The following is a 57,671-nucleotide window of genomic DNA, read 5'->3' as shown; positions in this document are numbered from 1 at the left end:
ATGACGATCATATTGGTGGTTGTGATGATATCCACGCTTTAGACAGTCAAGGCAAGCTGGATGAGCTACTAACTTCTAGCAATAGCGTATAGGTTCAGAAGGTATTGCGATAGCGACAAACCACTGCAATTACACGGTAGTCACTACAATTCTAGAAAAATAACACGCTGCCTTGTCTACGGGTTTGCTCACAAAACCAATCTGCCCACAAGACTTTACCCTCCAGATTCTACTCAGCAGTACATATGTACGTCAATTGGTGAGAGCATCAAGAGATAATAATTGAATAACCATTTAATTTCTTGGTGATTGAGGTATAAAGGGTGAAACTGGCTTTTATCATTGATCCCATCCATCTACTTGACCCGTGTCATGATACCAGTGTTGCCCTAATTGAAGCAGCGCAAATCCTGGGACACGAAGTTTGGGTGACTCAAGCAAATCTGCTGAGTGTGGCGGAGGGCAAAGCTTTGGCTGTTCTACAGCGAGTTGAAGTTGTACCAGTACAGTTGGTAGAGGGACGCTGGGTAGCGGCGAATCTTTGGTATAAGTTAAGCGATTCCTTCTTAACTTCTTTAGAGACAATGGACGCCGTATTTATGCGGACAGATCCACCTGTCAATGATTCTTACCTCTATGCCACCTACATTCTGGATTACATTGACCAAAATAAAACCCTGGTGATTAACAGTCCCAGTGGCATCCGAGGGGCAAATGAAAAAATGTACGCCCTCCAGTTTACCAAGGCGATTCCTGAAACGATTGTCAGTGCTGATAAGCAATTTATTCGGCAATTCATGGAAGCAAAGGGGGCAGCAGTTCTCAAACCGTTGGGTAACAAAGCTGGCGAAGGAATTTTGTTTTTGCAATCAGGCGATCGCAATTTTAACTCCATTGTTGAACTCAGTACCCTCCAAGGTAAAGTACCAGTAATGGTACAAACCTATTTACCAGAGGCAAAAGAAGGAGATAAGCGAATTATCTTGCTCAATGGTGAACCAATTGGTGCGCTCAATCGCCTCTCTAGTGGAACTGATTTTCGCAATAATATGGCAACTGGTGGTACAGTCGCTCAAACCCAAATTACGCCAAGAGAGTATGAAATTTGTACCCAAGTAGCCGAACGCTTACGCGAAGACGGCTTAATTTTTGTGGGTATTGACGTTATCGGTGGCTACCTAACTGAAGTTAACGTCACTAGTCCTACCGGAATTCGTGAGATTGACCGTCTAGATGGCACTCGCCTTGCTCATCAGGTTATTCAATGGATTGAACAGAGACTAAAAATCCAAAAATAATTTACATTTATTTTTTTTTGTTTGATGTCCTAACTCTCCAGCAAACAGACTTCTTTTGGACACTTGCGTGGGCTTGTTTCCTAAGCTACTTTTTAAGTAAATATATTTACTTATACAGAAGATGAGTTTAGTGGATCGCAAAGGGTAGATGCATTCATGTATACGATCGCCTGTAATGCTCGTGACGCTCAATGACTCGCTCTAAGCAAAGCCATGCCGTTGGCGTTCGCGTTAGCGTCTCTGAAAGAGAAGCCTCTCGAAGAGAAGGCTTTACGCTGTGCTATTGCCCTTGGCGCTTTTCCTTGGGAGAAGACTTGCTAACACTGCGCTATCAGTGATGCATCCATAGTTGGGCAGGTATTGCTATTGTTTTGTTCTGAAAGCATAGCTGGACATGCAAGCCAGTAAACTCCTGCCCAAATTCATTCTATAAAGTAGCCTTGACAAGTTTTTTTACCAATTGGCAAAATTGGGTATGGCAAAAGATTGCTTATCCCTGCCCTTGGTAAAACCCTGGTGGAAGTAGCAGATTTTATACAGCGTTCAGCCTGACCGGAGACTGCTAAGTTAATCTAAAATCTCAAATTCCAAATCTTTTAATTCCTTGGTGTACGTCGGTTTCTCAGAAAATCAGGGATATCTAATCCAGGTTTTTCCTTTGGTTCTGGAATTGGAGTTGGGGTTGGAGTTGAACTTGGAGCTGAGGTTGGGGGATTAACTGTAGGTTGCTGTGTTGTTGGACGCTTTGAAGTATTAGGTGTTACTCGAACGTTAGCTACGCTTTGTTGTACCGCAGCTTGCACTTCACCTGTAAATCCAGTGGCAATTACAGTAATTCTTACCTCACCTTGGAGCCTGTCATCAATTACAGCCCCAAAAATAATATTGGCGTTGGGATCGACTACCTCATAAATTGCTTCTGCCGCTGCATTAACTTCATGCAAAGTCAGGTCAGTACCACCTGTAATATTAAATACAACTCCTCTAGCACCTTCAATAGAACACTCTAGTAATGGTGAAGAAATAGCTGCGATCGCAGCTTCTCTGGCTCTAGATTTTCCAGAACTAACGCCAATTCCCATCAATGCCGATCCCGCATCTGCCATAACTGCTCGGACATCAGCAAAGTCAACGTTTACCAAACCGGGGATCGTGATGATATCAGAAATACCTTGCACCCCTTGTCGCAGTACATCATCTGCATAACGAAAAGCCTCTTGCACAGGCGTTTGTTCGGGGATCACTTCCAGCAGTTTGTTGTTGGGGATAATGATCAGTGTATCTACTCTACTTTTTAGTCCTTCAATACCTTGTTCCGCTTGACTGGTGCGGCGGCGTCCCTCAAAAACAAATGGACGTGTGACTACACCAACAGTGAGGGCACCCATTTCTTTGGCCACTTCTGCCACGATTGGTGCTGCACCCGTCCCAGTACCACCCCCCATACCAGCAGTGATAAATACTAAATCTGCACCCTCTAAAGCCGTAGCAATTTCGTCCCGTGATTCCTCAGCTGCCTTTTGACCGATCGCAGGATTACCACCTGCTCCTAAACCCCTCGTTAGCTTCTGCCCAATTTGCAATCGACTTGGAGCGCCAGCTAAGGTAAGAGCTTGGGCATCAGTATTAATTGACCAAAACTCTACGCCAGAGACATCAGACTCGATCATGCGGTTAACAGCATTGCCACCACCACCACCGACACCAATCACTTTAATGTTGGCGACCCGACCAGGAACAATCTCACCAATTCGGCTATTTTCCGGAGAAATTTTTTTATTATCGTGATTTTGCCCGAAGTTCAGCCCAGAGTTATTAAAGGGATTGGTCGAGTTCACTGCCAAAGAGAACCCTGGCTGTCCCGTAGATTGGGAATTTTTATAGTTAAGTCCTTGGTTATTATCAAGTGTCATTGGATTTGTAAAAGGGTAGATAAACGACTTTTTCAGGTGTTATTCACCTAAGAGTCAACTTTAGTTTGACAATGCCACAATAATATGGCGTTGTTCTTTATTGTTTTCACTACTGCCAAGCCTAACAGAATTGGCTGTGCGAAAATTTGCTATGGGATGAGCTTTTAACACAGCCGATCGCACAGCCAATTCTAGAGAAGTATACCTATATTCATCTAAAACTGACCTGTATAACTTCAACCAGACATTAATCTCTTGATTATTCTCAGCGGCGGGCATAACTTGTAAAGACATACTACAGCGTATCTTCTCTGCCCCAATAATAATATTGTTAATAAGTTTTACCATTGGGCATAATTGCAGCTTTAGACACAAAATTTACCTTCTATTTACTTATGCTTAAGTTAAACTAAGCAAGAATTTACTTGTCAGACTATACCTGATTAATTTGTTGTTTGGGTGGTCTCAATGGACACTTTGTTGAAGCAATAGTCTATCCTACAAGAACTCTCACTAGTGCGGCCAACAAATCAAGATTTCCTAAGAGATTTCGTCACCTAATAGGAATTACAGCACAGAACAGTCCAAACTTATTGCCCAGAAGCAATGCTTACGCAGTTTTAGCTGGCATTTTTCGTTACAGATTGAAACTTCGGTAAACTGTCTTTGGAAGTGTCCTCAACAGACCAAAGCCAGAGCCTTTTTGCTTCTGCACTTGGATGGCGGCATAAACCGTTCCTTCAGTGACCTCTGCTCACGAGTCTGAATCTGAATGAAAAGCTCAAGCAATGTTCTCTTTTTTGCACTGGGTTTAGTCAAGGAATGTATGGGCAGAAGGCGTTTTGTACGCTATAGACCATCATTAGACTGTCTGACATTTTGCACCCTACTATTAGATGTTAGGGTAACAATTGAGGTTCTGTTACTCGCAATAGAGATTTTATGATTGATTTTCTCATTTTAATTAGAAGTTAATGCCGATTTTCGGGCGATTTGCTGGAAAACTGAAAATAATAAATATATTTATCAGCATAAAGCTTCTTAATTTACTAGGAACTATCAAAATAATAAACACGCTAGATGTTTTTAGGAATTTTGGGAGTTAATTTTTGATCTTTTTGGTTCATTTGTACTAATGGAAGTTCAGGATTTTTCAGATCGATATACTCTATTTGACCAGAATTAAATTTTGTTGCTAAATGACGCATTTGGGCGAGTACCTTAATTTGTTCAGACAATTGGGGACCTGGAACACCAAGATGCACATTTCCTAATTCTGTTTTCAAAATTAAATTTGTTGGATTTTGGCAATCAATTTCCATCACTTTCACGGGACTTTGGCTCACAGCTTCATGGAGTTGAGTCCAGTAAAGACAGTATTGATTTGGCAAGCCAATTACTCTGAGATTGGGTAATTTTCTAGTAGGATTCAGTGATGTATATTTTTCTAAAGGCATCCAGGCCCCACTTGCATCTAGTAAGCCGATTGTTACTTTTTTGTTGCCACGTGTTTGAGTTACTGCTACAGGTACTCGTTCTTGGATTTCAATGATTAATCCAGGAGGAAATAGCCGGCGTCTGACGATCGCTTGGGCAATAGTTGGCTGTTTTTTCAAAGAGTTAGCGATCGCTGACGGTTCAATCCGCCACAAAGACTGAGGATAAGATAGCACCAACAATGACTGAGCTGTTTGATCCGACAGCAATTTATTACCTGATTTGATCGCTATTTGTTTGGGAGCCTTTAGCATCCACATCGGTTGGACTGCCATCCACAACAATCCAGCCGCCAAACCAGTAATGGCAAAGGTTCGCCAAATAGCTTGAATAATTCTCATCTGCCGCTGCCGACGCAATTTCTGACGACGCTGGGCTAGATGCGTGCGGGAAACTGATATTATGCCAGCCATTCACACCCCTTTTTGGTTGCAATCTAAATTCTTTGACAAGCTCGTATCATTATTAATTTCAGTAAACACTGTTGGCATTTTTGAGCCGCTCTCCTCAAGACTTTTTTTATTTTTAATAACACTTTACAGTAACTACACAATGATTATGGCGCTAGTAATTAGTCCTATTAAAGTTTCCGGTGTCCATTTTTAACTGACTGTAGTCTTTTTGACAAGTTATTTTTGAAGATTTTTCCTTAAAGATTACAAAATATTAATTGACATGTGTGGGATTTTGCTTTCTTGACAAATAGAATGTGAAATGATAAATAGGTATTCCTGGATCTCTGTATACCTTGCTATAATTCATACCAGTCACACTCATCAGCTATCCAAACTGAGAACCATGAAAATTTGTAGCTTTTTTTACTTAATTCCTCAGCCATATAATTTTGTGGCAGGTCGAACAGAAGGGAGAGATTGTCAAAACCTCAATAGCAGGTGTAAAAAGGACAGATATGCTTAAGACCCGACAGGTCGAGCGGCACCAATAAAAGATGAAATCCTTGCCAGGTAAGGGTATAGGGGAAGTTCAGAAAAAATCAAGAAAAGTAAAAATAAGTGCGAACATAAACAAATTTCTTTGCAAGCAACGCTGGCGCGAACGTCACTATACCCCACACCCTACACCCCACACCCCAAAGCTTTGTAGATAATGGGTTTGCATTATCTTAGTGCCATTTGCTATTAGGATCAATTAAATCTCTGCCATACTACTGACAGTAATCTGGCAACAAGCACTGTCTTTTGCGAGACACTACTACTTCCTTGCGAATCAATCCTCTATTTACATCCTAGATAGGGATTTATTGTATAAAAAATCCAAACTAAGCTGCATCTACATAAACCTCTACATACATGAAAACGACATTAAATTTGTCACGTTTTTATAAAGCATGTAACCCTAGCTACACGCTAAATATAAGTAACGAACTAGATCGGCAGTATTACATAGATTTTGCTGATGTACGTGGTTGCAAGATTGTCGAAGAATTGCAACGAACGATCGTTCGTATTTCTCCTGACGAGCCAACCTGTCAGTTATTTACGGGTCATATCGGCTGCGGTAAGTCAACGGAATTGCAGCGCCTTAAGACAGAACTAGAGTTGGCAGGATTTCATGTGGTTTATTTTGAGTCCAGTCAAGACTTAGACATGGCAGATATTGATATCAGCGATATTTTGCTGAGTGTAGCCCGTCAAGTCAGTGCCAGTTTAGAAGGGATTAGCATCAAACTCAAACCTGGTTACTTTAGCAATTTGTTTAAAGAAGTAGGCGATTTTTTGCAAAGCCCCATAGAACTTTCTGGACAAGCAGAGTTGTCCTTGGGTATTGCCAAAATTACTGCCAAAACCAAAGATAGCACCCAGATGCGGAATCAACTGAGGCAATATCTGGAACCACGTACCAATAGTATTTTGCAGGCGATTAACGAAGAGATTTTAGAAAAGGCTGTTGAACAGCTAAAGCTAAGGGGTCAAAAAGGACTGGTAGTGATTGTAGATAATTTGGATCGAGTGGATATGCGTCCCTTAGCATCCGGGCGATCGCAACCAGAATATCTCTTCATTGACCGAGGCGAACAGTTACGCCGACTTAAATGCCACCTAGTTTACACAATTCCCCTAACGTTAATTTTTTCCAATGAGTATGAGACACTGAAAAATCGTCTGGGGGGAGGGATTGCACCAAAAGTACTACCGATGGTATTGGTGCGCCAAAGAGATGGCAGTGACTACGAACCAGGAATGTCGCTAGTGCGCCAGTTAGTTCTAGCTAGAGCTTTTCCAGAAGTTCCTTTGAATAACAGACTTTTATTAATTACAGAATTATTCGATCGCTCCGAAACCTTGGATCGTCTATGTCGCGTTAGTGGTGGTCACATTCGTAACTTATTAGGCTTACTTTATAGCTGCCTGCAACGACAAGATCCGCCTTTTTCTAGGGACTGCTTAGAAGCTGTGATTAAGGATTACCGCGACGATCTGCTATTAGCTATTGATGAGTCCCAGTGGGAATTATTGTTTGAAGTAGTACAGCAGCAGAGAGTTAAAGGTGAGTCTGACTATCAGAGCTTACTAAGAAGCATGTATCTGTTTGAATATCGCGATCCTGTGGGGCGCTGGTTTGGCATCAGTCCAGCCTTGGCAGAAACAGAAAAAGTTTTGGCTTGGCAACAAAACAAGTAACAGTCAATTGTCATTTGTTAGTGAACTAATGATTAATGCTGCATATCCAATGCCTAATACCCCATATCCAATGCCCAGCCCCATATCCAATGAGTAATGACAAACAGCTACGTGTCTACACCAAAGAAAATCAGCATACTTTACAAAGATTGATTAGAGCGATCGCACTTTCCGAAGGTCAATTTGCTCTGATTTTAGTTCGATGCAACTATGAGCGATTACGCGAGCAAATGTTAGAGAATATTCGCTCGAACACCAAAGAAATTAATATCAGAGAAATCGTTCTCAATCCATCAACTACTTCTTTACACAGCACAATCATCTCAGAACTATCTTTAGATAATCCTGCCGTCCTTACAGACTCTTTACCGTCTGCTGTCATGATTTTCGGTATTGAGTCAATTACCGACCTCGAAAACTTACTTACAGGTATCAACCAAGCACGAGATATCTATGCTGCTACTTTTCCATTTCCAGTGGTCTTGTGGCTACAGGATGAAGTAGCATCATTGCTTTCAAGATTAGCGCCTGATTTCAAAAGCTGGGCTGCAACCACTATTAAATTTGAAATGGCCAAAGCAGATTTAATTACTTTGATCTCTCAAGAGGAAGAATCTCTATTTGCCAAAGTTTTAGAAGCAGGTGCTGAAACGTTTTTATCTAACGCCTTCCTAGATTTAGATCCAAAATCCCAACACCGCCACGAAATAGAATCAGCGCGTAATGATTTACTACGCCTGTATGGCGTTAAATTAACACCAGGATTAGAAGCTAGTTTAGAATTTGTGTTGGGGCGAGATAAATACGCTAACGATCAAATTAATGGTGCTTTAGCCAATTATCAAAGAAGCCTAGCATTGTGGCAGCAGGAAGCGAGGAGAATAGCAGAGTGGGAGAGTAATTCTTCTTTGCCCCTCTCATGTCCTCAACCTATGCCCTCCTCATCTTTACTTAAGCAAGCAATAGTACTATTCCACTTGGGGCTTTGTTATCACCGAATGGCAGACTTATACCAGAATACTAGTAGCTATTGCGAACATGCCCTGTCGTGGTTTAAACAATGCTTGGAGCTATTGGAGGAGGTACAAAGAGAAGACTTAGTTGCTAAATTCATTTTGCCTGCTTGTGAAATGCTACAACGTTTACAAGCCTGGAATGACTTAAAAGAATTAGCTCAAAAGTCATTACACCTACATAAAATTTATGGAACTCCCGCACAAGTTGCTCAAAATTATGGTTTTTTGGCAAATGTGGCGGCTTCAGAATCGAATTGGGTACTGGCTCATGAATTAGCCAATACAGCGCTTTCTATCTCTGAAGAAGTAACACAAGTTTCTTTGCGAGACGCTTTGCGAAGACGACGACAAGAAAGTTGGTATCTTCTGTTGCTAGCACGCACACAACGGCATTTGGGTGAGTGCGAGGAAGCTATCAATAACTTAGAATGGGCGAGGGTAGTTTGTGAGCTACAACATCAGCCATTACTGTACTTAGAAATTTTAGAGGAACTGCGATCGCTTTACTTTTTTGAGTGTCATAACTATACAGAAGCCTTTAAGCTGAAGCAAGAAAAAATTAAAATAGAACATCAGTATGGCTTTCGTGCCTTTATCGGAGCAAGTCAATTACAGCCACAACGCCCTAGAATTAATCCAGTACTAGAATCTCACAAAATACCGTTTATTCCTGAAGAAATTGCTCAAGAAATATCTGCTTCTGGACGGCAACAAGATGTCAATCGCTTCATTGAAAGAATTGCCCGCGCAGACTACAAACTCACAGTTATTTATGGGCCATCTGGTGTAGGGAAAAGTTCAATTCTCAAAGCTGGTTTAGTCCCAGCACTCAAGGGAAAAGTTATCGGTGAACGCATTCCTATACCGATTGTTTTGTCTGTTTATACTGATTGGATAACAATCTTGAGTAGCAGTATCAATCAAGCATTAGCATACACAGGAATATCGGTTAATATTGACTCTACACCCACCATAATACTAGAAAGAATTCGGCTAGCATCTGAGCGCAATTATACAATAGTTATCATATTAGACCAGTTTGAAGAATTTTTCTTTGTTAGTAATCCTCCTACACAAAGAATAGAATTCTATAAATTTTTTAGTGAATGTTTAAATATTTCTTATGTAAAAATTATTCTTTCATTACGAGAAGATTACTTACATCATTTGTTAGAGTTTGAACGTTTGAGTCAGAAAAATAGTACTGGTTTATATGATTTAGGAGTAATTAATAAAAATATTCTTGATAAGGATATTCGCTACTATTTAGGAAAATTCTCTAGCCGAGATGCCAAAGCCATAATTCACAGTCTTACTCAACGTTCACATTATGAACTAAGTGAGGAATTGATTAACCGATTAGTCCAGGATTTGACAGGAGAACTAGACGAAGTACATCCAATTGAATTACAAATAGTCGGTGCTCAACTACAAATAGAAAACATTACGACACTTGCAGAATATAAGCTTTGTGGTGGCTCGGCAAAATTAGTGGAACGCTGGTTAGGGGAAGTTATCAAAGATTGCGGTCAAGAGAACGAAGATTTAAGTTGGAAATTATTATTTGAATTAACAGATGAAAAGGGGACGCGACCTTTAAAAACTAAAGCTGATTTAGCAGTTGCATTAGTTAATAATTATAATATAGATACGATATCAAGCTTTGACAAAGTTGGAGAACTGATTTTAGAAATATTGGTGGGTTCAGGCTTGGTATTGCGAGTCAGAGAAGAGTTAGGCGATCGCTACCAGTTGGTTCACGATTATTTAGTTGAACCAATTCGCCAAAAGAACAACTATGGTATGCTCGCCGAATTAGAAAAAATCAAACTTGAAAAAACTAGAGCTGAAGCGGCCCAACAACTTAGTCAAAAGCAACTAAATTTGGTATTGCAACGACGACTGCGGGAAGCACGGATAGCAGGTGCAATTCTAGCAATTATGGGAGGAACAATAGCAGCATTATGGTGGCAAGCCGACTTACAAAAAAGAGCAGCAGTCCGTCAAACTCTACGAGCTGAACGTAGTGAAACCAACTTACAAATTAGTGCGATCGCTGCTGCTAGCGAAGCTCTGTTTGCATCTAATAAAGAATTTGATGCCCTCCTAGAAAGTCTACGGGCTTGGAAAGGACTTAAACAAGCTGATGGAGTTCAGCCAGATACCCGAATGCGGGTAGTAACAGCACTGCAACAAGCAGTTTACGGGGTAACTGAGGTTAACCGCCTGGAAGGGCACACTGATGTTGTCTGGGGAGTAACTTTTAGCCCAGATGGTCAGTTGCTAGCATCAGGCAGTAAAGATAAAACAGTGAAACTTTGGCGTCCTGACGGTACCTTACTCCAAACCCTCAAAGGTCACACTGGTGCTGTTACCTGTGTAAGTTTTAGCCCTGATGGTCAAACCCTAGCGTCCGCCAGCATTGACAAAACAGTGCAAATCTGGCACAAAAACCCGGTTACAGATGAATTTGACCCTAAACCATATAAAACCCTGAAAGGATACGGAGATTCGGTTGACAGCGTTAATTTCAGTCCTGATGGTGAGTTGTTAGCTACTGGCGGTAAGGATACAACTGTAAAACTTTGGCACAAAGACGGTAGCCTAGTAAAAATACTGAGAGGACATCGAGGGTGGGTTAACTGGGTAAACTTCAGTCCCGATGGTCAATTCATCGCCTCTGCCAGCGACGACAAAACAGTAAAAATCTGGCGACGGGACGGTAGCCTTATTACAACTTTGCAGGGACATCAACAAGCTGTAATGATAGCTGTTTTCAGCCCAGACGGTAAATTCTTGGCCTCAACAGGTCGAGATAAAACAGTGAAACTTTGGCTCAGGGAAAGTAACAGCACTAAAGACAGTTTTGACTTTCGTCCTTATAAAACTTTACGGCAGCATCGCAGTACAGTGTGGAGTTTGAGCTTTAGTTCCGATAGTAAAAAGTTAGCTTCCGCTGGTGAAGATAAAACCATAAACCTTTGGAGTATTACTGGTACTTTACTCAAAACCTTCAAAGGACACAGCGATGATGTTGTCAGCTTAGCTTTCAGTCCAAAAAACAAATTGCTAGCTTCAGGAAGTTTCGACAAAAGTATAAAACTATGGAGTTTAGATGCTCCCAGACCGTCTATTCTTCAAGGGCATCGGAAGCGAGTTTTGAGCGTTGCTTGGAGTCCCGATGGCCGGATGCTAGCTTCTGGTAGTCGCGATCGCACTGTCAAACTTTGGCAACGATACACCAGCAGTGGCGAGGTCAAAACTCGACTTTACAAAACTTTGGTGGGGCACAAAAATGAAGTTACTAGTGTCAGTTTTGACCCCAAAGGTGAAATGCTGGCTTCAGGAAGTTTTGACAAAACAGTGAAACTTTGGCGGTTAGACGGTACTTTAATCATGACTCTCCACGGACATAGCGATAGTGTCATGAGCGTAAATTTCAGCCCTGATGGTCAGTTTTTGGCTTCAGCTAGCAAAGATAAAACAGTGAAACTTTGGAACCGTGAGGGCAAGTTGCTCAAAACCTTAGTGGGGCATCAGGATGCTGTAAATAGTGTAAACTTCAGCCATAATAGTCAAGTTTTAGCCTCTGCCAGTGATGACCAAACTGTTAAACTTTGGCAACGGGATGGTACATTGTTAAAAACTTTCTCACCCCATGACAGCTGGGTCACAGGTGTCAGCTTTAGTCCCACTGACGAGTTACTGGCTTCTGCCAGCTGGGATAACACCGTAAAACTGTGGCAACGGGATGGGACGTTATTAAAAACCTTATTAAAAGGGTACAGCGATAGCGTCAATGCCGTGACTTTCAGCCCCAATGGTGAATTACTCGCCGCTGCCAATTGGGACAGTACAGTGAAACTCTGGAGTCCTGAAGGCAAGTTAATTAAAAGTCTTAATGGACATCGCGCTGGGGTATTAAGTGTCAGTTTTAGCCCAGATGGTCAAACACTAGCATCAGCAAGTACTGACAACACAATAATTCTGTGGAATTTAAATCTTGACGAGCTGCTTGTTCGTGGTTGCAATTGGGTGGGTGATTACCTTAAGCACAACCACAATCTTGAAGAGCGCGATCGCCTTCTTTGTGATGGGATAATCCGTACAAACCCTTTTTAATTACAAATTACGAATTAGGTTAAAGCCTCAATGAGCAACCGCTCTTAGTTTAGCGGTTGATGAGGCGAGCAAAGTTATTAATTCAAAACTAGAAATAAATTTCGAGCTAATCAGCCAATAGAGCGATCGCTCTCCAAAACTTCATGGCTATTTTCTTCGGGAGCCTCTTGTGGCAAATTCGCTAAAAAGGCTTGTAGCCTCATGCGCTCAATATAAGGCCAGCCCCCCTCAGACTCAATATCTTTCAGCAGTGAGTAAAGTTGGCGACGGTTAACAGGCAAACTTTCTTGAAAAACTCCATCCCGGATTTCTCGGTGTAACTGCTCTAATTGCCGCAGCAAAGCTAAAAGAGCTACAGTATCGCCTTCACAGGTTGTAGCGGCATCATACACTACAGTTGCGATTGCTTGCAGTTTACCAGACAACTTCTCTGATTTAATATTTTTGCGATCGTTCATGCCACCTTTTCCGTATAAATGAGGTCAACTCAAATTTACCGGAGATTTTTAATTTTCCCTAGTTTGTCAGTTGTCTCCCTGTTACTGCATCTCCTGATTTGCCCTAGTTAGGGGTGAATGTAACTAGATTTGTATCTTTATCAAAAGCAATTGCGATCGCTCCAAAAAGAGCGTAGTAACCTTTAGCATAGGCTTTACAGAAGCTAGATGCGATCGGGACGAGACTTTCTTGGATTTTGAGAACTTTGATTTTGAGTTAAAAAAAATCGTATGATCTGGCTGATTTACCCATCCAACAATGGGCTGTATGTAGTGGCGTCACATACATGATACAAAAAGACTTGGGCGACGATGCTTTTGCGATAAGCAAGAGCAAAGTGCGAAGCAGATACCCCTGTTTGCACTTTTCAAGGCACAAGCATTTATGCTTCTCTGTGTGAGGCTTACTCATACACTCGCCCAACTTCAAACAAATGCCACCAACAGTAAAACTGCTGGTTTTTTGCTCCCCTAGTGACACACATCCAAAATGGATGCAGTGTTCTACTTAGTCTGGGGTTTACACTCCAAGCTCAAGAGAGCGACACGTTTAACTACGTTTAGCAGAGAAAAGTTTGAGCAGCGTCTGACAACTAGACACCCGAACACTTGCTTCAACTCTCTTAATCAGAGCAAAGCCGTGTCCGAACAAAGGTAGCTTTTCGCAGAGTAGCAGCTTCTCATCAGAGATCAAAGCTTCGATGCAGTTTTACAACTTAGATATTAATTTTTGAGATTGAGGTTGACCATGAGGTATCGCGCTTTAATTGTTGCATTCTTGGCTTTGTGCCTGGGGCTAATAACTGCTTGTAGTGATGCTCCTACTACCAGTAGTGGTAGAGATGTACTCACTTACGATCAAATTCGTGGCACTGGCTTGGCGAACAAATGCCCCCAACTAGCAGAAACAAGCCGTGGTTCCATTCCCATTGATTCTAGCCAGTCTTATACCATCAAAGAACTTTGCTTGGAACCAACTAGCTTCTTCATCAAAGAAGAACCTGCTAATAAACGCCAAGAAGCAGAATTTGTTGCTGGCAAATTGTTGACCAGATACACTTCCACCATTGACCAGGTGCAAGGTAATCTAAAAGTTAACACAGATAATAGCCTGACTTTTAAGGAAACTGATGGTCTTGACTTCCAAGCCATCACTGTGCAACTTCCTGGTGGTGAGCGAGTACCTTTCCTCTTCACCATCAAAAATTTGGTTGCTCAAAGCCAACCCAGCTTGACCAGTATTAACACCTCCACGGACTTTGAAGGCAGCTTTAAAGTTCCCTCCTATCGTGGTGCTGCCTTCCTAGATCCTAAAGGTCGTGGTGTCGTCAGTGGCTACGATAATGCTGTAGCTCTCCCCGCTCAAGCAGATGATGAAGAACTGACCCGCACTAACGTCAAGCGCGCTGAAAATCTTAATGGCAAGATTTCTCTGCAAATCGCCAAAATAGACAGTTCTAGCGGTGAAATTGCTGGCACTTTTGAGAGCGAACAGCCATCTGATACAGATTTAGGTGCTGGCGAACCTAAAGAAGTCAAGATTCGTGGTCTATTTTATGGACGGGTTGAATCGACTCGTGGCTAAATCTTCAAAAGTTAAGGCAACTGACTGGCACTCAAAACGACAATTCTGTAAGTACCAGACTTGATCGCAAAAGTTAAACTATCCACCCTCTTTCAAAAAGAGGGTGAATAGATTTTTTACAAAAATGGGGAAAAGTTAAATCTGAGTAAAATTGGGGGCAAAATAACCTTGGCAATTGTGAAAATTCTTATCCCTCAGTCTTATGGGTGACTTGATTCATCCCTTTCACCTTTTCCCTTTCATTAAAACACTATAGACTTAAGTACAAAAAAGGGTGAGACGCCCTTTTTTTATTGCCTTGCGTAAATATACATAAGATTTTTTTAAATTATTAGTAATTTTTAACGATTGAATAAATTTCAGTGGAATGAGCACGTAATTTTACTGTAAATCGAACTTTTACTTGTGAAACAAAGCTCGACTACTGCTGTTTAGTTTCTCTAAATTAATTTCATCATTAATTAACTGAAGTTAAGTACAATCTCGGTTTGATATTTAGTGATTAATTTTATATTTTATTTCTATGTGGTTCTAAAAAAGCTACAAGTCATACCAAAGATAAATAACCAACTAAATAATAATTTCGCCCATCTAAATTTTGCTCGATTGTCAAGTAACCTATGGAATTTTAATAGAAAGTCTTTATTATCTACCATAGTATTTGTATGAAATATTGCGCAATATTTCATTTGATATCGTGCGATCGCAGCTGAATTTAAAAAGCGAATAATAATTGATTCTTTATTTGCTCAATAAACCCGGTGCTATGCCTACCACAGTCACCAATGAACTAAAGCACGAAATTTGGCAGTTGTTGCGAGAATATCAACAATCTCCGTCAGAAAACATTCGCAATCAACTGGTAAAACTCAATTTTGGACTTGTGAGAAAAGAAGCTCACTATTGGACAAATCAATGTCATGAAACCTACGATGATTTGCTCCAGGTTGGATGTTTGGGTTTAATCAGAGCTATTGAAAGATTTGAAATTTCTAAGGGACATGCCTTCAGTTCCTACGCTCTTCCCTATATTCGGGGTGAAATTCAACACTATCTCCGAGATAAAGGTGTCACCGTGCGAATTCCTCGGAAATGGTTAGCGCTCCAACAGCAAGCAATAGGAGTATCACGTTCTTGGCGTGAAAAACACAATCGTCAACCAACCGACTCGGAATTAGCGGCAGCACTGGAAATTTCTCCAAACGAATGGCAAGAAATTAAATTAGCATGGGTTAATCGCGCTCCCTTGAGTCTTGATGTGCCAATCCAAGATGGAGAAGAAGGTTCTACCTGCTTGGGAGAATTGGTTCCAGATCCTCACTATCGCAGCTTTCAACTGGCACAAGAAGACCAACTTCGCTTACAACAAGCTTTGGTTCAGCTAGAAAAACGCACCCGCGATGTGTTGGAATGTGTGTTTTTGCAAGATTTGACCCAAAAACAAGTTGCAGAACATCTGGGCATCAGTGTAGTAACGGTTTCCCGTCGAGTCAAGAAAGGACTGGATTTGATGAAAGAGCTTATGGGTGTGGCAGAAGATTGACTGCAAAAAACCAACCGCAGTTATACTGGGGATGCAGTGCTAAAAATAACCCTTGAAATGTAAAAAATTAGGTTATAAAGGGAACATACTTTGCCTTTGATCCAAATTTTAGGCATGTTGATTTCCACTTTTCAATTTTCCAATGGCTTTTGAGAAAGGCTCATGGGCATAACTTCAAAAATTACAATTGCAGCTATTCTAACTTTGGCGCTCGCTGGATGTGCTTCTGAAGATACACCACAAGCCATCAATCCTGTGCCAGTTCCCAAAATAGCAAAAAAGTCGCCACCAGCGGCTCAATCCTTTCAGAATCCAGTGATACCGGCCAAACAAGTCTCACAAGTTAATCTTGCATCTGTTAGCTTGATTCAATCCACGAATGCCACAGAGCGGACACGGGAACTTGTGGTATCAAAAACTCGAAGCGATCCTTTTGCACAACTTTTCGGGCAGACTATTCCCGGAATGGCTCAAACATCTGGAAGACCAGTTCCCGTGGTGCCTAAGCTACCTACTGCATCACTAGCAGTACGAAAACTTCCAACACGCAGAATCGCTTTAAATCCAAAGAAAAACAACGTTTCTTCTGTACCAAAAAAAGTCAATCCTACTTTGACTTCAGTGTTGCCTAAAGTGTTACCTAAAGTTTTGCCTCAAGTTGTTCCCAACCCCACTTTAGTCTCTGTATTGCCACCACCAGCACAGCCTGAGTTAGCAAGGGCAGTAGTTGTGACTGGTGTAGTTCTAATTAGTAAAGAACCACAAGCAATTATCAAAGTACCGGATGAGCCAACAAGTCGGTATGTACAAGCGGGACAGCGATTAGCAAATGGCGTACTGATTAAACGTATTGAAATGAATCAGGGCTACAACCCCATCGTAATTTTGGAACAATATGGTATTGAAGTTGCCAAAATGGTAGGGGAAGGGACTGTCAAATCAACGTCGTCAGCTGCATCTGCTACCGGCAATGCAATTTCAGTGACAACACCCCCCCAAAATACGTCTAATGTGGGAGCTTCATAAAGATGGAGACTAAGGAAAAAGTTGAATTCGCTGGTTTGCCTTTAGCTGTTTATAGAGAAATAGCAGCTCATTTACGTCAAGTCGAAGGGGTGAAAGTGGATTTAATTCCCCAGTCATCCCAACAGTTTGATTACAATCAAAGTCAAATTGCTGGCTTGAGCCTCTCGTGGACAGCAAACTCTAGCTTAGAAAATCGGCAACGAGTTAACCAGATTTTGGCTTACTATCAAAATCGCTATATGAATCCTATTTGATTTTTTGATTTGTGAGAATTGCAACCCGCATAACCCCGACTTATTAAAGAAGTCGGGGTTCTTGTTGTTCACGAATCATTAGCAGCGATGTCTCCGACGGGCTACGCCTACGCAGTAAGCATTATTTAACATAGGTTCATAAAGAATACTGTCTAACGACCTCACAACACGCAGCAAGGTGAGGATTTCAAAAAGCAACGTTATGATAATTAATGCATTAATCGAGCTTGGGTCTAATAATAAATAAGTTGGCACAAATAAACCTCCAGAGTACGCAGACGAGTAATTGCCTCTGTACAGCAGTCAAGACCAATGGTTTTTGACTGTATATTTAGGTGCTGCATCCAAGTAAAATCAGCCGTTGTACAAATTTCCATAAGGATAATTCAAGTGACTAGGACTAATTCAGACTTTCTTTCTTCCAGCGATCCGGCGATCGCTGGGTTAATCAATGACGAACTACAGCGCCAACAAGACCATTTGGAGTTGATTGCTAGTGAAAACTTTACCTCTGCTGCTGTATTGGCAGCTCAAGGTTCGGTACTGACAAATAAATATGCTGAGGGATTACCTGGTAAACGCTACTATGGCGGTTGTGAGTTTATCGACAAAATCGAGCAACTAGCGATCGACCGTGCTAAACAGATATTTGGAGCTGCTCATGCGAATGTGCAACCCCATTCTGGCGCACAAGCCAATTTTGCAGTGTTCCTGTCACTCCTAGAACCAGGGGACAAAATTATGGGGATGGATTTGTCTCATGGGGGACATCTTACCCACGGTTCCCCTGTAAATTTTTCAGGTAAATGGTTCCAAGTTAGCCACTATGGTGTCAGTCAACAAACAGAACAACTTGACTACGATCAAATTCGCGAGCTGGCGCTGAGGGAGCGTCCTAAGCTCTTGATTTGTGGTTATTCGGCTTATCCACGTGTAATTGACTTTGAAAAATTCCGTAGTATTGCTGATGAAATCGGCGCTTACTTACTTGCCGATATTGCTCACATTGCTGGTTTAGTTGCCACTGGTCTTCATCCCGACCCGATTCCTCACTGTCACGTAGTCACAACAACTACCCATAAAACTCTACGCGGCCCTAGAGGTGGTTTAATCTTGACTGGCGACGCAGAACTAGGTAAAAAGCTAGATAAGTCTGTTTTTCCTGGCAGCCAAGGCGGACCATTGGAACACGTTATTGCTGCCAAGGCAGTAGCTTTTGGAGAAGCCCTCAAGCCTGAGTTTAAAACCTATTCTGCTCAAGTGATTGAAAATGCTCGTGCTTTGGCCGAACAACTGCAAAACCGTGGTTTAAAGTTAGTATCTAACGGCACTGACAACCATTTAATCTTGGTAGATTTACGCTCTGTAAGTCTAACTGGTAAGCAGGCAGATCAGCTAGTTAGTAAGGTGAATATTACTGCTAATAAGAATACTATTCCCTTCGATCCGCAGTCGCCATTTGTTACCAGCGGTCTGAGGTTAGGTTCGCCAGCAATGACCACGCGCGGCTTAGGAGTAGCAGAATTTACCGAGATTGCCAATATTATTAGCGATCGCTTACTTTCTCCAGATTCCGACGTAGTAACCCAAGATTGTCGTCAACGGGTAGCGGCATTGTGCGATCGCTTCCCCTTATATCCTCACCTGGAAATTCCTGTACCAGCATTAGCCTGAGATGATAGTTAGGAGTTAAGAGTTAAGAGTGATGAGTTTTAAGTTTTGAACTCCTAACTCTAACTCCTAACTCCTAACTCCTAACTCCTAATTCCTAACTATTCCTTCCAATGAGTGCAGAAATTATTTGTGTTGGTACTGAATTATTGCTAGGAGATATCCTCAACGGCAATGCTCAATTTTTGGCGCAACAATTAGCGCAACTAGGTATTCCCCACTACTATCAAACAGTGGTTGGGGATAATCCAGAACGGTTGAAGCAAGTTATAGAAATTGCTATTTCCAGAGCGCAAATTCTCATTTTCACTGGTGGACTCGGCCCCACACCAGACGATCTCACCTGCGAAACCATCGCCGATTTTTTTAAAGTCCCTTTGGTAGAACGTTCTGACATCATCGAAGACATAACGCAGAAATTTGCCCAACGTGGTCGGGTTATGTCACCAAGTAACCGCAAGCAGGCTTTGATTCCCCAAGGTGCAGAAATTCTCCCTAACCCCACTGGAACAGCACCCGGCATCATTTGGCAACCTCGTCCTGAAATCACGATTTTTACCTTTCCCGGTGTTCCCAGTGAAATGCACGTGATGTGGGAAGAAACAGCTGTACCATTTCTCAAAAGTCAAGGTTGGGGTAAAGAAATTATTTACAGTCGGAGTTTAAAGTTTTGGGGTATTGGTGAATCTGCTTTAGCGGAAAAGGTTGCTTCGTATTTAAAGTTGCCAAATCCCACAGTCGCCCCTTATGCAGGTAAAGGGGAAGTTAGATTGCGAGTTTCTGCAAAAGCAAATTCAGAAGCAGCCTCAGAAGCCCTAATTGCGCCCATTGAAAAACAACTTAAAGAAATTGCTGGACTGGATTTTTATGGCGTTAATAATGATACTCTCGCTTCCGTAGTTGGTCAGTTGTTGCGGGCATCAAAAGAAACGCTTTCAGTGGCAGAATCTTGTACTGGTGGCGGTTTAGGGCAAATGTTGACTGAGATTTCTGGGAGTTCTGATTACTTTTGGGGTGGAGTAATTTCTTATGACAATTCCGTAAAGGTTAGGCTGTTGGGGGTTAACCAGGAAGATTTAAATAAATTTGGGGCGGTAAGTGCTACTGTTGCAGAGCAAATGGCTGTTGGAGTCAAAACCCGCCTTGCAACAACTTGGGGACTGAGTATTACTGGAATTGCTGGCCCAACCGGAGGGACAGATACAAAGCCAGTGGGTTTAGTTTACATTGGTTTAGCCGGACCAAAGGATGAAGTGACAAGTTTTGAGTATCAGTTTGGTACTGTGCGAGGTCGAGCTTTAATTCGTCATGTCAGTGCAAATGCAGCGTTGGATAATCTGCGCCGGAAGTTGTTGACGAGGTAGCAGGTATATTATGTTTGTCATACAGATTGTATGACAAACGAACCTAACGATGCGAATTAATGCACGATTAAATGACGAATATGCCGATAAACTAGCCTTTATTTAACAGCAGATTAATCAGGCTGTAACAAAGTGATTAAGTCTGCTATTGAGTTGTATTACCAGCAGCTTCTCAGATGTTGGATTGGAATAAAGAAAAAATCAGAATGCAAACGCCCCAATCGTAAAAATTCAGTTGCGCTCGCGTAACCGTCCCCTGGAAGCGATCGCAAGTTAATTAACTCAAAGGCGATCGCGGATGTTCAAAATACGTTTAATTCCCAAGAAATAATCTTTACTCAAAATTCAATCTATCAAAATAGTGAATTCATTTCATAACTATTGATGCCAGAAATTCTATCTAGGGATCGATATCGCTAACAAGCTAAATGAAGTAAAAATAGTATACAAAATCACATGAGATTGTATTGTATGAAATCCAATAATGTTGCAAAACAGTTTTCCACCGTAAAACGCTGGATGGTCACAGCGCTGTTTTGTATGTTAACGATCGCTTTCGTTTGGCAAGGTGCATTTTTCTCCAACACCTCAGCAATGGCCGATCCTGCTGGAACCTTGATTGCATATGATGATGCAGATCGCGCCCAAGACAAAGCTGCTAGAGATGCTGGACGAACCAAAAATTTCATTGATGATACGGCAGATAAAGTTAAGGACGCTGCCAAGAGCAATTCCAGTAAAGTTGACCAAGCAACAGACAATGATAGCCCTATTGGACGTAAAGCCAAGAAGGATGCCACTACAATTCAGAAGAGAGCAAATGAAGATGCATCTCGGACTAAAGAAGCAGTAGACAACACAAAGAATGTTGTTGAACGTACTGTTGAAAACATTAAAGATGCTTTTGGTAAATAGAGATATAGATATAGCAATCCTATTGGATTTGTAAAAATCGAAAGCTTCAAATTTCCGACTTCTTAAAGAGGTCGGAAATATTGTTGTTTGCGAGTAATTTCGGAAAATCTAAGGTTACATCAATATTATTACATTACAGCAATTTACAGGTAGTTAAACATTATGGTAGGGTAACACAGATAGCTGTGCATCCCTATAAGGAATTGTAATTAATGCTTCGTTTCCAGTTGGAGACTCTTAACGAGATATATATTAATAAATGAAGTTCAATAAAGTAATCAAGTAATCAAGTAGCTTTAGATACATATTTGTCATAGTTATAAGAACTAGCGCTCGTTGATAAAATTAGCTGCTGTCAGCGAACCAGAGTAGAAACCATAGTTAAATATTTACTAGTAATTATGCTAGATATATAGCTGTAAATAAAATATTTGACTTTCGTTTGTACTAACTTAAAGATGGCAAAATTGAGTAATCTGCTTAGGGAACTTCCGCAAATTACTCTTAAAAAACTTGTTTTTATATACGCATTAGAGGCATTTTTTAGGTAGCATTACCCACGGGAAAATGTGTTATAACTTTAACTGATTGCAATCTTATTTGACGAATTGTTAATGGTTAACAAATTTTTCACCATCGTCAATTAAGAAGTTATACTTTCCACTACAACTTAGTAACAATGTAAGAGTTTGATTCTGTGGACAACCCGACCGTGGGAAAATCAAAATACCGAGACTCGAAGTTAGAGAGGAAAACCTTATAATATGCATCTGAGCGAAATCACCCATCCTAATCAGTTGCACGGTTTATCTGTTCGCCAACTGCAACAGATTGCCCGTCAGATTCGAGATAAGCATCTTCAAACAGTAGCAGTTAATGGTGGACACTTGGGGCCAGGGTTGGGTGTTGTCGAATTAACACTAGGACTTTACCAAACACTGGACTTAGATCGGGATAAAGTTATTTGGGATGTAGGACACCAGGCTTATCCCCACAAACTGCTTACAGGACGTTACGATCGCTTCCACACCCTCAGACAAAAGGACGGAGTTGCGGGCTATCTGAAACGGGGTGAAAACAAGTTTGACCACTTTGGGGCTGGACACGCTTCTACAAGTATTTCAGCAGCTTTGGGCATGGCTTTAGCGCGAGACTTGAAAGGAGAAAAATTTAAAGCCGTTGCTGTGATTGGCGATGGCGCACTGACTGGAGGCATGGCTTTAGAAGCGATTAACCATGCCGGACACATGCCAAAAACGAACCTGTTGGTTGTTCTCAATGACAACGACATGTCCATATCTCGCAACGTCGGCGCGATTCCTCGCTATCTCAACAAAATGCGCCTTAGCCAACCGGTGCAATTTATTAAAGATAATCTTGAAGAACAGTTTAAGCAAATTCCCTTCGTTGGTGAATCCCTCTCACCCGAACTCGGACGCATCAAAGAAGGTATGAAGCGCTTGGCTGTTCCGAAGGTAGGTGCAGTTTTTGAAGAACTCGGCTTTACCTACATTGGGCCAGTGGATGGGCATAATCTTGAAGAATTGATTGCTACTTTCCAACAAGCACATCAGATACCAGGCCCAGTTTTGGTACATGTAGCAACAGTAAAAGGCAAAGGTTATGAAATTGCCGAACTAGATCAAGTTGGCTACCACGCTCAAAGCCCCTTCAACGTCGCAACTGGCAAAGCTATTCCTTCTAATAAACCCAAACCCCCAGCTTATGCCAAAGTCTTTTCTCACACTCTGGTAAAACTTGCCGAACAAAACCCGAAAATCGTCGGCATTACTGCGGCTATGGCAACAGGGACAGGTTTAGATAAACTTCAAGCAAAACTGCCGAATCAATATATAGATGTCGGCATTGCGGAACAACACGCAATTACCTTAGCAGCAGGACTTGCAAGCGAAGGAATGCGCCCCGTTGCAGCTATTTATTCTACTTTCTTGCAACGCGCCTACGATCAGATAATTCATGATGTCTGCATCCAAAACCTGCCAGTATTCTTCTGCTTGGATCGGGCGGGAATCGTCGGATCTGATGGCCCCACCCACCAAGGTATGTATGACATTGCCTATCTGCGTTGCATTCCCAACATGGTAATCATGGCCCCCAAAGACGAGGCAGAACTGCAAAGCATGGTAGTAACTGGTGTTGAGCATACCAGTGGCCCGATCGCAATGCGCTACCCTCGTGGCAATGGCTACGGCGTTCCCTTGATGGAGGAAGGTTGGGAACCTTTGGAAATCGGCAAAGGCGAGATTCTGCGTACAGGCGATGATGTGTTAATTGTTGCTTATGGCACAATGGTCTATCCAGGAATGCAAGCTGCTGAAATTCTCAGCGAGCATGGCATTGAAGCAACTGTAATTAATGCCCGTTTCGTTAAGCCTTTGGATACCGAGTTGATTTTGCCTTTAGCGAAGAAAATCGGCCGTGTCGTCACCTTAGAAGAAGGCTGTGTCATGGGTGGCTTTGGTTCTGCGATCGCCGAGGCTTTACTAGATGCAGATATTCTCGTTCCTGTCAAGCGATTTGGTGTACCAGATGTGTTGGTAGATCATGCTGAACCCAATGAATCTAAGACAGAACTAGGTTTAACTAGTCATCAAATAGCAGAGAGAGTATTACAAGCTTTCTTTAAACGACAACTATCTGCTGTGGTTTAGTTTACTTATCAACAGTATTATCTAAAAATAACCCCTATAAAAGGGGTTATTTTTATGAGAAGATTAGCGATCGCTAGCAAGATTACGGTTGTGTAGAGATTCCTCAAGAATTAGCAGCAATTATCGATCGGAGTTGGGCTAGGCAAGATTTAGTCTCACCTTACTACATCTACCTACAGAATAACTAGAAAAGCAAGAACCTCAGATTATTTGTTCTTTGGGATTATTTTCTAATTCGTAATTTTGAATTAAGGCAATAGACGCGATAAATCGCCGTCTCTACAATAATTACCCCTTTGTAGAGACGGCGATTTATCGCGTCTTTGTTATATTGTGGAAAACACCGAAATTAGAAAGTAAACTGGGGTTTGAGTAAGTAAAAGTTCCTTTTGCTTGCGGAAAACACCAAAATGAGTAAGTCAAAGCTGCTTTTGCTTGCGGAAAACACCAAAATGAGTAAGCAAAAGCTCCTTTTGAGTAAGTAAAAGCTGCTTTTGCTTGCGGAAAACACCAAAATGAGTAAGTCAAATGACCTTTTGAGTAAGTCAAAGCTTATTTTGATTAAGCATTTCAGTATTTTGAGAAAGTAAACGGGCATTTTTATAAAGCAATTAGGCATTTTGATAAAGTAATCAGCAAATATACCTGATGATTAAAAAATCATGGCTATACAAACAAAGAAAGCCAAGACTCAAAGAAATCGATTTCAGTAATATTTCTGAACCGTAAACAAAGGTAAAGGATTTATAAAGTATCAAAAGCATGGTTAAACACCACACCATAATTTGACGAACTCGCGCAAGAAGTCCGTTTAGGTTTCCATCAACAAGGCGTTACTGACGAAACAGAACGCGCTAAACTCCGCGCCGAACTCGATGGAATGGTAGCATACCTTTACGGCTTAACCGAAGATGAATTTAGCTACATCCTCACAACATTTCCGATTGTGAATACAACTGTTAAAGAAGCAGCATTAGAAGCTTACCGTAACTTCGCCCCAATGTTTGGAGAATCACAAAGAGTTGCATTAACTCATTAAAGCAAACATAGCTGGCAATACGCTTGGGTTTTTGAGACGCGATAAATCGCCGTCTTTACAAGTGTTTTGTTCTTATCTGGACTATATTGACTGATAATTTTTTGTAACTGTGAATACAAACTGACTTGTGATTTGGTGAAAACTCGCAGATTAAATCGCAATCAATAATTTATGCTAGAAAAACTCAAGATACATATTATCTGTAAAATTTTAATATTCTTAACTTTAAATTTAAAATTTAGAATCATCCTTAGTGTAGATGAAAAAACGCTACTTCTTAGTAATTTATTTTAAATTGACGAAGAGGTTTACTAGTATTGTGTTTCGTTAAAATTGAATTGCTGCTCTCAATACAAAAATGTATTTAAAGAAAGTGTAATAAATTACTATATAAATACGGCAGCATTTACTTAGTCGTCATATTAGAACCGTGAAAATTCATCCTCACTCCGAATTTAACCACAGCTGCGATCGCTCTGAACAGGGTTTACAGAAATTGCTCGACCGCCTTGTTAAATCAATACAGCGCGATGAGTTAGTCCAGCAAACAACCAATCAACTCAGAGAATCGCTTCAGGTCGATCGGGTGGTGTTGTATTATTTTTACAGTCAGTGGGAAGGGCAGGTGACTTTTGAATCTTTGAGTTCTCAAGAATTCTCAATACTTGGTTCCACTGGGCCAGATGATTGTTTTAACAATGAGTATGCTGCTTTATACTTAGCAGGACGCGTAAGGGCGATCGCTGATATTGAATTAGAGCCAATCCAGCCTTGTCACCGAGATTTTCTCCGCAGTATGCAGGTTCGCGCCAACTTGGTTGTACCAATTGTCATCCCTAAAGGATTATGGGGATTACTAGTAGCACATCAGTGTCAAGGGCCTCATTATTGGTCGCCATCAGATATAGAAACGATCCAAACAGGGGCACAAACCCTAGCAACAGATCGTAACATTCTGGAAAGCTAAGTTACTGTGTATTCAAATCGCATACAGTTAAGTAGCAGAAATCCTCGCCAGCACCGATCTTTCTAGAAAAGGAGAAAAAACTGTGAAATTTGGTTACACGGTAATCTGGGTAGACGATGTAGTTAAAACAGTTGAGTTTTACGAAAAAGCTTTTGGTTTAGTTCGTCGCACTCTCCTGGAAAAAGGGCAATCTATCTGGGCGGAAATCGAAACCGGAAACACCACACTAGCTTTCTCTTCTAGTAACGAAGCACAGAAATTATTTCCTGGTGGCTTTCATGCCAACGATCCCACACAACCACCGCCATTAATTCAGATATCATTTATCACTCCTGATGTTGGCAGCGCTTACATGAGAGCGATCGGGGCTGGTGCAAAAACACTAGATGCCCCGAAAACCCAGCCTGGGGGACACACTATTGCTCGTGTCCGCGATCCCAACGGTGTGCTGGTGTCGTTGGTGAATGGCTAAATAGCAAATTGCCTTGGACGCGATTAATTGGGCTGTAGATTGCGATCGCAAGAGAAAAAATCAATACCTAAAAGACTATTTATAAAATAAATCTTAAGTAGAAAATAAAGATTTTAGGTCATTAGGGACAGAACAATTTGATGGCGATCGCATCGAACTGCAAACTTCCCCAGTTTTGTCTGTCAATCAATGCCAGCACTTATCCCACAATGGTCGATATCATGGGGTTTGTAGACCATTAGGAAAATAATGAATTATGAGTTTTATTTTGCATCATTCATAATTCATTTATTTCTATACTCCCCAATCTCAAATTTTATGGATTCAAATCCAGCATTGTGTGCTGCGATCGCCAATTACATTACCACTAGTCCCCAGCAACGAATTACTTTTGCCCAATTCATGGACATGGCATTATACCACCCTGAATACGGCTACTATTCCAGCGATGCAGTCAAAATAGGCTTTAAAGATAGTGATTTTTTTACCTCTCCCAATCTCTGTTCTGACTTTGGCGAGTTACTCGCAGAACAATTTTTGCAAATGTGGGAGATTTTAGGAAAACCTGTACCCTTTTCTCTGGTAGAAATGGGAGCAGGTCAAGGACTGCTAGCTTTGCATATCCTTAAATATCATCAGCTACACTACCCAGATTTTTTTAGCGCCCTAGAGTACATAATTGTTGAAAAGTCTCCAACTTTAAGACAAGAACAGCAGCAACGCTTGCAAGATTTTCCGGTGCGTTGGTGTAATTTAGAGGAGATACCACCAAATGCGATCGCAGGTTGCTTTTTCTCTAACGAGTTAGTAGATGCGTTTCCCGTGCATCAATTCATCCTAGAAACGGGAGAACTCCGAGAAATTTATGTAACTACAGATAGTAATCAGAAAGAAACCTGTTCATCATTTGTGGAAGTCACAGGGGAACCTTCAACGCCCCAACTAGCTGAATATTTAGACTTGGTGGAAATGAACTTTACCCAAAGTGCATATCCAGATGGCTACCGTAGTGAAATTAATTTAGCTGCTTTAGACTGGTTGAGTATAGTAGCAGACCGCTTGCAGCGCGGCTATGTGTTAACAATTGATTATGGCTACCCCGCCAGCCGTTACTACAATCCCAGGCGATCGCAAGGAACGTTACAGTGCTATTATCACCACCGCTTCCATGACAACCCTTATATTAATATTGGGCGACAAGATATAACTGCCCATATTGACTTTACAGCTTTGGAACGCTGGGGTGAGAAATGTAATTTAAAGAATGTTGGTTTTATTCAGCAGGGATTATTTTTGATGGCATTGGGATTAGGCGATCGTATTGCAGCCCTTTCCCAGCAAAAGCAACCTCTCTCGCAGTTACTACAGCATCGGGACGCACTACACCAACTTCTAGACCCCACAGGACTCGGCGGCTTTGGAGTCTTAATTCAGAGCAAAGGTCTGGACAAAACAGAAATCTCTCAACCATTAAAAGGATTGATCCTGCCAGAGTAAGCGTAAAGTTGAAAAGTTAAAACTCTATTTAAGAATGCAGTATCAGTCTTATTTGGACTAGCATAACAGTGATTACAGTAAAGTTAAACACACTACCAAAGTAATAATTATGTCCACTCATGACCTGTTAATGCTAGTAACACTACTTACCCCTGGTATATTACTGTCAGTGATAATTATGTTAACTTTTGCTGCCGGTGGTTGATTGCCAGAGTTAGGAAGTAAGAAAACTGGGATTTAGGATTATATTTCAAATTTCAAATAACTATTTCCTAACTAAATTTGAATCAAACAATGCGATGTTCATGATGGGCTATAACGCTCAATGACTCGCTCTGAGCGTTGGCGTAGCCTCTCTAAGAGTTGCTATGCCAAAAGCTTTACGCAACGCTTATGGTGACGCTGTACTAAAGGAACGTAAAAAATGAAGGTGGCATTTCTGGGAACTGGACTGATGGGACTACCAATGGCTCAAAGGTTATTAGCCGCAGATATACAGCTAGTTGCCTACAATCGTACCCCAGAAAAATTAGCATCACTACAAGCAGCTGGGGCTGAAATTGCTACACATCCCCGCCACGCCATTCGTGCTGCTGAGTGCGTAATTCTTATGCTGACTAATGCCCCAGCTATTTACAATGTGTTGCTTTCAGATACTGCTTGGCAAACTCTGGAAGGGCGCACGATTATCCAAATGGGAACAATTACGCCCACAGAAAGCCAGGAAATTAGAGATGCAGTTGTTGGGGGTGGTGGTGAGTACTTAGAAGCGCCCGTATTAGGGAGTATCCCAGAAGCAAAAGCTGGCAAGTTGAGTGTTATGGTAGGGGCCGAGCCAGAACAATACGAACGCCACTTAAAGTTACTCCAAAATTTTGGGACAGAACCTTTACTTATCGGGCCAGTAGGATCTGCGGCGGCGCTTAAATTGGCACTAAATCAACTAATAGCTTCTCTAACAACTAGCTTTGGTTTGAGTCTAGCTTTTGTCCAGCGTCAAGGTGTCGATGTAGATGTGTTTATGCAAATCTTGCGCGACAGTCCCCTCTATGCGCCTACCTTTGACAAAAAGCTACAACGGATGTTAGATGGCAATTATGCCGATCCCAATTTCCCCACAAAACACTTGCTTAAAGATACGGAGTTATTTATCTCGGAAGCGAAATCTCGGAGTTTGGATCTCAGCAGTATTAAAGGAGTGCGGCAAATCTTGCAAACGGCCGTAAAAATGTCATTTGCTGATGATGATTACTCATCACTATTTTCAGTCATTAAGGAATGGGGAGAAGCGATCGGGGAATAAAGAATTTAAGCTTCATATCATGTCCGGTTGAAGACTTATTATTTAGAGGGCAGTTCTTGCTGGGGGAAAGAGACTTTTGGGATTTTTCCACAGATACGGTAATCATAAGTGATTACCCGGACATGATATTATCTCACGCCTGAAGGCAGGGTAAACTAAGCGTTAACAGCCACGTATAAAAGGTTTTTACTGAAGCTTGAAGCATTCATTTTTGCATTGACTATTCGATAAGCATTTCTTGAATGAGCAAATTCTGATACTCTAAACTGATTCAGTAATTGTCTTTTTGATTTTGTCGAAGTTAGGGTTGTGCGTAGTGCAACCCCAACTTGTGGTGCGCGTAGGCATCCCATGAATCGACGGATGCAAAAAACCTAGAATTGGATAACCCGCAACTTGAGTTAATAGACGATCACTGACCATTAATAGTAGTTGATCGAGGAAATGGTAGAGATTCAGGCGCAGACGAAGGCTGAGGTTCAGGTTGAGGATTGAGAAAATCCTGCCAAGTCTTAATTTGCTCTTGCGCTGCACTGTAAGCAGCACTACCGCGTGGAATTGATTTGGCAATGTCAATGCCTCTAGCAATATCAGACTGACCTTGAGTGCGTGCTATTTCTAATAATTGCTGACTCCATTGGTCAATAGCCTGGTTTGCATCCATACGTAAGATGCTATTGTTTGAAATTCGATCCGCCAGTCGTATTGCCTCAACCAAGGCTTCTGGAGTACCAGCGGCCCCCACTTCCTGGGCTTTTTTCCAGTTTTCTCTAGTGCGAATTTGCCCTTCCCAGTCATCGATCGCAGCTTGTGCTTCTTGTGAAAGCGCCCTTCCCGATGAGGCGATTTGTTGAGCTGCGCTAATGGCGGCGGTGAGATTTCCACTCTGGGCCAGTTCTTGTGCTTGATCCAAGTAAGGTTGGTCTTGAATTCGCTGAATTTTTCCTACCCAAGTACGAATTTTTTTCCGTGCTTCTGGATATAGTGCACGACCTCTACGAATTTCGCTGGCCTGGGCGATCGCAGCTTGCAAGGAGTTAATATCCTCGAATATTGCGATCTGATCGGCGCGATCTAAGTAAGGTTGGTCTTCAATTGTCTCCACTTGAGCATTCCAGCGACCTATCTCTTGTCTAGCTTCTGCGCCTCTAGGGTTACTAGCAGGAATAAGCTGTACTTGGGCGATTGCTGCGTTTAAATTCGGGACTGTTCCCTGGCTAGCCAATATTCTTGCTTTTTCCAAATGGGCAACATCTTCAATTTCCAACTGCCAACGAGCAATTAGTTGCTGTGCTTCGTTATACACTGGTCTGGAAGGATCGATTTGTTGTGCTTGAGCGATCGCTGCCTCTAAACCAGAAACATTACCGAGCCAAGCACTTCTTTTTGCGTCAGCTATAGCAATAAAATCATCAGTTTCGCCTTGTAGTTTCGTACTTTCCGGTATTTGCCTAGCAATATTTAGCGCTTCATCCGCATCTTTTTTATCTAGTTTCGCCTGTGCTAATTCCAGCATTTTGCGTCCAAATGTCGGAACCGCTTCCTGAGCTTTTTGGTAAAGGTAACTTTCCTGACCAATAGACTCGGCTAACTTGATCGCTTCTAGGATGTTATCAACTACTTTGCTGTTTGCTAAACTTTCGGCTTTTCCTAACTTATCGCCATCTTCCCGCGCTGTAGCAATCAGACGATTCAATTGGTCGTATTTAGTACCCGCCCAGTACTGATTGTCTACACGCAGCATTTTAGCGGATAACATGAATGCTGATTGCCAGCGCCGTTCCTTTACTTCGGCGATCGCACCATTGTATGTGGCTTCAGCCTTTGACCAAATTGACTGCCATTTGTCAACTTGTTCATCGACTAGTTTATAAGCTGCTACATCTTCGGGTATTTTACGAGCAGTCGCGATCGCTTCCTCTAAATTCCCAGTTTGGAAACTTTGATCGGCTAGCTTCAAAATATCCCGCGACCATTCTTCGATGAAACGATCGATTTCTCCATGCAATGGGTGATTTTGTGGTAGTTGCTTCACTAGAGCGATCGCTTGTAATAGGTCGTTCACTGTTTGCTTAGAAGCCGCTAACTGAGCGCAATGTAGCCGCACAGAAGCACTAGCTAGCGGCCAGAAAATCGAGGGACAATTAGGGGCAGCTGGTAACTTTAGCAGCATTGCCATTGCCAAGAATCCGACACTGCTGGGAATCAACATTAGTAGTACTAGCCACAATGTCCAGCTTTTCAGCCAGCGTGGCCATTTCCCAGAAGTACTACTGAGTTGGGCAGTTTCTTCTGAATTACTATTCGTATGGTTTTTTTTTCGCCGCTTCACTGACTTGGAGGTAGAACCAGTAGCTGGGACATCAAATGGCTGAGTTTCACCGAATTGTTCTGTTCGGGATAATCTTTTGCTTTGATCTGGCTCTCTTCCACTGGCTCTTGACCAACTGTCTGGAATATCCCGCTCTGTCATCTCTCACACCAAAATAATTGAATAGCGCTCTGTTTTAGATTGATAATTCCATTGTTGACATAGTAACTTTCTCGTCATTAAAAAGCTACTTTTTTGATTATCTCTCTCCACAGAGTACCATTATCAATCTCTAAAATCAGTGCTATTTTATACTTTATCTTCAAACAGCAGATTCGGCTTGCAAATCGGAAATTAGTTGAGCTAACTGATCGCTACTTGCCTGGTAGACGTTGCCGCAAAAGTCGCAAGTTGCTTCGGCACCATCATCCTTGATAATCATATCTTGCAGTTCAGCTTCTCCCAAAATCTTTAGTGCCCCCAAAACGCGATCGAAAGAGCAACCACAGTGGAAGCGCAACATTTGGCGTTCGGAAAAGATTTCCAACCCCATGTCTCCCAATAAGTCATCAAAGATTTCAGGTAACGTCTTGCCAGCTTGCAACAATGGCGTAAATCCTGCTAGACCAGCAACCCGTGATTCCAACCTTTCTACTAAGGCTTCGTCTCTAGCGGCTTTGGGCAATACTTGTATCAGTAATCCTCCAGCAGCAGTTACTCCGGCGGCTCCCACAAACACACCTAAAACTAAAGCCGAAGGTGTTTGTTCGGAATTCACCAGATAATGAGCTACATCATCGCCAATTTCGCCAGAAACTAGTTCTACCGTACTAGAGTAAGGATAACCACGACCGATATCTCGCACAACGTAGAGGTAGCCGCTACCCACAGCACCACCAACATCTAATTTACCTTTGGCATTAGGAGGCAATTCTACAGATGGATTGCCGACATATCCGCGTACTGTACCATCTAAGCCTGCGTCTACTAATATGCCACCCAAAGGGCCATCGCCCTTAACGCGGACATTCACCCTCGATCCAGTCCGCTTCATACTAGAGGCCATTAACAAGCCCGCCGTCATAGTCCGACCCAGTGCTGCCGTTGCCACATAAGAAAGCTTGTGGCGCTGCCGTGCTTCTTCTGTTAAACGTGTGGCGATCGCACCTACGGCACGAATTCCACCTTCGGCTGCTGTTGCACGAATTAACTGATCCGCCATGAATAACCTTACATTTCTTAACAAGTTCACTTTTTCTATTCTAAGTTCTCTGCTGCAAGAAAAGTAACGTAGTCGGGTGTTACGTAAATAAACGGCTGTCATTGGTCATTGGTCATTAGTTATTAGTTATTTGCAAAGGACATAGACGCGCCAGCGGTGAAGTAGCGCGGTCTTGGGGAGCCAGTGACGGGTACGCAGGGGTTTCCCCAAGTGGAGCATCTGGCGTGGTTTCCCCCATGAGCGACTGCTGTTAGCGCAGCGCTAGCGACGCAGGAGCGTCACCCGAAGGGCTTCCCGCAGGGTAGGACTGATGACTAATGACAAAAACTATTTGCAATATTAGAAATAGCGATGTCTTATCTTTAGGTAATCCGAGAAAAATGCTGGGTAATTTTCAACAAAGCCAACTACGGATTGAAATCGAAGCATCAACAGATGCAATTCGTGACAGTCTGCTGCATCCCGTGCAACTAAAAAAATGGCTTTTAGGGCAACGTTTTGCGCCAGGAATGCCAGAAGAACTGCTTCCCGGATTCCAGTTTACAACCTGGACTGGGCCAATCGCGATTCATCATCAAGTAAAGGTTGTCAAATCCAACTGCCTTCGCTTACTACTCAGCGGAGGCATTGACGGGTTCCACGAATGGTACTGGGGAGAAGGTTGGGTACAGTCCCGCTTGGAAGGAGTTTCAATTTTGCCCTTGAATTTGGGTCAAACACTCAGCTTGTTGAGCTTGCGTCAGTTTTTAGCAACTCAAGAACATTTAACTGACTGAACGTAGAAAAGGGATTTTCTTTGTCTCTATGGCTAGCCTTTTCAAGGTGACTCCAAAAATCTCTTTTTTCTTTCTGTGCCACGGACACGTTGCTCAAGTAGGGAAACCCGCTCATGCAAGTGTCCTCTTCTGTGGCTCTGTTGTTTAAAACTAATTTATTTAAGGACTCTAGACCCAGAGAACACAGAATTGCATAGATTAAAATTCTTAAACTCCTTGTGCACCATGTTGTCCACTTTCTAAACTCATGGTAATTAGTTTTTCCTTGACCAATTTATACCGACTATCAGTGCGATTATCAGATATCAGGTATTCTTCAAAGGCTAGTTTTTGGGTAGTTATCGCAATCGCTTTCCCTTTTAAATTGTTACCTCGGTTTGACGACAAACACTGAACAATTAGCCTCTTCTACAACTTGACTGCTAACTGAACCCTGAACAATTCGTTTCATCCCCATCAAGCCCCGACTGCCAATTACGATCAAGTCAGTTTTATAAATATTGGCAAGACGAATAATTTCTTCAGCGGGATCGCCAGTTACTAACTCTAACTCACTTCTGGCTGATAACTTTTCCTGATATAATTGCAGTTGCTTTTCAATATGAAAATAAGAAAACGTTGGGGATTCTGGCTGAGGGCGATCGGCAGGTAGTTCCATTTCTGACTCTGGTGTGAGAAACACATGACAGAGAATAACCTTGGCGTCTTTTGAAAACACCAAACTATCTAAAGCTTGAATTACTCGTTCTGAAATATCCGAACCATCCAGAGCTACCAAAACACTATTTAGCACTGCTCTCGTCTCCTAAAGAGTAGACCCCTTACATACATAAGTATCTAGCAAAATTAGTCGGCAGTGACACTAAACTAATTTTTTATCTGACAACTTAAGTTTAGATATTTGAGGCTACGCCATAGGTCAGCTAGTTTTACGCCACTTTCATGCGAACAGGTTGTAGCAACTTTTCTGGAGAAGCTTTTCACGAGTTTTTGAGAGAGGAAAACCCTCTCCCAGAAACTACTGTCAGCAATGCCCGACTCGTGCTTAAAAGATAGCTGAAGGTAGGATAGCAAATGGTGTGCTTTAGCGTAGCTTACCGTCGGTATCGTTATCCAAACTTCCAGTTATTAAAAAAAATTAAGCATTCCAAATCACTATTCTTGCTGAATTCGGCGTCGTACTGAATCAGCATGGGAAGGTAAACCTTCTGCTGTTGCTAGCACATCTATGGCACCAGCCACATTTTGCAGTGCGGTTTGAGAGTATTGAATAATACTAGAGTGTTTAAGGAAAGTTTCAACACCCAATGCCGAAGCAAAGCGGGCAGCACCAGAAGTTGGCAAGGTATGATTAGGACCTGCCAAATAGTCTCCTACAGCTTCTGGCGTTGAGTAACCCAAAAAGATCGCCCCAGCGTGGCGAATCTGTGGTAAAAGTGCCCAAGGGTCTTTGACTTCTAATTCCAGGTGTTCGGGGGCAAATTCATTTGAGAGTTCTGCTGCGGCTTGGAGCGATTCCACAACGATAATCAAGCCGTAGTGAGCGATCGCTTTTTCTGTGTCTATTCGCCGTGGATGATCGACTAACTGTCTTTCCAAAGCTAATTGCACATTTTTCGCCAAAGCCGCATCTGTCGTCAGCAAAATTGCTGCTGCCATTGGATCGTGTTCGGCTTGGGCTAGCAAGTCAGCAGCTACATGTACTGGATTTGCGGTTTCATCAGCAATTACCAGCACTTCACTAGGACCCGCCAAAGAATCAATACCGACGGTGCCATAGACTAGTTTTTTCGCTAGGGTGACATAAATGTTACCAGGTCCAGTAATCACATTCACTTTCGGAATTGTTTCTGTACCATAAGCTAAAGCGGCGATCGCTTGTGCGCCCCCAATACGATAAATTTCTTGCACCCCTGCTTCTTGGGCAGCTACCAAGACTGCTGGGTTAATAGCACCCCCTGGGCCTGGTGGTGTTACCATCACCACGTGCGGTACAGCAGCAACATGAGCCGGAATTGCATTCATTAGCACTGTACTGGGATAGGCGGCACGGCCACCAGGCACATACAACCCAGCTCGGTCTACAGGGGTGTAGCGTTTGCCCAGTACTACTTCATCGTCACCAAAGTGTACCCAGCTTTTTGGTACTCGCTGACGATGAAACGCTTCAATTTGGCGGCAAGCTAGCCGAACTGCACTCAACAACTCTTTTGATACCTGTTGATAGGCTGCATCCAATTCCGAACCTGTAACTCGGAGTTCTTCTGCTTTGAGGGTTTGTTTGTCAAATTCGTCCGTGTAATGCAATACAGCTTTATCGCCTTGGCGCTTCACTGCTTGCAAAATTTCCCGCACCGTTGCTTCTTTGTGAAGTACCTGTTCGTCATGGGTGCGATCGCAGATCCGTTGTAGTTCTGCTCTAACGTCTGCCTGCTGAGTAATAATTCGCAGCATGGAGTAAGGACAATGCCAAAATTATAATATTGCCACCTGAGATTTAGTATTGCTCTTGACCCACTGGGGTGTGCAAGCTGACTCTAATTCTCTTCTCTAGCTTAACCTGGATTTTTTTGATACTCTCAAGGCTACCAGCGTATAGTTTGCTTGAGAAGGCGACTTAATTGCTCAATCCGACAAGCCTTGACTGGCTAGCGGTAGGAAGCAGGTGTGCCATTTCCCACTCCCCTTACACCCTTTCCCTCAATCCTTGGGGGATGTATATGGTATGTTACATCCAATCCCCTTGAATTTATAGGGGTTCTGGTTTGAGTATAATTTTTACTTATTTCCCTAACTTTTACTAGTTTAATGTGTGTACAGGCACGATATATCGATTCTATACTTGACAAACCCTGAGATTTAGCTCTTTACAGTTCCTGCTTCTAAATAATACATTTGGTTTACAGACAAATTATATTTATTGGCAATCACATTGCTTAGTCAGGTTGTGATGAGTTAGGGTGAAATTTATTTAGATGTATTTTAGTTTAACGCATTTCCTCAATTGAGGAAATACTGAATTGGCGAGTAGAGACTATAGAACTAATAATATTGACGATCTTCATTCATGCTCAATACCTAATTCCATAATTTTTTTAGGAAATTATAACATTGGCAATTTGGATGCTATATTAGTAAGTCTAGTAGTGTGTGTACATAATTAATAATCATATTTTTGGAATTGACTGTGGCGAATACAAAGTCTGCTCTCAAGCGTGCCCAAATCGCAGAACGCAACCGACTGCGTAATAAATCTTACAAATCAGCAGTGAAGACGCTGATGAAGAAATACCTCAATGCTGTAGCTGCTTATACAGCTAATCCTACCCCAGAATTAAAACAAGAAGCGCAGGCTAGGTTATCCGAGGCTTATGGGAAAATTGATAAGGCGATCAAACGAGGTGTTCTTCACCCAAACAATGGGGCAAGGAAAAAATCAAGATTGGCTCACAAACTAAAACCCATCACACAAACAGCTGAGTAGTCATTGGTAATTTGTCCTTAGTCATTAGTCATTGATAACAAAACAAACGACAAATGACGAAGGACAAACAACATAGACGACGCGCCAGCGGTGAAGTAGCGCGGTCTTCTCCCAAGGGGAGACGCCAAGGGCGATGGGGGTTTCCCCCATGAGCGACTGCTGAACCCGAAGGGCTTCCCACAGGGTAAGACAAAAGATGCAACTGATAGACACGCACGTACATCTTAACTTTGATAGTTTTCAGTCAGATTTAGCAATAGTGCGATCGCGGTGGCAAGAAGCAGGTGTGGTGCGTTTAGTGCATTCCTGTGTTCACCCGGAGGAGTTTTCCAGTATTCAATCCATAGCCCAAGAGTTTCCCGAAATTAGTTTTGCTGTGGGATTACATCCTTTAGATGCTGATAAATGGAATAGCGAGACAACTGAGAAAATCAAAACTTTAGCGAGTTCTGACTCAAATGTGGTAGCAATTGGAGAAATGGGGCTGGATTTTTACAAAGCTGATAACTATGAGCAACAGTATCTGGTGTTTGAGTCCCAGTTGGCGATCGCATCTGAACTAAACTTACCAGTGATTATCCACTGCCGTGATGCTGCCGTGGCAACCAAAGAAGTGTTACAAAAATGGCGGCAACTCAAAGGAGAAAGAGTGCGGGGTGTAATGCATTGCTGGGGAGGAACACCTGAAGAAACTCAATGGTTTCTCGATTTAGGCTTTTATATCAGCTTTAGCGGTACGGTAACGTTTAAAAATGCCAAAGCAATCCAATCCTCTGCTGCAATGGTAAGTAGCGATCGCCTCCTGATTGAAACAGACTGCCCATTTCTCGCTCCAGTTCCGAAACGGGGCGAGAGGCGCAACGAGCCTGCCTACGTACTTTATGTAGCCGAGCAAGTAGCTAAACTGCGTCAGGAAACCGTAAAGGCGATCGCCCATCAAACCACCCAAAATGCTTGTAAATTATTTGGTCTGTCAATATAAAGTGTGTCCTAGTATCTTTTGTTAAGTTGTGTTAAAAAAAATAAAACTATAGGGGGACAAAAATATGCTAATATTATTCCCTCAAAAACATTTTGCTTGCGCCATAATAATAAAGGAAGAAGCACAAAACTTCTCATCTTAATTTTCCATACTGTTATGGCTTGCCCATCCTCAAAATCTCTACAAGCGGATGCTCTCCACGCATGACTAACCGTACCAACCTAAATTGAGCTAGACTTTTGCACAACATCGGTTTAGTGTCTATTGAACCTATTCAAAATCGTTAAACAAAAATTGCCTTGTGAGTATAATCCAGCAAAATAAAGTGATTCTGATTCCAAATCGACAAGGTGCGGATCGTTGCCTCAATCTTAGGATATGTAAGATATCACTAAGAGTATCAACAGCGGGGTGGATTTAAAACACACTGTGTAGAGCTGCGTCAGCGAATTAACGCGCTTTTTGGAGGGGAAGTGAAAAAAGTAAATCAAATTCAGGAATATTTTAACTGGATATTCTTTTTGAAATGGGCATTGGGGGGCCAGTCCGTTGAGCAGCTTTGCCGACTTGTACCGCTTCGAGGAAGTAAGCTACGCATAGCGTCTGCGACAAGAGAAGCAACTAGCGTTATTGGGCATGAAATGCAAGGAGAAAAAACTTTCAGCAAGTTTTCCCCCGATCCCATAGCATCAAGTACCCATTACTTAGTCCCTATTAGGGGTGATTGCTTCCTTGTCAAAATTGCTCATTGCAGCTAGATATAATCGCTGGAGTCTACACCCATAAATTACAAGTGTCTAAGAAAGAGTTCCCAAACAGCTAAGGACACTAGCTAGCAGTGGGAAGCGTCAAAAAGCAGTGTCCAAGGGAAAATTGTACCAGGTTGACAAAGGAAGAGGCATGACTAAAGAAACATATATGGAACCCGCCTTTCTGTTGCCCGACTTGATTGAAATCCAGCGGTCAAGCTTTCGCTGGTTTTTAGAAGAAGGGCTGATAGAAGAACTGAACTCCTTTAGTCCTATTACAGATTATACGGGTAAATTAGAACTGCACTTTTTGGGTCATAACTACAAACTCAAGGAGCCAAAGTACAGCGTCGAAGAAGCCAAACGGCGGGATAGCACTTATGCTGTCCAAATGTATGTTCCCACACGTCTAATTAATAAAGAAACCGGGGAAATCAAAGAGCAAGAGGTATTCATTGGTGATTTGCCTTTAATGACCGATCGCGGCACGTTTATTATTAACGGAGCCGAGCGGGTAATTGTCAACCAAATAGTGCGATCGCCAGGTGTCTATTACAAATCAGAAATAGACAAAAACGGTCGACGCACTTATTCAGCTAGCTTAATTCCCAACCGAGGAGCATGGCTGAAATTTGAAACAGACCGTAACGATTTGGTATGGGTACGCATTGATAAAACCCGCAAATTGAGCGCGCAGGTACTCCTAAAAGCTTTAGGTTTATCAGACAACGAAATCTTTGATGCCTTACGTCACCCCGAATATTTCCAAAAGACCATTGAAAAAGAAGGGCAATTTTCTGAAGAAGAAGCCCTAATGGAGTTATATCGCAAACTCCGTCCTGGCGAACCACCCACAGTCTTAGGTGGACAACAACTTTTAGACTCCCGTTTCTTTGACCCGAAACGTTATGACCTTGGTCGCGTTGGACGATATAAGCTGAACAAAAAATTGCGCCTTTCTGTCCCAGATACCATGCGTGTGCTGACTCCTGGCGATATTTTGGCGGCTGTAGATTACCTGATCAACTTGGAATATGATATTGGTAACATTGACGACATCGATCACTTAGGGAATCGGCGGGTGAGAAGCGTCGGTGAATTGCTGCAAAACCAAGTAAGAGTTGGCTTAAATCGCCTAGAGAGAATCATTCGGGAGCGGATGACTGTATCCGATGCTGAAGTGCTAACTCCCGCTTCCTTGGTGAACCCCAAACCATTGGTAGCAGCAATTAAAGAATTCTTTGGTTCGAGTCAGTTAAGTCAGTTCATGGATCAAACCAATCCTCTGGCGGAGCTGACCCACAAACGCCGTTTAAGTGCCCTTGGTCCTGGTGGTTTAACCCGCGAACGCGCTGGATTTGCAGTGCGGGATATTCACCCTAGTCACTACGGACGCATTTGCCCCATTGAGACACCAGAAGGTCCAAACGCCGGATTGATTGGCTCCTTGGCAACCCATGCGCGGGTTAACCTGTACGGCTTCCTCGAAACACCATTTAGACCAGTAGAAAATGGGCGAGTTAGATTCGATCTACCTCCAGTCTACATGACAGCCGATGAAGAAGACGACCTACGGGTTGCTCCTGGAGACATTCCTGTAGACGAAACTGGGCACATTATTGGTCCACAAGTGCCAGTCCGGTATCGCCAAGAATTTTCCACCACAACACCAGAACAGGTGGATTACGTAGCAGTCTCTCCCGTACAGATTGTGTCGGTAGCAACCAGCATGATTCCTTTCTTGGAGCATGATGACGCTAACCGAGCGCTGATGGGATCGAACATGCAACGGCAAGCAGTCCCCCTACTCAAACCAGAGCGTCCTTTGGTGGGTACTGGTTTGGAAGCCCAAGGAGCAAGAGACTCTGGGATGGTGATTGTATCGCGCACCGATGGCGATGTCACTTACGTAGATGCTACAGAAATTCGCGTCCGTCCTAAACCTAACACCCCCGAAATTAAATACATCCTTTCCAAGTACCAACGTTCCAACCAAGACACCTGTTTAAATCAAAAACCTCTGGTCCGCATTGGTGAAAAGGTTGTTGCTGGTCAGGTATTGGCTGATGGCTCCTCCACTGAAGGTGGTGAATTGGCGCTAGGACAAAATATCGTCGTTGCCTATATGCCTTGGGAAGGGTACAACTACGAAGATGCAATTTTAATTTCAGAAAGATTAGTGCAGGATGATGTCTACACCTCAATTCACATTGAAAAATATGAAATTGAAGCTAGACAAACCAAACTAGGGCCAGAAGAAATCACTAGAGAAATTCCCAACGTCGGGGAAGATGCCTTGCGTCAGTTAGATGAACAGGGAATCATTCGCATTGGGGCGTGGGTAGAAGCTGGTGATATCTTGGTGGGTAAGGTAACACCAAAAGGTGAATCTGACCAACCGCCAGAAGAAAAACTCTTACGTGCCATCTTTGGTGAGAAAGCGCGGGATGTGCGAGACAATTCTCTGCGAGTACCAAACGGTGAAAAAGGCCGCGTAGTTGATGTGCGGTTGTTTACTCGCGAACAAGGTGATGAACTGCCACCAGGAGCCAATATGGTAGTTCGGGTGTATGTTGCTCAAAAACGCAAAATCCAAGTTGGCGACAAAATGGCAGGACGCCACGGTAATAAAGGGATTATTTCTCGGATATTACCGGCGGAAGATATGCCTTATTTGCCCGATGGAACACCTGTGGACATTGTACTTAACCCCTTGGGCGTACCGAGTCGGATGAACGTCGGACAAGTGTTTGAATGCCTCTTGGGTTGGGCTGGTCAAACCTTGGGAGTGCGATTTAAGATTACTCCCTTTGACGAAATGTACGGTGAAGAGTCATCTCGCCGAATCGTGCATGGCAAATTACAAGAAGCACGAGACGAAACAGGCAAAGACTGGGTATATAACCCAGATAATCCAGGCAAAATCATGGTGTATGACGGTCGTACAGGCGAACCTTTTGACCGAGCAATTACCATCGGTGTGGCTTATATGCTGAAACTGGTGCATTTAGTGGATGATAAGATCCACGCCCGTTCCACAGGTCCATACTCACTGGTGACTCAGCAACCCTTGGGTGGTAAAGCACAACAAGGTGGTCAGAGGTTTGGAGAAATGGAAGTGTGGGCATTGGAAGCCTTTGGGGCAGCTTACACTTTACAGGAATTGCTCACAGTAAAATCTGACGATATGCAAGGACGGAATGAAGCGTTAAATGCGATCGTTAAAGGTAAGGCAATTCCTCGACCTGGAACTCCAGAATCCTTTAAGGTGCTAATGCGAGAGTTGCAATCATTGGGGTTAGATATTGCCGTACACAAGGTAGAAACCCAAGCAGACGGCAGTTCCCTAGATGTGGAAGTCGATTTGATGGCAGACCAATCAGCCCGTCGCACACCTCCTCGACCAACTTATGAATCTCTTTCTCGCGAATCGCTGGAAGACGACGAATAATCAATAGTCATTAGTCCTTAGTTCTTTGTCATTAGCAAAAGACTAAGGACTAATGACCAATGACCAATGACTAATGACTAATGACTAAATATGAGACCTGCCCAAACTAATCAGTTTGACTACGTAAAAATCGGCTTGGCTTCCCCTGAACGCATTCGTCAGTGGGGCGAGAGAACATTGCCTAATGGTCAGGTAGTCGGTGAAGTTACCAAACCAGAGACGATTAACTACCGAACTCTCAAGCCAGAGATGGATGGCTTATTTTGTGAACGGATATTTGGTCCTGCAAAAGATTGGGAATGCCATTGTGGCAAGTATAAAAGAGTCCGTCATAGAGGTATTGTCTGTGAGCGCTGTGGGGTAGAAGTCACCGAGTCACGGGTGCGTCGCCACCGTATGGGCTATATTAAACTCGCGGCCCCAGTAGCTCACGTGTGGTATCTCAAAGGCATTCCTAGCTATATTTCCATCCTGTTAGATATGCCCTTACGGGATGTCGAGCAGATTGTTTATTTCAACTCTTATGTTGTCCTGAGTCCAGGTAATGCCGAAACTTTAACTTACAAACAGCTACTGAGTGAAGACCAGTGGTTGGAAATAGAAGACCAAATTTATAGCGAAGATTCTGTACTGCAAGGCGTAGAGGTAGGTATTGGTGCTGAAGCGCTGTTGCGTTTGCTTGCCGATATCAATTTGGAACAAGAAGCTGAAAGCCTACGCGAAGAAATTGGCAACGCCAAAGGACAAAAAAGAGCCAAGTTAATTAAGCGACTCCGGGTAATTGACAACTTCATCGCTACTGGTTCAAAACCAGAGTGGATGGTAATGGCAGTTATTCCCGTGATTCCCCCCGACTTGCGCCCAATGGTGCAACTAGATGGCGGACGGTTTGCCACCAGTGATTTAAATGATTTATATCGGCGGGTAATTAACCGTAATAATCGTTTGGCACGCTTGCAAGAAATTTTAGCACCTGAGATTATTGTGCGGAACGAAAAGCGGATGCTGCAAGAAGCGGTGGATGCTTTGATTGACAATGGTCGTCGGGGACGCACTGTGGTAGGGGCAAATAACCGACCTCTAAAATCTTTGTCTGACATTATTGAGGGTAAGCAAGGACGTTTCCGACAAAACTTGTTAGGTAAACGAGTTGACTACTCTGGACGTTCGGTTATTGTGGTCGGACCAAAGCTGAAAATTCACCAGTGCGGTTTGCCTAGAGAAATGGCAATTGAGCTATTTCAACCATTTGTGATTAACCGCCTGATTCGTAGCGGGATGGTAAATAACATCAAAGCTGCGAAAAAGCTGATATCCCGCAACGATCCTAGTGTTTGGGATGTGTTGGAAGAGGTGATTGAAGGACACCCTGTAATGCTAAATCGGGCACCAACGTTGCACCGCTTGGGTATTCAGTCTTTTGAACCAATTTTAGTAGAAGGTAGAGCGATTCAACTGCATCCTCTCGTATGTCCAGCCTTTAACGCCGACTTTGACGGCGACCAAATGGCGGTACACGTCCCACTATCGTTAGAAAGTCAGGCTGAAGCGCGGTTGTTGATGTTGGCTTCTAATAATATTTTGTCACCAGCCACAGGTAAACCGATCATCACGCCTAGCCAAGACATGGTGTTAGGGGCGTATTACTTAACAGCAGAAAATCCCGGTGCAACAAAAGGCGCAGGAAAGTACTTTTCTTCACTAGAGGATGTAATTATGGCTTTCCAGCAGGAGCAAGTTGACTTGCACGCCTATATATATGTGCGGTTTGACGGTGAAATAGAATCAGACCAACCGGATACAGAACCCGTGAAAGTGACGGAAAACGAAGATGGTACCCGCACATTACTCTATAAGTTCCGTCGAGTCAGACAAGACGCTAAAGGCAATGTAATTTCTCAGTATATATATACCACTCCCGGTCGCGTTATTTACAATAATGCTATTCAGGAAGCACTAGCAAGTTAGGGAATAGGGCATGGGGCATAGCGCATAGGGAAAATTACCAATGCCCAATGCCCAATGCCCAATGCCCAATGCCCAATGACTAATGACTAATGACTCAGGACTAATGACTAATGACTAACGAAAAAATGATTTTTCGCAATCGGGTGGTTGATAAAGGTCAACTGAGAAATTTAATTTCTTGGGCCTTTACATATTATGGTACGGCGCGAACCGCAGTAATGGCGGACAAACTAAAAGATTTAGGATTTCGCTACGCTACCAAAGCAGGGGTTTCCATCAGTGTAGATGACTTGATGGTGCCACCAACTAAGCGATTACTGTTAGAAGCAGCCGAAGAAGAAATTCGCGCCACTGAAACCCGTTACCAACGGGGAGAAATCACGGAAGTAGAACGTTTCCAAAAGGTAATCGATACTTGGAATGGTACTAGTGAAGCTTTGAAAGATGAAGTAGTAGTTCACTTCAAGAAGACTAATCCCTTAAACTCCGTATACATGATGGCATTCTCCGGGGCACGGGGTAACATCTCTCAAGTGCGGCAGTTGGTGGGAATGCGGGGATTGATGGCAGATCCCCAAGGGGAAATTATCGATTTGCCGATTAAAACCAACTTCCGTGAAGGACTCACTGTGACGGAATACATTATTTCGTCTTACGGTGCCAGAAAAGGACTGGTGGATACAGCCTTGCGGACGGCTGACTCTGGTTATTTAACGCGCCGATTGGTGGACGTATCCCAGGATGTAATTATTCGGGAATTTGACTGCGGCACCACTAGAGGTCTTGCGATTCAACCAATGACAGAAGGGGCCAAAACTTTGATTCCTCTAGCAACCCGCTTGATGGGACGGGTAATTGGTGAAGATGTGGTGCATCCGGTAACAAAAGAAGTGATTGCAGCACGTAATACCCCAATTTCTGAGGATTTGGCGAAGAAAATTGAAAAATCTGGGGTGAGAGAAGTTGTGGTGCGATCGCCCCTAACTTGTGAAGCCGCACGTTCCGTCTGTCAACACTGCTACGGCTGGAGTTTGGCACACGCCAAGATGGTAGATTTGGGCGAAGCTGTGGGAATTATTGCCGCTCAAAGTATTGGCGAACCTGGTACTCAGTTAACCATGCGGACATTTCACACTGGTGGGGTGTTTACTGGAGAAGTAGCGCAACAAGTTCGTTCTAAAATCGATGGGACTGTTAAGCTTCCCCGCAAACTGAAGACCAGAACATATCGTACCCGCCACGGGGAAGATGCCCTTTATATTGAAGCTAATGGCATCATGCTTTTGGAGCCAACAAAAGTAGGTGATGTTACCCCAGAGAACCAAGAGGTTCACCTTACCCAAGGTTCAACACTGTATGTATTTGATGGAAATAAGGTAAAACAAGGTCAGTTGTTGGCAGAGGTTGCCCTTGGTGGACGCACAACTCGGACTAATACAGAAAAAGCAGTTAAAGATGTAGCCTCTGACTTAGCGGGGGAAGTGCAATTTGCTGAAGTTGTTCCAGAACAAAAAACTGACCGTCAAGGTAATACTACAACCACAGCCGCACGCGGTGGCTTGATTTGGATTTTGTCTGGGGAAGTTTACAACTTGCCGCCTGGTGCAGAATTGGTAGTGAAAAATGGTGATGCGATCGCTTCTAATGGAGTTTTAGCAGAAACCAAGTTAACCAGTTTGCATGGCGGTGTCGTGCGCTTGCCAGAAGCTACCCCAGGTAAGAGTACTAGGGAAATTGAAATTATCACCGCTTCTGTGGTCTTAGACCAAGCAACGGTGACAGTCCAAAGTTCCCAAGGTCGCAATAACTACTTAGTTTCTACTGGCAACAACCAAGTATTTAACCTCCGTGCTACGCCAGGCACAAAAGTGCAAAATGGTCAAGTGGTAGCTGAGTTAATCGACGATCGCTATCGCACAACCACTGGTGGATTCCTGAAATTTGCAGGTGTCGAAGTCCAGAAAAAAGGCAAAGCCAAGCTGGGTTATGAAGTCGTGCAGGGCGGTACACTGTTGTGGATTCCCGAAGAAAGCCACGAAGTTAATAAAGACATCTCTTTACTGTTGGTGGAAGATGGTCAGTTTGTCGAAGCTGGCACCGAAGTGGTGAAGGATATCTTCTGCCAAAACAGTGGTGTGATAGAAGTGACCCAGAAAAACGACATCCTGCGAGAAGTCGTGGTGAAACCAGGGGAACTACTGATGGTGGACGATCCCGAATCAGTTATCGGGCGAGATAACACCTTCATCCAACCAGGTGAGGAATTCCAAGGCAATGTCGCTACGGAATTGCGTTACATCCAGTATGTAGAGACACCAGAAGGACCCGCCCTGTTGAGTCGTCCAGTAGTCGAGTTTGCCGTCCCTGATAATCCAGATGTGCCATCAACGACATCGGTAAGTCAACAAACCGGGCGATCGATTCAATTAAGAGCGGTGCAGCGACTACCTTACAAAGATTCAGAACGTGTCAAATCTGTTGAAGGTGTAGAACTGCTGCGAACCCAGCTAGTTTTAGAAATTGAGCAAGAAGGGGAACAAGACCATAATGCTTCACCCCTAGCAGCAGATATTGAATTAGTAGAGGATACTGAAGATCCAGAAGTTCAACGTTTACAACTAGTGATTTTGGAATCCTTGGTAATTCGTCGAGACATTACTGCCGATGCCACCCAAGGTAGTACCCAGACGACACTTGAGGTACACGATGGGTTAACCATCGCCCCAGGTTCTGTAGTCGCACGTACCCAAATTTTGTGTAAAGAAGGCGGAGAAGTACGAGGTGTTCAAAAAGGAACCGAAAACGTGCGTCGCTGCTTGGTGTTGCGCGACGCTGACAGGCTTCCCATTAATACTAGTACTCAGCCAAAGGTAAAAGTGGGTGATTTGCTAGTAGAAGGTACAGAAGTTGCTCCTGGAGTTTTTGCCCCAGAATCAGGGCAAGTCGTCGACGTTAAAAGTGTCGCTGCTGCATCTGGTGGGGAATCAGCTTTAAGTACTAAAAACTACGTTATTACTACCCGTATCGGTCGCCCTTATCGAGTCAGCCCTGGCGCTGTGTTGCAGATAGAAGACGGCGATTTGGTACAACGGGGTGATAACTTAGTATTGCTGGTGTTTGAACGAGCCAAAACCGGAGATATCATTCAAGGTTTGCCTCGGATTGAGGAACTACTTGAAGCTCGTAAACCGAAAGAAGCGTGCATCTTATGTCGGCGGGGCGGAGAAGTTAAGGTAGTTTACGGTGATGGTGATGAAGCGATCGCCATCAAGGTTGTAGAATCAAATGGCGTGGTGACAGATTATCCTCTGGGACCCGGACAAAATTTGATTGTGCCAGATGGCTCGACAGTATTAGCAGGACAACCCTTGACTGATGGCCCATCCAATCCCCATGAAATTTTGGAAATCTTCTTTAGCTTGGGTTCTGAAGATGGAATCTATGCTTGTGCTAGCCTTGCTTTACAGAAGGTACAAACCTTCTTAGTGAATGAAGTGCAAATGGTGTACCAATCTCAAGGGATTGATATTTCCGATAAGCATATTGAAGTAATTGTTCGCCAGATGACCAACAAAGTCAGGATTGATGATGGTGGTGACACCACAATGCTTCCCGGCGAATTGGTGGAACTGCGCCAAGTCGAGCAGGTGAACGAAGCTATGGCAATTACAGGCGGTGCTAGAGCACAGTACACTCCAGTATTATTGGGGATCACCAAAGCATCGTTGAACACCGACAGCTTTATTTCCGCCGCGTCCTTCCAAGAGACAACACGGGTACTCACCGAAGCAGCTATCGAAGGTAAATCTGACTGGCTGCGCGGATTAAAGGAAAACGTGATTATCGGGCGATTGATTCCGGCTGGTACTGGATACAATACCTATGAAGAACCAGGAGCGATCGATGACTATGCTGCTGAAATTACCAGTAGTGTGTTAGATGAAGTTGACGATCCCCTAGATATGGTCTTAGACGATCGCACAGCTCGCACCTATAATTTAGATTCTCCTACTCTTGGAGAATCTGGCTTTGGCAGCAGACGTGCAGAAAGGTCAATTCTAGATGAAGAAGATGAATTAATTGCTGACGAAGTAGTAGACGACGACGATTACGAGGAAGAAGAGGAAGACGACGAAGATGATTTCGACGATGAATAGAGACTTGAAATTTCGCGTCTAAAAGGTAAAAGGTAATATCGAGTCTGCCCAATTACCAATAACCATACCTCACCTATGCTAGCGCACCCCTTGCCAAGGGGCGCGCTAGTTCCAGTTTTACCCCTAAGGAGCAAGTCGTCATATTCAATTAAAATAACGTGAGTTCGACAAGCCCTTTTTTCACCTCTCCCCCAACCCCTCTTGGACACGGAGAGGGGAGCCAAAACCTTAATTTCTCGTTGCTCCTCCCTTGAGCCGTGGAAGAGGGAGGTTGGGAAGGAGAGGTTCATCGAACTCCTAAGAAAACGCAGTTTTCTTTCGCCCTTCCCGTAGGCGCGCCTTCGTTGGAGACTCACGTTAAAATAAGCGATCGCAATCAATAGACTAAAATTTTCTCTTTCACAGAGTCTAGTCATTGCTTAAAATCTTGTATTTAGTCCTCTTGAGCAGACTTTAGCTATTAGCTTGAGAATTTCTTTCCAATCGGGATAGCAACGAAGTGAATAATTGAAAAGATTTTGGGAATCATAACCCTAGAAAAAGAGGGGATTAAGCATTAGCTGTTATTTTGAATTTCATCTAACTTGGCACGTACTGCCTGGATATCCTGCCACATCAACCATTTTGGCGCACCTCTTTCTTTAGAAGGATTACGCAGCAAGTAAGAAGGATGAAAAATTGGCATACATAAACGCCCTTCCCACTCCAACCACTGACCGCGAATTTTCGTAATCCCCCGCTTATCACCAGTGATTCCTTTGACAGCAGTTGCACCCGTTAACAGAATTATTTTGGGGTCAACTAAGCGAATTTGTTCTAGTAAGTAGGGTAGACAAGCCGCCACTTCTACAGGAGTGGGAACTCTATTATCTGGTGGGCGACATTTATTGATATTGGCAATATATACATCATGCTCGGTAGTCAGATTCACCGATGCCAAAATTTTCTCCAGCAATTGTCCCGATCTGCCTACAAATGGTAAACCCGTTTCATCTTCATTTTGACCTGGCGCTTCTCCCACAACCATAATTGGTGCTTTGAGATTGCCACGTCCGACAACAGCATGAGTGCGAGTGTCTCCCAAAGCACAACGGTGGCAGCGATCGCAATGCTGTGTCAACTCCGTCATATCAGAATAAGTTCCGGGAGCGATCGGAATTTTCGCGTCCGTAGGAATCAGTTCTCGTTGATTAAAAGTTGAGTCGTCGAAGAGGCTGAGTTGGGTTTCGCTGCTCATGAAAATCAGGATTTTGGCATCAGCGCCAGCTGTTATATCTGAGTTAAATAGCCTTTTGGTTGCATATTTATCAGAACAATAAACTTTTGCTGAATACTTAATTAATTATACAAATCTTATTGTATCAGTTAATTTGAGACAAAATTCAGTCATGATAAAAGCAGTGCCGTCTTCAGATGCTGGGGGAAACCATGTCACATACCCCACTTTTCGCCGATCGTATCCATGCAGGTGAGTTATTAGCGCGAGTAATTCATGATGTTTTGACTCAGCAAACTATTGATTCTGGGGTAAAGCCTGTACCAATTGTTTATGCTTTGCCAAGAGGAGGTGTACCAGTAGCAGCACCAATAGCACGTCTTTTAGATTGTCCGTTGACAATTGTTGTGGCAAAAAAGATTAGCCATCCAGAAAACCCAGAGTTAGCAATTGGTGCAGTCACTACTTCTGGAAATGTTCTTTGGGCCGATCAAAAGCTATTTCGCTCTAAACATGATGTGCGATGGCGAGAAATAGCTTTAAATAAAGCGATAAACCTTGCTAAATCTCTTGAGGCTCAATTAATTCCTGCTTGTCCGCAAGTAAATGCAGAAAATGCAACGTTGATCTTAATTGATGATGGTATTGCTACAGGTATGACAATAGCGGTAGCAGCAACTGCGATGAGAGCGCTTTCTCCAGCAGCAGTTTGGCTATGTACTCCAGTAGCGCCACAAAAATTGCTACCTTGGTTAGAACAGTGGGGCGATCGCACAATAATTTTGGAAACACCCGAACCTTTCTGGAGTGTGAGTAATTTTTATGCAGAATTTCCCCAAGTAGATACATTAGAAGTTCTCGTATATCTCCAACAACAAAAAACAATTGGGGGAATTGATCTGTGCGAGTAATTTTGAATTGCTTTCCAGTCTTACTTTTTAACTATTTGAAGATGTTCCCTGCTGATATTGCATAGCTTTGGCATAATCACCCAAAGCGTAACAAGCAACTTTCAGACTGGCAAGAGCTTGTTCTTCACTGCGACGATCTTTGATATTTCTAGCTAACAGCAAACGTTCTTCATAATACGTAATTGCTTTGTTATAGTCACCCAAAGCTTCACAAGCAACTCCTAAACTACTTAAAGACTGTTCCTCACTACGCTTGTCTTGAATTTCTTTGGCTAATTGCAACCGATCTTCATAATACTTAATCGCTTTGGTATAATCACCTAAAGCATAACAAGCATTGCCCAGATTCTTTAGCACCTGAGAAGCACTGCGAACATTTTTTAAGGAGCGTGATAGTACTACACATTGCTCATAATAGGCGATCGCTTTTGGGTAATTGTTCAATGCATACCAAGCATTACCCAAATTCTTAAGTACCTGTTCTTCGCCCCAATGATCTTTGAGTTCCCGCACAATCTCTAGACTTTGCTGTTGATACTCAATAGCCTGTGTAAAATTACTTAAAGCTTTATACACCAATCCCAAATTATTGAGTGCCGCGACTTGACTGCGTTTGTCTTGCAACTGTTGCGTTATTTTCAAACATTTTTCTAGAAACTCAATAGCCTTTTTATGATCGTTCAAATGACGGTATGCATTGCCTAAATGGGAAAGTGCTTGCATCTGCAATGCTAAATCTGAGGTGTTATTAAGCAAAGACAGACACTGTTGGGAGTAAGAGATAGCACCTTTGTAGTCTCCAGCACTGTAAGTTACCAATCCTAAAAAAGAAAGTACCTGTGCCTGTTTTTCTAAATCGCCAACAGCCTGAAACAGCCCCAAGGATTGTTGTAAAGACTTCATAGCCGTTATTAATTCGCCACCTTGCTGCTGTTGAATTCCTTGCCTTAGTAGCTTGGACGCTTCTGACAAATGGTCATCACTTTCTTGTAGAGGTATTATTTCTGCTTGTGAACCAGAGTCAAATTCATGAGTAATTGTATTACGCTTCACTGGTTTTAGGTATGTTATGGGTAATTGCAAGGGAACTGTATTTTTCGATCTGGTTATTCCATTCGCTTTTAGACATCAACTTCTTCCTATGAAGTCTGGTGCTAAATTTAGTATTCCCAAAACCAGGGCGCATCTTTCATCAGTTCGCTTTACCACAGCATAAGTTTAGGACAGGTAAGAGTTATGTATAGCGATCGTTAATTGAGGCTTTCAGGTTTCTGCTCATGAAGAGTAATAACTCTATAGCAATCTTAGAGCGTTTGCGATCGTCTCTATTTGTTATCTATTCGTGTTCTCTACGTCTGGAGTAGTTTGATGAAAAAACTATTTTTGACAAGTTTATTTAAGAGTTTTATTCTCAATATCTTTACTGTATGTATGGTGTAGAATATCCCGCACCTCCATTAAAATTTTTCCTAGCATATTTTTACCACTTCCATCGGCTCCGCAACCCCAGTAGAAATCGATAGGCGAGTTTTCAACAATTTCTACATCGTTTGTAGAAAGTAAAATATCTCTAATATCTGTATGAGTTTGAAATTTACGCAGCACAGCTTGCCGCATGATGTCATCTTTAACCTGTTCCCAATCTTGGCGTAAGGGGCGCGTTCTCTCACGCCCCATTCTTGCTGCATCTTTAGGTGTTTTAACTAGGCGGATTTGTTCTACATGAGGTGTACCCACAAACTTTTGCGCCTGAAAGTAGTGTTCGCTAGTTGACCAATACAATCCATCTAATTCAAAGCCGTGAGACGAAAAGTTAGAGAAACAGCCATACTTTTCACGAGTACTATAAAAATAAATTGTCATAAATTTTGATCCAATTTTTTTTAATTTACTGAATTTGTAAGTTTTTTATAAAACAGATGATTTATTTTCTGTTGATTCAATAAATGCCTCAAACTGACCATTAGGAGTCCACTGAATAGCCCCATCTCGTCCTGTAAAGAACAGTTTAGTTTTGGTTTGATTCAGTTCAGATAAAGCTTTTGTATCAAAGTTGGCAGAAGAAGCGATCGCTACTTGTGGTTGCAAAGCAATCACTAAATCTTTTAATGACTCAGGGGCACACCAAAGCACTTGCGGGCGAGGCAAACTTCCATTTTTAACTAGTTGCTGTACCTCTTTAGATTTAACATTACCTACTAATAGCCAATTTTGATCTAAAATTTGCAATTGTAAAATTGGTAATTGGTCGTTGATTAATTGTGCTACTATCGAACCAGCTTTCACAGATTGACCAACTCCCAAAGGTTGATAAATTCCTTGATGTTTTTGTAGTTCCTGTTGAATCGCCTCAGTTGTAATAGAATTATCTGTTTGAGGTGAATATTCATAAAAATTATTAATTGGTAAACGTTGCATTAATTCAAACCAAGCATTACTTTCGTTACCTTGAAAATCAGTTGCGATCGCCCAATTTATTTGATTTACACCCTGCTGTTGTAAAAACGGTAAAATTGTAAAACGTCCTGTACCTTCATCGCCACTGTTAATGACAGTTACAGTACCTCGGTCTTGAACGACTATAATTGGTTCTGTCCCCGATTCTAAGACTGTTATCCTAAACAATGTATTTTTAGAATGCCAAAGTGGAATGAATACCAAACCAATCGCAATCATATTAGCAAACCACCACCGCTTTTGCCACCACCGCACTAGCCAGACCAATATAATTAGTATATAAATCGCCAAAAGCTGCCAAGTAGATATACTGCCCACCGCCACAGAATTTCCAGGCAAATTGTTAAAAAAATCTACTAGTTTAATTAACCAATCAGTAGGGTAATGTAATATCCCTGCCAGGAAGCTTCCTGCGTCAATCCAAATTAAACCTACTAACGCACTGATGATTCCACCTATACTAATGATCGAAATTAATGGAGTACTGATCGCATTCAGCAACAGACTATAAGATGGTACAACTCCAAAAACAAAAAGTTGCACAGGTAAAGTCCAAATAGTGGCAGCGAGGGGAACAGCAATCAAAGCAGCGATCGCAGGTGGTAGCCATGCTAGGCGATTGATTAATGCCGGTACTGTTACGATTAAGCCCAACGTTGCTAAAAAACTCAATTGAAAACCTAAATCCCAAATCCATAGAGGATTAAACACTAATAACAGAGTTGCTGCTAATAGCAATGACCCGAACTGTTTTACCTTCCTTTTTAATAGCAGACCAACTAATGCCGCAAAACCCATAATTACGGCTCTGAGAACCGCAGGTTGAAAACCTGTTAAACTCAGAAAAATAATTAAAGCCAAAAACCCAAGGGTAAATTGTGTTGCTTTTTTTGCCCGCTTCGTTAACTGTAAGATCACACTCAAGATCAAAGAAGTTTGGAAGCCAGAAGCTGCTAAAGCATGAGCTAATCCAGCTTGTACAAATAAGTCGCGGATATCGTAGGGTAAATCAACAGCTTTGCTACCTAAAACCATTGCGCTGACAAGAGGCCCTTCAGGAATACCCAACCAACGAACTTGCGATCGCACAATTCGCTCTCGAATTTGCCACCATCCCCATTTACGTTCCGGCTCCAAAACATTTATTTGTCGCCCAATCAAACCAGCAAACGTTCCTTCCTGCTTGAGAAACTTCTGAAAATCGAAACCACCAGGATTGGAAGCCGCCTTTGGTTTGTACAAAATCCCAGTAACCGCAATTTGTTGACTAGGGTATAACCCAGTAGCCTGAAGTATAGGAACTGTCACATACAATTTGCCTGTAACGCCTTGTGGGACACCTGCTGCACCTTTATCATTTTTAACTTCATCTAACTGAGTCGTTTCCAGCCAAAATTGTCCTCGTTGACTGCGAGTTAAGCGAGGATTACTCGCCACTTCGCCGCGTACAATCACAAGTTGTTCTTGATTGCTGTTATTTCCAGGCGGGACAAACTGACTAATATCTTTTGCACCCGGTTGTGGTATTCGCCATTGAAAATATAGAGTTGCCAATAATCCCACCAAGCCAGCAGCTAACCATATTCGAGGATGGGGAATCGTTTGCCAAGTATTAGGCACTGTCTTATTTTTGCTTCCAGCATTTTCTGGTTTCTGAGTAAATTGCTGTAATCTGGTGCGTCTTCTAAAAATAATTGCTCCCACTATCCCCAGAACCAAAATCCCTATACCACCCCAAGGAACTGCTGTAAGCAGCAAGCCAAAAATGTAGCTAAGACAAATAATTACACCACTGGTTTGAATCATAAGATTTTTGTAAAAGCACCTGGCAATCCGAATTTGCAGATAGTTTAAATATAGATAGGGCAGCAATCAAGAAAAATCGGCGTTGCTGAATTTGGTTATGAAATTCAAAAATCAAATATTCCAAACTCTTATTATCAGTGCTTGCAGCACCTCTACGTGAGCTTTTTATTTCTTTAAATCAGCAACAGCGAAAAGTTTTTATACTTGTAGTGAGTATAGTCCATCAAGTTTATACAAACAAAGCCCGCACAGGCGGGCCTTATCCTTGTAGCTTTAATGTTTTAGATTCAATATTTAACCGTCTTTGTGTCCTTTAGCAAAAGCCACATCAAAAAAATATACCTAGCTTAAACCTCAGCGGCACAAATATAAACAAAACACAAAATTGTAGTGAATTAAATTTGCCATAACTCTGCGTACTTTGCCTTTATTTTCCGTTACTGGCTTTAAAAACGCTATCATTTTACACAAAACTAGTACTTAGTTCGTGTGTAGCCGCACCTTTTAGGATATTAAACTTCCTGTTGAACCTACAGTATCTTTGAGCAAAGGAAAACCTAACTTCTCCCTTTGCTCAACATATAAATGAGCTACCTTCCTAGCCAAATGCCGAATCCTAGCAATATAGCGAGTTCTCTCCGTCACCGAAATCACACCTCTAGCATCCAGCAGATTGAATGTGTGCGAACACTTCATTACATAATCTAAGCTAGGCAATACCAATGCTCGCTCCGTCAATTGTGTGGCTTCTTGCTCATACAAATTAAATAATGTCAATAGCAACTCAGGATTTGATGCTTCAAAGTTGTATGTACACTGCTCAATCTCACTTTGCAGGAAAACATCTCCATAAGTAATGTTGTCTGTCCATTGTATCTTAGTAAATGCTTCTACTTGCTGGAGATACATTGTTAATCGCTCTAACCCATAAGTTATCTCAATCGACACCGGACGGCAATCAATTCCTCCACACTGTTGAAAGTAAGTAAATTGAGTAACTTCCATACCATCTAACCATACTTCCCACCCAGTGCCCCAAGCTCCCACAGTTGCATCTTCCCAGTTATCTTCTACAAACCGAATATCGTGGTCTTCAGGACAGATACCTAAAGCCCTTAAAGAATCAAGATAAATCTCCTGAATATTATCTGGCGAAGGCTTAATTAGAACTTGGTACTGATAATAGTGTTGAAAACGGTTAGGGTTTTCACCGTACCGTCCATCTGTAGGGCGACGACAAGGCTCAACATAAGCAACAGCCCAAGGTTCCGGTCCCAATGCTCTTAAAAAAGTCTGGGGATTCTTAGTTCCAGCCCCTTTTTCAATATCGTAGGGCTGGGCAATAAGACAACCGCGCGTGCCCCAGAAATGATGCAATAAACTTATTACCGATTGAAAATTCACTCTTGTTCTATCCTTAGTCAACACAGTGCATAAACCATTGTTGCCTACAACCCGGCACTGTGGGCAGTTTCAGGAGAATCAAAAATTATCTAAAATCAATTTGGGAAAAATAGTTGACACGAGGAATTAGGTTCGCTATATTGAATAAGTGCTTGAAGCGGAGCGAGAAAGAGCAACGCTTAAAGGACACCGAACCTTGAAAATATTATAGTTTGAAAGCGATTATACAGCAAGTGTATTGCGTCAAGCAAATAAAAATAACTAAGCTGAAGTTAAAAAAGAGCAGCTATTGAGCTAAAGAGCTTTCCAATTCAAAACGGAGAGTTTGATCCTGGCTCAGGATGAACGCTGGCGGTATGCTTAACACATGCAAGTCGAACGGTGTCTTCGGACACAGTGGCGGACGGGTGAGTAACGCGTGAGAATCTGGCTCTAGGTCTGGGACAACCACTGGAAACGGTGGCTAATACCGGATGTGCCCTTGGGTGAAAGGCTTGCTGCCTAGAGATGAGCTCGCGTCTGATTAGCTAGTTGGAAGTGTAATGGACTCCCAAGGCGACGATCAGTAGCTGGTCTGAGAGGACGATCAGCCACACTGGGACTGAGACACGGCCCAGACTCCTACGGGAGGCAGCAGTGGGGAATTTTCCGCAATGGGCGAAAGCCTGACGGAGCAATACCGCGTGAGGGAGGAAGGCTCTTGGGTCGTAAACCTCTTTTCTTAGGGAAGAACACAATGACGGTACCTGAGGAATAAGCATCGGCTAACTCCGTGCCAGCAGCCGCGGTAATACGGAGGATGCAAGCGTTATCCGGAATGATTGGGCGTAAAGCGTCCGCAGGTGGCAATGAAAGTCTGCTGTTAAAGAGTCTAGCTCAACTAGATAGAAGCAGTGGAAACTACATAGCTAGAGTACGTTCGGGGCAGAGGGAATTCCTGGTGTAGCGGTGAAATGCGTAGAGATCAGGAAGAACACCAGTGGCGAAGGCGCTCTGCTAGGCCGTAACTGACACTGAGGGACGAAAGCTAGGGGAGCGAATGGGATTAGATACCCCAGTAGTCCTAGCCGTAAACGATGGATACTAGGCGTGGCTTGTATCGACCCGAGCCGTGCCGTAGCTAACGCGTTAAGTATCCCGCCTGGGGAGTACGCCGGCAACGGTGAAACTCAAAGGAATTGACGGGGGCCCGCACAAGCGGTGGAGTATGTGGTTTAATTCGATGCAACGCGAAGAACCTTACCAAGGCTTGACATGTCGCGAATCTTGATGAAAGTTGAGAGTGCCTTCGGGAGCGCGAACACAGGTGGTGCATGGCTGTCGTCAGCTCGTGTCGTGAGATGTTGGGTTAAGTCCCGCAACGAGCGCAACCCTCGTTTTTAGTTGCCAGCATTAAGTTGGGCACTCTAGAGAGACTGCCGGTGACAAACCGGAGGAAGGTGGGGATGACGTCAAGTCAGCATGCCCCTTACGCCTTGGGCTAC

At 42.8% G+C, this 57,671-nt stretch carries 38 protein-coding genes and 1 rRNA gene (2 of these 39 only partly in view); 26 read left to right on the top strand and 13 right to left on the bottom strand.

All coding sequences use genetic code 11. The features are described 5' to 3' along the window. From grxC to NSTC731_RS04190, 3 genes are all read left to right on the top strand, one after another. Positions 1 to 92, top strand: partial view of a glutaredoxin 3 gene (gene grxC, locus NSTC731_RS04200; protein ID WP_190893995.1) — the 3' end only. Its footprint begins 181 nt before the window's first position; the window shows 92 of its 273 coding nt (coding positions 182-273); its start codon lies beyond the left edge, outside the window; the stop codon is at positions 90 to 92. 231 nt (positions 93 to 323) lie between these two features. Continuing rightward, positions 324 to 1,298, top strand: a complete 975-nt coding sequence (gene gshB, locus NSTC731_RS04195; protein WP_445629756.1) for a glutathione synthase — start codon at positions 324 to 326, stop codon at positions 1,296 to 1,298. 191 nt (positions 1,299 to 1,489) lie between these two features. Next, a complete protein-coding gene (locus NSTC731_RS04190) occupies positions 1,490 to 1,636 on the top strand; it encodes a hypothetical protein (protein ID WP_445629755.1) in 147 nt (48 codons plus the stop codon). 258 nt (positions 1,637 to 1,894) lie between these two features. Here the strand turns inward: NSTC731_RS04190 and ftsZ are convergent, their stop codons facing one another. From ftsZ to NSTC731_RS04175, 3 genes are all read right to left on the bottom strand, one after another. Beyond that, positions 1,895 to 3,211, bottom strand: a complete 1,317-nt coding sequence (gene ftsZ / locus NSTC731_RS04185) for a cell division protein FtsZ (RefSeq protein WP_445629754.1) — start codon at positions 3,209 to 3,211, stop codon at positions 1,895 to 1,897. 60 nt (positions 3,212 to 3,271) lie between these two features. Further along, a complete protein-coding gene (locus tag NSTC731_RS04180; protein WP_445629753.1) occupies positions 3,272 to 3,559 on the bottom strand; it encodes a hypothetical protein in 288 nt (95 codons plus the stop codon). 728 nt (positions 3,560 to 4,287) lie between these two features. Continuing rightward, positions 4,288 to 5,121 (bottom strand): cell division protein FtsQ/DivIB, encoded by an 834-nt coding sequence (locus NSTC731_RS04175; RefSeq protein ID WP_445629752.1) that lies wholly within the window; start codon positions 5,119 to 5,121, stop codon positions 4,288 to 4,290. Between the two features lie 897 nt (positions 5,122 to 6,018). Between NSTC731_RS04175 and NSTC731_RS04170 the strand changes: the two genes are divergently transcribed. Both NSTC731_RS04170 and NSTC731_RS04165 read left to right on the top strand, forming a co-directional pair. After that, on the top strand, positions 6,019 to 7,350 hold the full coding sequence (locus NSTC731_RS04170; RefSeq protein ID WP_445629751.1) for a P-loop NTPase fold protein: 1,332 nt from the start codon (positions 6,019 to 6,021) through the stop codon (positions 7,348 to 7,350). Between the two features lie 89 nt (positions 7,351 to 7,439). Next, entirely contained in the window at positions 7,440 to 12,488 is a 5,049-nt protein-coding gene (locus NSTC731_RS04165; RefSeq protein WP_445629750.1) for a WD40 domain-containing protein, read from the top strand. Positions 12,489 to 12,598: 110 nt separating this feature from the next. Here the strand turns inward: NSTC731_RS04165 and NSTC731_RS04160 are convergent, their stop codons facing one another. Further along, positions 12,599 to 12,946 (bottom strand): hypothetical protein, encoded by a 348-nt coding sequence (locus tag NSTC731_RS04160; protein ID WP_445629749.1) that lies wholly within the window; start codon positions 12,944 to 12,946, stop codon positions 12,599 to 12,601. Between the two features lie 787 nt (positions 12,947 to 13,733). On the opposite strand from NSTC731_RS04160, the gene NSTC731_RS04155 reads away from it, so the two are divergent. From NSTC731_RS04155 to NSTC731_RS04095, 13 genes are all read left to right on the top strand, one after another. Beyond that, positions 13,734 to 14,570, top strand: coding sequence for a photosystem II manganese-stabilizing polypeptide (locus tag NSTC731_RS04155; RefSeq protein WP_445629748.1), 837 nt, complete (start codon positions 13,734 to 13,736; stop codon positions 14,568 to 14,570). Between the two features lie 766 nt (positions 14,571 to 15,336). Further along, positions 15,337 to 16,113 (top strand): RNA polymerase sigma factor SigF, encoded by a 777-nt coding sequence (locus tag NSTC731_RS04150; RefSeq protein ID WP_322713663.1) that lies wholly within the window; start codon positions 15,337 to 15,339, stop codon positions 16,111 to 16,113. A gap of 162 nt (positions 16,114 to 16,275) precedes the next feature. After that, positions 16,276 to 17,139 (top strand): hypothetical protein, encoded by an 864-nt coding sequence (locus tag NSTC731_RS04145; RefSeq protein ID WP_445629747.1) that lies wholly within the window; start codon positions 16,276 to 16,278, stop codon positions 17,137 to 17,139. 2 nt (positions 17,140 to 17,141) lie between these two features. Continuing rightward, positions 17,142 to 17,393, top strand: coding sequence for a hypothetical protein (locus tag NSTC731_RS04140; RefSeq protein ID WP_445629746.1), 252 nt, complete (start codon positions 17,142 to 17,144; stop codon positions 17,391 to 17,393). Between the two features lie 390 nt (positions 17,394 to 17,783). Beyond that, the gene (gene glyA / locus NSTC731_RS04135) at positions 17,784 to 19,067 is read left to right on the top strand and encodes a serine hydroxymethyltransferase (RefSeq protein WP_445629745.1); all 1,284 of its coding nucleotides are present in this window, start codon (positions 17,784 to 17,786) and stop codon (positions 19,065 to 19,067) included. Positions 19,068 to 19,177: 110 nt separating this feature from the next. Further along, positions 19,178 to 20,428 carry a competence/damage-inducible protein A gene (locus NSTC731_RS04130; protein ID WP_445629744.1) on the top strand — a complete coding sequence of 417 codons (1,251 nt, stop codon included), beginning with the start codon at positions 19,178 to 19,180 and terminating at the stop codon, positions 20,426 to 20,428. 471 nt (positions 20,429 to 20,899) lie between these two features. Further along, positions 20,900 to 21,343, top strand: a complete 444-nt coding sequence (locus tag NSTC731_RS04125) for a hypothetical protein (protein ID WP_445629743.1) — start codon at positions 20,900 to 20,902, stop codon at positions 21,341 to 21,343. Between the two features lie 764 nt (positions 21,344 to 22,107). Continuing rightward, positions 22,108 to 24,015 carry a 1-deoxy-D-xylulose-5-phosphate synthase gene (dxs, locus tag NSTC731_RS04120; protein WP_445629742.1) on the top strand — a complete coding sequence of 636 codons (1,908 nt, stop codon included), beginning with the start codon at positions 22,108 to 22,110 and terminating at the stop codon, positions 24,013 to 24,015. Positions 24,016 to 24,895: 880 nt separating this feature from the next. Continuing rightward, positions 24,896 to 25,054 carry a hypothetical protein gene (locus NSTC731_RS04115; protein WP_445629741.1) on the top strand — a complete coding sequence of 53 codons (159 nt, stop codon included), beginning with the start codon at positions 24,896 to 24,898 and terminating at the stop codon, positions 25,052 to 25,054. 430 nt (positions 25,055 to 25,484) lie between these two features. Next, a complete protein-coding gene (locus NSTC731_RS04110; protein WP_445629740.1) occupies positions 25,485 to 26,021 on the top strand; it encodes a GAF domain-containing protein in 537 nt (178 codons plus the stop codon). An 82-nt stretch (positions 26,022 to 26,103) separates the two neighbouring features. Then, positions 26,104 to 26,493 (top strand): VOC family protein, encoded by a 390-nt coding sequence (locus NSTC731_RS04105; protein WP_445629739.1) that lies wholly within the window; start codon positions 26,104 to 26,106, stop codon positions 26,491 to 26,493. A 318-nt stretch (positions 26,494 to 26,811) separates the two neighbouring features. Continuing rightward, the gene (locus tag NSTC731_RS04100) at positions 26,812 to 27,990 is read left to right on the top strand and encodes a class I SAM-dependent methyltransferase (RefSeq protein WP_445629738.1); all 1,179 of its coding nucleotides are present in this window, start codon (positions 26,812 to 26,814) and stop codon (positions 27,988 to 27,990) included. A gap of 424 nt (positions 27,991 to 28,414) precedes the next feature. Further along, the gene (locus NSTC731_RS04095; RefSeq protein WP_445629737.1) at positions 28,415 to 29,293 is read left to right on the top strand and encodes an NAD(P)-dependent oxidoreductase; all 879 of its coding nucleotides are present in this window, start codon (positions 28,415 to 28,417) and stop codon (positions 29,291 to 29,293) included. A 412-nt stretch (positions 29,294 to 29,705) separates the two neighbouring features. On the opposite strand, the gene NSTC731_RS04090 is transcribed toward NSTC731_RS04095, so the two are convergent. Then, on the bottom strand, positions 29,706 to 31,766 hold the full coding sequence (locus tag NSTC731_RS04090; RefSeq protein ID WP_445629736.1) for a chromosome segregation ATPase: 2,061 nt from the start codon (positions 31,764 to 31,766) through the stop codon (positions 29,706 to 29,708). A 160-nt stretch (positions 31,767 to 31,926) separates the two neighbouring features. Then, positions 31,927 to 32,826: an Hsp33 family molecular chaperone HslO gene (gene hslO, locus NSTC731_RS04085; protein WP_445629735.1), complete on the bottom strand. Its 900-nt coding sequence runs from the start codon at positions 32,824 to 32,826 to the stop codon at positions 31,927 to 31,929. Between the two features lie 380 nt (positions 32,827 to 33,206). Here hslO and NSTC731_RS04080 point away from each other — a divergent pair, with 380 nt between their 5' ends. Further along, complete coding sequence (locus tag NSTC731_RS04080) at positions 33,207 to 33,602, top strand: hypothetical protein (RefSeq protein ID WP_445632012.1); 396 nt, start codon at positions 33,207 to 33,209, stop codon at positions 33,600 to 33,602. A gap of 367 nt (positions 33,603 to 33,969) precedes the next feature. Here NSTC731_RS04080 and NSTC731_RS04075 read toward each other — a convergent pair whose 3' ends face one another. Continuing rightward, entirely contained in the window at positions 33,970 to 34,395 is a 426-nt protein-coding gene (locus tag NSTC731_RS04075; protein ID WP_445629734.1) for a universal stress protein, read from the bottom strand. A 362-nt stretch (positions 34,396 to 34,757) separates the two neighbouring features. After that, positions 34,758 to 36,056, bottom strand: coding sequence for a histidinol dehydrogenase (gene hisD, locus NSTC731_RS04070; RefSeq protein ID WP_445629733.1), 1,299 nt, complete (start codon positions 36,054 to 36,056; stop codon positions 34,758 to 34,760). A gap of 733 nt (positions 36,057 to 36,789) precedes the next feature. Between hisD and rpsT the strand changes: the two genes are divergently transcribed. From rpsT to NSTC731_RS04045, 5 genes are all read left to right on the top strand, one after another. Further along, on the top strand, positions 36,790 to 37,086 hold the full coding sequence (gene rpsT, locus NSTC731_RS04065; protein WP_445629732.1) for a 30S ribosomal protein S20: 297 nt from the start codon (positions 36,790 to 36,792) through the stop codon (positions 37,084 to 37,086). Between the two features lie 196 nt (positions 37,087 to 37,282). Further along, positions 37,283 to 38,068: a TatD family hydrolase gene (locus NSTC731_RS04060; RefSeq protein WP_445629731.1), complete on the top strand. Its 786-nt coding sequence runs from the start codon at positions 37,283 to 37,285 to the stop codon at positions 38,066 to 38,068. Between the two features lie 900 nt (positions 38,069 to 38,968). Beyond that, positions 38,969 to 42,268 carry a DNA-directed RNA polymerase subunit beta gene (rpoB, locus tag NSTC731_RS04055; RefSeq protein WP_445629730.1) on the top strand — a complete coding sequence of 1,100 codons (3,300 nt, stop codon included), beginning with the start codon at positions 38,969 to 38,971 and terminating at the stop codon, positions 42,266 to 42,268. Between the two features lie 90 nt (positions 42,269 to 42,358). Beyond that, positions 42,359 to 44,236: a DNA-directed RNA polymerase subunit gamma gene (locus NSTC731_RS04050; RefSeq protein WP_322693495.1), complete on the top strand. Its 1,878-nt coding sequence runs from the start codon at positions 42,359 to 42,361 to the stop codon at positions 44,234 to 44,236. Between the two features lie 110 nt (positions 44,237 to 44,346). Further along, positions 44,347 to 48,393: a DNA-directed RNA polymerase subunit beta'' gene (locus NSTC731_RS04045; protein WP_445629729.1), complete on the top strand. Its 4,047-nt coding sequence runs from the start codon at positions 44,347 to 44,349 to the stop codon at positions 48,391 to 48,393. 556 nt (positions 48,394 to 48,949) lie between these two features. Here NSTC731_RS04045 and NSTC731_RS04040 read toward each other — a convergent pair. Further along, positions 48,950 to 49,630 (bottom strand): uracil-DNA glycosylase, encoded by a 681-nt coding sequence (locus NSTC731_RS04040; RefSeq protein WP_445629728.1) that lies wholly within the window; start codon positions 49,628 to 49,630, stop codon positions 48,950 to 48,952. Between the two features lie 191 nt (positions 49,631 to 49,821). Here NSTC731_RS04040 and NSTC731_RS04035 point away from each other — a divergent pair, with 191 nt between their 5' ends. Next, positions 49,822 to 50,520 carry a phosphoribosyltransferase gene (locus tag NSTC731_RS04035; RefSeq protein WP_445629727.1) on the top strand — a complete coding sequence of 233 codons (699 nt, stop codon included), beginning with the start codon at positions 49,822 to 49,824 and terminating at the stop codon, positions 50,518 to 50,520. 27 nt (positions 50,521 to 50,547) lie between these two features. On the opposite strand, the gene NSTC731_RS04030 is transcribed toward NSTC731_RS04035, so the two are convergent. The 4 genes from NSTC731_RS04030 to glyQ form a co-directional block, all read right to left on the bottom strand. Further along, positions 50,548 to 51,573 (bottom strand): tetratricopeptide repeat protein, encoded by a 1,026-nt coding sequence (locus tag NSTC731_RS04030; protein ID WP_445629726.1) that lies wholly within the window; start codon positions 51,571 to 51,573, stop codon positions 50,548 to 50,550. A 339-nt stretch (positions 51,574 to 51,912) separates the two neighbouring features. After that, positions 51,913 to 52,383 carry an NADAR family protein gene (locus NSTC731_RS04025; protein WP_445629725.1) on the bottom strand — a complete coding sequence of 157 codons (471 nt, stop codon included), beginning with the start codon at positions 52,381 to 52,383 and terminating at the stop codon, positions 51,913 to 51,915. Between the two features lie 45 nt (positions 52,384 to 52,428). Then, positions 52,429 to 54,783 carry a ComEC/Rec2 family competence protein gene (locus NSTC731_RS04020; protein ID WP_445629724.1) on the bottom strand — a complete coding sequence of 785 codons (2,355 nt, stop codon included), beginning with the start codon at positions 54,781 to 54,783 and terminating at the stop codon, positions 52,429 to 52,431. Positions 54,784 to 55,287: 504 nt separating this feature from the next. Then, positions 55,288 to 56,187 (bottom strand): glycine--tRNA ligase subunit alpha, encoded by a 900-nt coding sequence (glyQ, locus tag NSTC731_RS04015; protein ID WP_445629723.1) that lies wholly within the window; start codon positions 56,185 to 56,187, stop codon positions 55,288 to 55,290. Positions 56,188 to 56,500: 313 nt separating this feature from the next. Here glyQ and NSTC731_RS04010 point away from each other — a divergent pair. After that, a 16S ribosomal RNA gene (locus NSTC731_RS04010) occupies positions 56,501 to 57,671 on the top strand; it runs 318 nt beyond the window's last position.

It is taken from the genome of Nostoc sp. DSM 114167 (assembly GCF_052692655.1).
This window is presented reverse-complemented; position numbering and strand designations above follow the sequence as displayed.

Bases quoted from the DNA above. Each gene is read 5' to 3' on its own strand.
- NSTC731_RS04115 (WP_445629741.1), top strand. From the start codon at position 24,896: ATGGTAGCATACCTTTACGGCTTAACCGAAGATGAATTTAGCTACATC.
- NSTC731_RS04020 (WP_445629724.1), bottom strand. From the start codon at position 54,783: ATGATTCAAACCAGTGGTGTAATTATTTGTCTTAGCTACATTTTTGGC.
- NSTC731_RS04170 (WP_445629751.1), top strand. From the start codon at position 6,019: ATGAAAACGACATTAAATTTGTCACGTTTTTATAAAGCATGTAACCCT.
- dxs (WP_445629742.1), top strand. From the start codon at position 22,108: ATGCATCTGAGCGAAATCACCCATCCTAATCAGTTGCACGGTTTATCT.
- rpoB (WP_445629730.1), top strand. From the start codon at position 38,969: ATGACTAAAGAAACATATATGGAACCCGCCTTTCTGTTGCCCGACTTG.
- NSTC731_RS04150 (WP_322713663.1), top strand. From the start codon at position 15,337: ATGCCTACCACAGTCACCAATGAACTAAAGCACGAAATTTGGCAGTTG.
- NSTC731_RS04175 (WP_445629752.1), bottom strand. From the start codon at position 5,121: ATGGCTGGCATAATATCAGTTTCCCGCACGCATCTAGCCCAGCGTCGT.
- NSTC731_RS04190 (WP_445629755.1), top strand. From the start codon at position 1,490: ATGACTCGCTCTAAGCAAAGCCATGCCGTTGGCGTTCGCGTTAGCGTC.
- NSTC731_RS04080 (WP_445632012.1), top strand. From the start codon at position 33,207: ATGCTGGGTAATTTTCAACAAAGCCAACTACGGATTGAAATCGAAGCA.
- NSTC731_RS04050 (WP_322693495.1), top strand. From the start codon at position 42,359: ATGAGACCTGCCCAAACTAATCAGTTTGACTACGTAAAAATCGGCTTG.
- NSTC731_RS04095 (WP_445629737.1), top strand. From the start codon at position 28,415: ATGAAGGTGGCATTTCTGGGAACTGGACTGATGGGACTACCAATGGCT.
- NSTC731_RS04060 (WP_445629731.1), top strand. From the start codon at position 37,283: ATGCAACTGATAGACACGCACGTACATCTTAACTTTGATAGTTTTCAG.
- NSTC731_RS04160 (WP_445629749.1), bottom strand. From the start codon at position 12,946: ATGAACGATCGCAAAAATATTAAATCAGAGAAGTTGTCTGGTAAACTG.
- NSTC731_RS04165 (WP_445629750.1), top strand. From the start codon at position 7,440: ATGAGTAATGACAAACAGCTACGTGTCTACACCAAAGAAAATCAGCAT.
- hslO (WP_445629735.1), bottom strand. From the start codon at position 32,826: ATGGCGGATCAGTTAATTCGTGCAACAGCAGCCGAAGGTGGAATTCGT.
- NSTC731_RS04145 (WP_445629747.1), top strand. From the start codon at position 16,276: ATGGGCATAACTTCAAAAATTACAATTGCAGCTATTCTAACTTTGGCG.
- NSTC731_RS04155 (WP_445629748.1), top strand. From the start codon at position 13,734: ATGAGGTATCGCGCTTTAATTGTTGCATTCTTGGCTTTGTGCCTGGGG.
- NSTC731_RS04045 (WP_445629729.1), top strand. From the start codon at position 44,347: ATGACTAACGAAAAAATGATTTTTCGCAATCGGGTGGTTGATAAAGGT.
- NSTC731_RS04025 (WP_445629725.1), bottom strand. From the start codon at position 52,383: ATGACAATTTATTTTTATAGTACTCGTGAAAAGTATGGCTGTTTCTCT.
- hisD (WP_445629733.1), bottom strand. From the start codon at position 36,056: ATGCTGCGAATTATTACTCAGCAGGCAGACGTTAGAGCAGAACTACAA.
- ftsZ (WP_445629754.1), bottom strand. From the start codon at position 3,211: ATGACACTTGATAATAACCAAGGACTTAACTATAAAAATTCCCAATCT.
- NSTC731_RS04040 (WP_445629728.1), bottom strand. From the start codon at position 49,630: ATGAGCAGCGAAACCCAACTCAGCCTCTTCGACGACTCAACTTTTAAT.
- NSTC731_RS04140 (WP_445629746.1), top strand. From the start codon at position 17,142: ATGGAGACTAAGGAAAAAGTTGAATTCGCTGGTTTGCCTTTAGCTGTT.
- NSTC731_RS04125 (WP_445629743.1), top strand. From the start codon at position 20,900: ATGAAATCCAATAATGTTGCAAAACAGTTTTCCACCGTAAAACGCTGG.
- NSTC731_RS04130 (WP_445629744.1), top strand. From the start codon at position 19,178: ATGAGTGCAGAAATTATTTGTGTTGGTACTGAATTATTGCTAGGAGAT.
- NSTC731_RS04035 (WP_445629727.1), top strand. From the start codon at position 49,822: ATGTCACATACCCCACTTTTCGCCGATCGTATCCATGCAGGTGAGTTA.
- NSTC731_RS04180 (WP_445629753.1), bottom strand. From the start codon at position 3,559: ATGGTAAAACTTATTAACAATATTATTATTGGGGCAGAGAAGATACGC.
- NSTC731_RS04100 (WP_445629738.1), top strand. From the start codon at position 26,812: ATGGATTCAAATCCAGCATTGTGTGCTGCGATCGCCAATTACATTACC.
- NSTC731_RS04090 (WP_445629736.1), bottom strand. From the start codon at position 31,766: ATGACAGAGCGGGATATTCCAGACAGTTGGTCAAGAGCCAGTGGAAGA.